This is a genomic window from Pseudonocardia sp. D17 (assembly GCF_036984265.1).
Taxonomy (GTDB): Bacteria; Actinomycetota; Actinomycetes; order Mycobacteriales; family Pseudonocardiaceae; genus Pseudonocardia; species Pseudonocardia benzenivorans.
The window spans coordinates 9923-64651 of the sequence record NZ_BPRG01000168.1; the positions used below are offsets into that span (position 1 = coordinate 9923).

Consider the following 54729-nt stretch of genomic DNA (forward strand, 5'->3'; position numbering starts at 1 on the left):
CTCATGGTCGGCACCTCGGACGGCACCCGGCTCGTCGGTCAGCGATGGACCACCGACGCCGAGGCCAAGGGCGCGGTCGTCCTCGCCCACGGCATGGGTGAGCACTCCCTGCGCTACGACGCCCTCGGCAAGGACCTCGCCGCCGCGGGGTACGACCTGCTGGCCGTCGACCACCGCGGGCACGGCCGGACGGCCGGCATCGCGGGCACCGCGCTCGGCGACTTCGGTGACGCCGGGTGGGACGGGGTCGTCGCCGACTACGCGCTGACCGTCCGGAGCACGATCGGCGAGCGGCCCGAGCTGCCGGTGATCGCGCTGGGCCACTCGATGGGGTCGTGGATCGTGCAGCAGTACCTGCTCGAGCACGCGGCCGACGTCGCCGGCGCGGTGCTGTCGGGCTCCGGCGCCCTCGACCTGCTCGCCGCCGCGATCGACCCGGACGCCGAGGTCGACCTGAGCGCGTTCAACGCGCCGTTCGCCCCGGCCCGCACCGACTACGACTGGCTCTCCCGCGACGAGGCCGAGGTCGACGCGTACGTCGCGGAACCGTTGTGCGGCTTCGGGCTCGATGCCAAGAGCGCCGCCGGGATGTGGGCCGCCGCGCCGCGGCTCGCCACGCCCTCGGTGCCCGCGGGCTTCCCGCTGCTGGTGCTCGCCGGCACCGCCGACCCCGTCAACGCGGGCCTGACCGTCCTGGAACCGGTCGTGCAGCGCTACCGCGACGCGGGCGCCGAGGTCACGACCCGGTACTACGAGGAGGCCCGGCACGAGGTCTTCAACGAGACCAACCGCGACGAGGTCGTCGCGGACCTGGTGTCGTGGCTCGACGGGGTCTGCGCGCACTGAGCCCGCCCCGCCGATCAGGTGGGGATGGTCGCCATGACGACCCGTGGGCCGCGTCAGTCCGCCCCCAGCAGCCGCAGCGCCTGGTCGCCGTAGTGGTAGGCGACCTCGTCGACCGAGAACTCCCCGCCCTCGCGGAACCACACCGCGACGCCGACACCCATGTCGAGGATCGAGTAGACCGCGAGCTTCACCGAGCCGACGCGGAACCGGCCCTGGGCGACGCCACGCTCGACGAGCTCGCGGAAACCGCTCTCGTAGTCCTTGCGCAGCGACAGCATCACCGCCCGGTTGGCCTCGTCGAGGTGCCGCAGCTCGCGGGTGCCGACGAACGCCTCGAGCCGGTGCCGCGCATGGAACCGCACGTGCGCCTCGACCGCCCGGCGCAGCTGCTCGCGGACGTCGTCGGTCGACTCGACGGCGATCCGGTGGTCGCGCAGCACCGTCGCGATGGAGCGCTCCATGATCTCGACGAGCAGATCCTGCTTGGACGCGACGTGCTTGTAGAGGCTCGGGCCGCGCATGGCGACGGCGCGGCCGATGTCGTCCATCGTGGTCGCGAGATAGCCCTTGTCCGCGAACAGCTCCAGCGCGGCGGCGACGATGCCGGCACGCCGGTCCCCCCGCGGCGGGACGCGCGTGGGCGTGCTCACCGGTCGGCCTGCGGGCCGCGGCGCTCGAGCTCGGCGTGGATGCCCTCGTGGAAGTGCTGCAGGGCGATCTCGTTTCGCCCGAACGCCAGCTCCGGCACGGACCCGGTGGTGAGGTTGCGCTGGACGCGCTCCATCGTCGCGAAGTCCTCGACGAGGACCGTGTCGAGCAGGATCCGCCAGTTCTTGTCCCAGTGCCGCCGGGCGCCGTCGGTCTCGGCCGGCTCGGGGATCAGCATCGCCGCCTCGACGGTGCAGGTGCCGACCGACTGCCCGGGGTAGAAGCGCCACATCTCGATGTGGTCCATCTGCCAGGTGAGGATCACGTTGGGGAACACCAGGTGCACCAGCGAGCTGTGCGGGTAGATCGTCCGCGACTCGGGCGGGCCGGCGGCCATCTCGACGAAGCTGTTGCGGACGGCCGAGTAGCGATGGTGCAGGCCGTACTCGGTGTAGGCCCCGACGTTGCCGACGAAGAACGGGCCGACGGTCTTCTTGTGCAGGAAGGCCAGGTGGAACACCTCGAGGAACGTGTCGACGCCGCACTTCCAGTCGAACGGCTGCGTCATCACGCTGCGCTCCCACAGGGTGAACGACCCGACGTCGAGGTCCGCGATCTCCTGCTCGAAGGCCGCGCCGAGGTGCCCCGAGAGGTCGAGCGAGCCCCCGGGGCGGGGCAGCACCCAGACGAGGCCGTGCCGTTCCTCCGCGGGCAGCGCGACGAGCCCGTGGCCCTCGGAGTCGAGCCCGCGGAACCCCTCGCGGTCGACGGTCGAGCGCAGCCGGCCGGCGCGGTCGTAGGACCAGGCGTGGTACTCGCAGGTGAACGTGCGCCGGTTGCCCGACGCCTGCGCGCACACGAGGTTCCCGCGGTGCCGGCACATGTTGACCAGACAGCGGACCTCGCCGTCGTCCCCGCGGACCGTGAGCACGGGCAGGTCGGCGATCTGCGACGTCGTGAAGTCGCCCGGGTTCGGCAGCTCGGCCGACGTCGCGACGGCCAGCGGGTAGTCGCGGAAGAACAGCGCGCGCTCGGCCGCGTTCCGGGCGGGATCGGTGTAGGACGCCGCCGGCTCGTGGCGCACCGCCGGCGCCATCGCGGTGGTTCCACGCTCGAGCAGGTCCTCGAGCTCGGCGATCAACTCCTGCTCGGCAGTGGCGTCCACGGCGACACCGTCCCTTCCCGTCGGGCATTCGGCTAACAACCCCTAGCCTTGTCCGCCAGGTCCTCGATGTCCAGTTCTGCACGTGGCTAATGGGTGTTAGCCGGGCGCGGGTCGCCTCTGGGACCCGGCGGTTCGGGCCGCCCCGGCGGGACCGCACGATAACGAAACGGTACCGAACGAGCTCGCTCTGCTAATGACGCGCTCGTTCGGGACGAACCGATCACGTACCCACACTCGTGATCGGATCCCGGATGAACCCCCAGCCTCCTGCCAACGCCCCGTACCCACCGCACCACGGCTACGCGCCGCCGCAGCCCCGCCAGAACGGGCTCGGCACCGCCGGCTTCGTCCTGGGACTGGTCGGCCTGCTGTTCTCGTTCATCCCGGTGATCGGCATCATCGCCTGGCCGCTGGTGATCATCGGCCTGGTGCTGAGCATCGTCGGCTTCGTCCGCACCCGGTCGGGTCGCGCCGACAACCGCGGGCTGACGATCGCCGGAATCGTCCTGTCCGTCGTCGGCCTGGTCGTGTGCGTGCTCTACGCCGCGGTGTTCACGGCTGCGGCGGGCGCCGCGAGCACGGCCGCGAACGACGCCGCCAGGGCAGGCGGATACGCCGCGAGCACCGGCGGGTCGTCCGCGCCCGTCGCCTTCGGCCAGGTGGTCACCGTGTCCGACATCGCCTATTCGGTCTCGACGCCTGCCGCGTACACCCCGTCGTCGAGCGCCGCGTCGATGGGCGGTGACATCGCGCGCGCGATCCGGTTCGACGTGAAGATCACGAACAACGGGACCACGCCGTTCGCCTTCAACCCCTTCGTCGTGGGCGCCAAGGCCACCGCAGCAGGCGCCGACGCCCCGGAGATCACGGACGTCGCGAAGAACATCGGGGCGACCCCGTCGTCGACGATCCTGCCCGGCAAGAGCCTCACCTACACCGTCGCCTTCTCGGTGCCGAAGCAGAAGGGTGACGTGCAGGTCGAGCTGTCCCCGACGGCGCTCGGCTCGCCGATCGTCTTCACCGGCACCGCCTGACGCCGACGGCGCGACCCGTCCGCCCCGGTTCGCGGCGCCGGACGCTCCGCTGCCCCGCCGAGCGCCGAGCCGGTCGCCGCCAAGGGTCGTGAGTGGCGATGGTCGCTATCGCGACCATCGCCACTCACGGACACGGGGGTGTCAGGCGTCGCGCTCGGCGCGCCAGAACGTGAACCCGCCGAGACGGCTGTCGCCCGCTCCCAGCCGGACCACCCGGCCGAAGCCCGCCTCGGCGAGCAGCGCCGCGACGTCCGGGCCCTCTCCCCGCCCCGCCGCCTGGCCGTGACCGTGCCCGTGGCCGTGGCCCTCTCCGCCATGGCCACGCAGGTGGCCGGCGGCGATCCGCGAGAGCACGCGCGCCAGCGGCACCACCTCGCCGCGGTCGATGTCGACCACGTGCAGCCGCCCGCCCGGGGCGAGCACCCGTCGGGCCTCGCGCAGCGCGGTGACGCGGTCGGCGGCCGCGACGTGGTGCAGCATGAACGACGACAGGACGCGGTCGACGCTGCCGTCGCCGAGCGGGAGGTCCTCGGCGAACCCGTGCCGGTGGGTGACCTGCACGCCCGCCGCCCTCGCCTTGCGGTTCGCCCGCGCGATCGCGCCCGGGTCCGGGTCGATCCCGGTGACGACGGCGGCCGGCTCGGCCTGCGCCGCGAGGATCGTCAGGTTGCCGGTGCCGCAGCCGACCTCCAGCACCCGGGTCCCGGGCTCGATGCCCGCCTGCACCAGCAGCCGCCAGTGCGCGTCGCGAGCGCCGAGGAAACGGGAGAACCTGTCGTAGAACGGCAGCAGCCGCGGGTCGGCCATGGCCGGCAGATACTCGCGGGCGGTGGTCGCGGCAGTCATGCTTCACTCCAGATAACGAAGTTCGGTGGTGACATCCACTCTCACCGCGCTTCGATCTGCGGACAAGCAACGAAGTGCGGGCATGATGGGACTTTCTTCGAGTGCGGACGCGCTCGCCGACACCGGTGTGCACCTGGTCGGTTACGACCGGCGGGCCGGGGTTCCGCCGGTCACCGTCCAGAGCTGGGCCGCGGGCGAGCGCCGCGGCGCCGTCGTACCGGGAGCGCACGCGCACGACTTCCTCGTCCTGCTCTTCGTCGAGGACGGCGAGGACGCGCTGCGGGTCGACGGACACGACTGGACGCTCGGCGCCGGGGACGCGTTCGTCATCGCGCCCGGAGCCGTCGTCGGGCCGCCCGACGGACACTCCCTAGCCCGCGTGTGGGCCGTCTTCTTCCCCGCCGACGCCGTCGACCCGGGTGCGGCCGCCCCGTTGGCATCGTGGCACGGTCATCCGCTGCTCGCCGCGTTCGGGTCGACGGCGTTCGGCGGGCACCGGCGCGGCGGCGCGCAACGGCTGCGCGTCCCCGACGAGGACCGACCGCAGTGGCTCGCCCAGCTGCACGAGCTCGACGCCGAGCTGCGCGGGCGCCGGGACGGGTACGCCGACGCCGTCCGCGCCCACCTCACGCTGCTGCTGGTCCGGCTGGGCCGGCTCCGGCCCGGCCCCCCGGACGACCCGGGTGTGGAGCCCCTGCTCGCCGCGGTGCTCGACGTCGTCGAGAACCGGTTCCGCGAGCCGATCTCGTTGCGCGACATCGCGGCCGCGGTCGGGCTGACGCCCGGGCACGTGACCACCGTGGTCGGCCGCCGCACCGGCCGGACGGTCCAGCAGTGGCTCACCGAGCGGCGCATGCGCGAGGCGCGACGGTTGCTGGCCGACACCGATCTCACGGTCGCCGACATCGCCCATCGGGTCGGCTACCGGGACGGCGGGTACTTCGTCCGGCGCTTCCGCGCGGAGCACGGCGTCCCGCCCGCGGCGTGGCGCAGGGCCGGCCGCGCGGGCTGAGGGCATCGCCCGCGGAGTCGTCGACGCACACGAGCGCAACCTGAGCGCTCCCCCGAACCCGCCGGACGACAGTCAGGTTGCGGCCGGGCAGGGGGTCGGCGGTCAGACGCCGTCGTGGGCCAGGTCGCCGGAACGGGCGCTCGCGCGGTGCACGTCGGGACCGTCGAAGGCACGCAGGGCCGCCCGCATCGCGGCGTCGAACTCGGCATGATGCCGGCGGGCCGCGCCGGGATCGTCGGCGGCCGTCCGCGCGAGGTCCTCGGTGGCGACGCGCAACGCCGCGTTGACGGCCGCGGCCCGCAGCCGGACGCGGAGATCGTCGGCCGGCAGCCCCAGCCGCTCGCCGAGCACCTCGGCCAGCGTGGTCTCGGCCCGCTCGTGCAGCACGAGCCACACCGCGCGCAGGACGGGCTCGTCACGCGTCATCCGAATCACCGCGAGGACGTCGGCGACGTCGGCGGCCGACGGCGCACCGAGGAAGGCGTACTCAGCGCGCAGGTGCTCGCCGAGGTCGGCGCCGGGCGGCCACGATCGCAGGACGGCCTGGAAGTCCTCGGTCGCCCGGGACAGCAGCGGCTCGACGCACGCCTCCTTGGTGCGGAACCAGCGCCAGAGGGTGCGCTCGGAGACCCCCGCGGCCCGCGCGATCTGCTCCCCCGACGTCGCGGCGACACCCTGCTCGCGGAACAGCCGCACGGCCTGCCGGGAGATCGCGAGCCGCTGCTCGCGGCGCTGCTCGTCACTGATCGGCGGGCGGCCCCGCCTGGCCCCGACGTCCTGCGGCATGCCACCCCCTCGCCCGTTTCGCGAAGAACAAGCCTAGTCCCGGTTTTAATTGGCAGCATCTGTCATGAATTCGTACGCTCGGGACGCCGCGTACTCGGGAAGGAGTCTCATGACCACCGCCACCGACCGCCGCCGACTGCCGTTCGGCCGGCCGAACGTACTCGACCTCGCGCCGCTCTACGACGTGCTCCGCCGCGAGGCACCCGTCGCACCCGTCACGACTCCGGCAGGCGATCCCGCCTGGCTCGTCACCCGGTTCGAGGAGGTGCGAGAGCTGTTGGGCGACAGACGGTTCGGTCGATCCCATCCCGAACCGGAGAACGCCGCGAGGATCACCCACGCCGCGATCCAGGACGGGCCGACCGGCGACCACGAGACCGAGGAGGCCGACCACACCCGGATGCGCCGGCTCCTCACGCCCGCCTTCTCCGCCAGGCGCATGCTCGCCCTGTCCGGCCACGTGCAGGAACTCGTCGACGGCTACCTCGACGCGCTGGTCACCGCACACCACCGGGCCGCCGACGGCGTGGTCGACCTGCACGCCGGGCTCGCGTTCCCGCTACCGGTCGCGGTGATCTGCCGGCTACTGGGAGTCCCGGAGGACGACGGCGCGCGTTTCCGGTCGCTGTCGGACCGGATGGCCACGGCGTCGGCGGACGGCGACGCACACCGCGCCCGCACCGAGTTCGGGCACTACATGGCCGGGCTCGCCGAGGCCAAGCGGGCCCGGCCCGGCGAGGACGTCATCTCCGACCTCGTCCGCGCGCAGGCCGAGGACGGCGGCTTCGACTACGCCGAGATGGTGCGGCTCGCCGTCGGCCTGCTCTTCGCGGGGCACGAGACCACGGTCAACCGGATCGGCCTCGGCACGCTGTTCCTGATGACGCGGCGCGCGCACTGGGAGGCGCTGGTCGCCGACCCGGACACACTCGTCGGACCGACCGTCGAGGAGATCATGCGGCTCGGCGCACCGGGAGATCTCGGCCTGCTGCGCTACGCGCACACCGACGTCGACGTCGCCGGCGTCACGATCCGGCGCGGCGACGCCGTCATCCTCTCGATCAACGCGGCGAACCGGGACCCCGCCGCCTTCTCCGACGCCGAGACGTTCGACCCCGGCCGCCCCGAGCACGCACACCTGGGCTTCGGTCACGGTGCGCACTTCTGCATCGGCGCGAGCCTGGCCAGGGTCGAGCTGCGGACCGTCTTCGCGACGCTCGCCCGCCGGCTCCCGGACCTGCGCCTGGCGCGGGACCTCGACGAGATCGGGGTGCGCGTCGGGCACATCACCGGCGGCGTGACGGAGCTGCCCGTGACCTGGTGAGGGGCCGGGGCTCCCAGGGCGGAGTTACCCGACGGCCCTGAACGGGGCACAGCGCACGGCGAGAAGGTCGACATCCGGCCGCTCGGCCCGCCTTTCGGGACCACCATCAGCGACGGCCGTCGCATGATCGACTTTCCTCGACGGAGGGTAGCGCGCGGACGGCCGCATGGCCCCGATCGGAGTCGACGAGGCGCGGCCGAAGGACCGAGGGCCGGCGTCGGCTCACCCTTGATCACCCTGGCGACGCACGGGCTACCGTCCTGTCTCATGACCAGCGGCGAACCCGACGTCCAGCGGCGCATCCTGACCGTGCTGGTCGGGGCGCAGGTCCTCAGCGGCGCGGGCCTCGCCGCGGGCATCACGGTCGGAGCGCTGCTCGCCGAACAGATGCTGGGCAGCACGGGCCTCGCGGGCGTCCCGACGGCGCTGTTCACGATCGGGTCGGCGGCCACCGCCGCCGCCGTCGGGCGCATCTCGCAACGTTCCGGCCGCCGCGCCGGGCTCACGCTCGGCTACGCGGCGGGTGCCGTCGGCAGCGGCGCCGTCGTGGTCGCGGCGGTGCTGGGCAACGTCCCGCTGCTGTTCGCCGCGCTGCTCGTCTACGGCGCGGGCACGGCCACGAACCTGCAGGCCCGCTACGCCGGTGCCGATCTGGCCTCGCCCGCCCGACGCGGGCGCGCGGTCAGCGTCGTTCTCGTCGCGACGACACTGGGCGGTGTCGTCGGCCCGAACCTCGTCTCGGTCACCGGCGGTGTGGCGACGGCGTGGGGCATCCCCGCGCTGGCGGGCCCGTTCCTGCTGGCGGGAGTCGCCTACGCGGTGGCGGCCGCCGTGCTCGGGGTGCTGCTGCGGCCCGATCCGCTGCTGCTGGCCCGCGAGCTCGCGACGGCCCCGGGGCCCGGCGGGACGACCGCGCCCGACGTCGCGGGCTCGCGTGCCGGGGTGGTGCTCGGCGCCACGGTCATGATCCTCACGCAGATCGTGATGGTCGCGATCATGACGATGACGCCGGTGCACATGGCCGCGCACGGGCTCGGCGTCGGGGCGGCGGGCGTCGTGATCGCCGTGCACGTCGCCGCGATGTACCTGCCCTCGCCCGTCACCGGGTGGCTCGTGGACAGGATCGGCCGGATCACGGTCGCCGCCCTGTCGGGTGGGACACTGCTGCTCGCCGGGGTCCTCGCCGCGGTCGCGCCGGACGACTCGGTCGCGCTGCTGACGGTCGCGCTCGCCCTGCTCGGACTCGGCTGGAACTTCGGCCTGATCAGCGGCACCGCGATCATCACCGACGCCGTGCCGCTCGCGTCCCGCGCGACGACGCAGGGCGCCGTCGACGTCTGCATCGCGCTCTCGGGCGCGGGCGGCGGGCTGGCGTCGGGGCTCGTCGTCGCGACGGCCGGCTTCCCGACGCTGGCCCTCGCCGGCGGGGTGCTCGCGCTGCTGGTCCTGCCGGTCATCGTCGCCACGGCGGGCGCGCGACGGGCCACGGCGGGCTGAGGCCGGCGGTTCGCGGCCGGGGAACGCCGGCGTTGTCGCAGCGGGCGGCACGACCGATGCTGGGCGCGGAGTGGAGGCGACGATGCCCGGCATCTCCGTCACGACCAGCGCCCCTGACGAGGCGCGTGACGAGTGCGCCCGCGTCTACTTCCCGCACCGGCTCGCGGTCATGGCCGACACCGACCGGTTCCGGATGTCGCTGTCCGCGGTCGGGCTGCCGACCGGGTCCGCGGGGCTGCTCGGATACGCGGGCGAGGTCCGGATCGAGACCGGTGAGCTCGCCACCGGCTACGAGGTCAACGTCCCGCTCGACGGGCGCCTGCGCACGTGGACCGGGCACGCCGACGTGTGCGCGTCGCCGGCGCGGGCTGCGGTCTACCGGCCCGACGGCCGCGCGACCCTGCACGGCTGGGCGGGCGGCGGGCGCCTGTTCGGGCTCAAGATCGAACGCGCGGCGCTGGAGTCGACGCTCGCCGAGCTGATCGACCGGCCCGTCCGCGGCGTCGTGCCGCTCGGCCCGAGCCTCGACCTGGCGTCGGCGCCCGGACGGCAGTGGTGGGGTCTCGCGCGGTCCCTCGTCGCGCTCGTCGAGGATCCCGACGGGCCGCTGGCGGCCCCGGTCGTCGTCCGGCCACTGGCGCAGAGCGTCGTCGCCGCGCTGCTGCACGTCGTCGAGCACCCCTACCGCGACGCGCTCGCCACCCGGCCGGCAGCGCCGCGCCCGGCGACGGTCCGCGAGGCCGTCGACCTGCTCGACGCCCATCCCGAGGTCGCGTGGACGGTCCCCGACCTGGCCGGCCGGGTCGGCGTCGGCAGCCGGGCGCTGCAGGACGGGTTCGCCCGCCACGTCGGGACCTCGCCGACGGCATACCTGCGCCAGGTGCGCCTCGCCCGGGTGCACGCCGACCTGCTCGCCGCCGACCCGCGGCGGACGTCGGTCACCGACGTCGCGCTGCGCTGGGGGTTCACCCACCTGGGCCGGTTCGCCGCGGCGTACCGACGCCGCTACGGCTGCGCGCCGTCGCGGACGCTGACCCGCTGAACCGCGGGTTCCGGGAACTGCGCGTTCCGGCCTCCCCGGCTGCGCATCGCGGATCGTGGACCGGGATCGTCGCCCCTAGCCTCGCTGCGACCAGCGCAGGAGGGACCGCGACATGACCGCCACCACGTCGTCGACCGAGGACGCCGCCGCCGACTTCAACCCGATGGTGAGCCCGCACCGGGAGGACCCGCACCTGTTCTACCGCACCGCGCGCTCCCGGCCGCCGGCCCTGAGCCCCACGCTCGGCGCGTACCTCGTCACCCGCTACGACGACCTCGTCACCGTCGTCGACGATCCGCGGACCTTCTCCTCCGAGGCGGCTCTCCCGTTCATCTACGCGAACCCGCCCGAGGTCACGTCGGTCCTGGAGGCGGGCGGGGTGCCGGAGACGACGATGGTCGTCAACGAAGACGAGCCCGAGCACCGGGCGTTCCGCCGGGTCTTCGACGCCGGGTTCACCGGCGCGCGGGTCCGGGCCATGCTGCCGACGATGCGCGCCCGCGCCGACGAGCTGGTCGACGCCTTCGCCGGCGGTGCGGCCGACCTCGTCGCCGACTACGCCGTTCCCTTCGTCCAGACGGTGATCAGCGCGATCATCGGCTTCCCGGCCGAGGACACCGCGCGCATCCAGGCCTGGACCGACGACGTCACCACGCTCTGGAACCCGCTGTCCCCCGTCGATGACCGGGTCGCCGCCGCGCACCGGATGGCCGAGTACACTCGCTACCTGCAGGCACTGATCGACGACCGGCGCGCCCGTCCGCGCGAGGACCTGCTCTCCGACCTCGTCCACGGCGCCAACGGCTTCCCCGGCGTCCCCGACGAGTACACCCACAACATCGTGCGGGGCGCCGCACGGGTGGCCGGGTTCGACACGACGCGCGACGCGATCACGGCCACCGTCCTGGTGATCCTGCAGCACCCCGACGTCCGCGACCGGGTGCTCGCCGATCCCGCCCGGGCCATCCCGCGCGCGACCGAGGAGGCGCTGCGTCGCGACGCCCCGCATCGCGGGCTGTTCCGCATCACGACCCGCGAGGTCGACCTCGGCGGCACACACCTGCCGGCCGGGACCCCGTTGCTGCTGCTCTTCGGGTCGGGCAACCGCGACGAGACCAGGTTCCCCGACCCGGACGCCGTCGATCTCGACCGGCCCAACGTCCGCGAGCACCTGGCGTTCGGGCGCGGCCTGCACGTCTGCCCCGGAGCCCCGATGGCCCGCGCCGAGATCCGCGTCGCCCTGGAGACGCTGTTCCGCCGGCTGCCCAACGTCCGGCTCGCCGACGGCTTCGAGCCGATCTACATCGCCAGCTACTTCTTCCGCGGTCTGGAGTCGCTGCACGTCACCTGGTGAGCCGGGCCGGCGCCCGGTCGTGCGGCCCGGCCTGCGATGCTCGGCGGGCGACGTCGTCGAGCGATGGGGAGAACGTGGAATACCGACAGCTGGGCCGCTCGGGACTGCGGGTCTCGACCCTGACGATGGGCGCCGCGACGTTCGGCGCCGGGGGTGGCGGCCTGGCCGCCTGGGGCGACACCGACGTCGCCGGTGCCCGCCGCCAGCTCGACATGTGCCGCGACGCCGGGGTGAACCTCGTCGACACCGCGAACAGCTACTCGGCGGGACGGTCGGAGGAGATCGTCGGCGAGGTGCTCGAGGGCCGGCGGGAGTCGATGCTGATCTCGACGAAGGTGCGCTTCCCGATGGGCGCGGGCCCCAACGACTCGGGGCTGTCGCGCCACCACATCCTGGCCCAGGCCGAGGCGAGCCTGCGCCGGCTGCGCACCGACCACATCGACATCTACCACGTGCACGAGTGGGACGGGACGGTGCCGCTCGAGGAGACCATCGAGGCGCTGGACTCGCTCGTGCGCGCGGGCAAGGTGCGCTACCTCGGGGTGTCGAACTACGCGGGCTGGCAGCTGATGAAGGCGCTCGCGGTCGCCGACGCCCACCACCGGCACCGGTTCGTCAGCAACCAGATCTACTACTCGCTGGAGAGCCGCGACGCCGAGTACGAGCTGCTGCCGCTCTCACTCGACCAGGGTCTGGGCGTGATGGTGTGGAGCCCGCTGGCGGGCGGCCTGCTGACGGGCAAGTACCGCCGCGACCGCTCACCGGAGAGCGGCCGGCATCTCGCGGACTGGAACGAGCCGCCCGTCCGCGACCCCGGCAGGCTCTACGACACCGTCGACGTCCTCGTCCGGATCGGCGAACGGCGCGGTGTCGCCCCGGCGCAGGTCGCGCTGGCCTACCTGCTGACCCGGCCGGCGGTGACGACGCTGGTGGTCGGCGCCCGGACCGACGCGCAGCTCGCCGAGATCCTCGCCGCGCCGGACCTCACCCTCACCGACGACGAGCTGACCGAACTCGACGCCGTCAGCGCTCCCCCGCTGATCTACCCGCACTGGCACCAGGCCGCGATGGGCGCGGACCGGCGCGGCCCGTCGGACCGCGTGCTCCACCCGTCCTGACGCGCGGCCGGTCGGCCGTCCCGGTGACGCCGACGGCAGGGCCCCCGCTCGTCCGTTCGGCACAATGACGATCATGGACCTGCGGATCACGACCGACGCCCGGCGAGGCGCCGACTACGACACCGAGCTCGCGCTGGTGCGGGCGGCGGAGGCACTCGGGTTCAGCGGCTACCTCCGGTCCGACCACTACGTCCCGGTCCCCGACGGCGCGGCCGTCCCGACCGACGCGTGGCTCACGCTCGCCGGCCTGGCCCGCGAGACGACGGTCATCCGGCTGGGGACGCTGGTCAGCCAGGCGACGTTCCGGCTCCCGACGGTGCTCGCCCTGCAGGTGGCCCAGGTCGACCGCATGTCGGGCGGCCGGGTCGAGCTCGGCATCGGCGCGGGTGGCGACGCCGCCGAGCACCGCGCCCACGGCATCCCCTTGCCGGCGGACCGCAACGCCCGCTTCGAGGAGCAGCTGAACATCCTGCACGCGCTGTGGCAGCGGCCGGCCGGATCGACCCACACGCTCCGCGGTACCTACTACGAGCTGGTCGACAGCCCGGTCCCGCCGACGGTGCAGGAACAGGTCCCGGTCATCGTCAGCGGACTCGAGGCCCCCCGCGCGACCGTGCTCGCGGCCGACTTCGCGCACGAGTTCAACGCCCCGCTCGTCTCGGTGGCCGAGGCCCGGGCGCAGCTCGACGAGGTCCGCTCGTTCGCGGACTACCGACCCGACCTCGTGTACTCGGTGACCGTCGCGACGTACGTCGGGCGCAGCGACGACGAGGTGGCCCGGCGCGCGGCGGCCGCCGGCCGGGACCTGGCCGAGCTGAGGTCCTCGGGTGTCGTCGGCTCCCCGGCCGAGGCCGTCGACGCCCTCGGCCGCTACGCGGAGGCCGGCGCCACCCGGGTGTACCTGCAGCTCGACGACGCCTCCGACCTCGACCAGCTCGAGCTCATCGCCTCGGCCGTCGCGCCGCAGCTCGGTTGATCCGCCCGGTCCGCGTCCTGGGCGGATCATGCTCGCGCGCCACGCCGCCGACTGGCAGAGTCCCGCCCGTGACCGGTGAGCTGCCGCTGCTCGGGTTCGGCCTGCCGATATCGGGCAGCTGGGCCACACCCGGGACCATGCGCCGGATCGCCCGGCGCGCCGAGGACCTCGGCTACGCGTCACTGTGGACGTTCCAGCGCCTGCTGAACCCGGTCGACGCCGACCAGGGAGAGTCGCATCGCGAGGTGCAGGACTCGGTCGTCGCGCTGGCCTACGTCGCGGGGCACACCACCCGGATCGGGATCGGCACCGCGACGCTGTGCGCGCCCTTCACCCCGCCCGTCGTGACGGCGAAGGCGATGGCGACGCTGGACGTGCTGTCGGGCGGACGCCTGTCGGTCGGGCTCGGGATCGGGTGGATGCCGCAGGAGTACGCCGCCGCGGGCGTCCCGTTCGCGCGGCGCGGGGCCCGGATGGACGAGTACCTGCGCTGCCTGCGCGCGCTGTGGACGCGGGACCCGGTCGAGTTCGCCGGCGAGTTCTACACGGTTCCGCGCTCGCACGTGAGCCCGCGGCCGGTGCAGCGGCCGCATCCGCCGCTGCTGCTCGGGGGCACCGCCGAGGCGGCGCTGCGGCGCGCCGGACGGCTCGCGCAGGGGTGGATCGGCAGCAGCCACCACGACCTCTCCCGGATCGGTGCCTGCGCCGCGACGGTGCGAGCGGGCGCCCGCGAGGCGGGGCGCGACCCGGAGGCGGTGCGGATCGTCGTGCGCGGTGTCGTCGATCTTCTCGACGGGCCCGCCGGCCCCGGGCGCCGACCGCTGCAGGGCACGCGGGCGCAGGTCCTCGACGACCTCTCAGCCCTGCGGGCGCAGGGTGCGACCGAGGTGTTCCTCGACCTCAACCTCTCCCCGCGCGTGGGCTCCCCCGCCGTCGACCCCGCCGCGGCCGTGGCCTACGCGGACCAGGTGCTGAACGCGTTCGCGCCGTGACGATCCGCCGCGCGACGGACCCGGCGCGGACCGATGAGTTCCGTCGATCCCGGGGGTCTGCTCCTGGACGACCCCACACCGGATGCGGTCCGGACGAGACGACGAGGAGCATGCCGACATGGCCGAGGAGAACGTACGCGTCGAACTGACCATCCCGGTCCCCGCGGCGAGGGTGTTCGCCGTGCTGGCCGATCCGGCCGCGCACTGCGCCATCGACGGCACCGGCTGGGTCGAGGCCGCGATCGACCCGGCGCCGCTGACCGGGGCCGGACAGGTCTTCCGAATCAGGATGTACCACCCGAACCACCCGGACGGGCACTACCAGATGGCCAACCGGGTCGAGGTGTTCACCCAGGACCGCGCGATCGGCTGGCGGCCGGGGCAGGAGAACCAGCGCGGCGAGCTGGAGTTCGGTGGCTGGACGTGGCGCTACGACCTCACGCCGGCCGGTCCGTCCGAGACCCGGGTGACGCTGACCTACGACTGGTCGGCCGTCCCGCAGCACATCCGGGAGTACATCGCGTTCCCGCCGTTCGCCCCCGACCATCTCGCCAACTCTCTCCGCCATCTCGGCGAGCTCGCCGAACCGGCGCGGCAGGGCTGAGGCCGCGCCGACCCGCCGCCCCGGCCGGCCCGGCCGCGGCGACCGGGCGGCGCGCAGGTTGCGACCGGCGTGTTTTGTCCGGTGCCACTACAACGATCGGCGGGATGACGATAGTCCACCGCGCCGTGCGGCTCCCCGGCCGGAGGATGCCTCGGGCCGGGGCGCCGATCGGCCGCGGCACGTGGTCAGCCCGCCGCCGCGGGCACCGCCACGCGAGGAACCAGCCACCGGGCCACCTGCTCGACGAGCGCGTCGGCGTCCTCGAGCCGGCAGTGTCCGCCGACGTACATGTCCGGGCGGACGAGGATGGCCCGGGCGTCCCCCTCGGCGATCGCGTAGCGCTGGGCGAGCTCGCCCAGCTGGTCCGGGATCAGGTGGTCCTCGTCGAAGTCCGCGCTGCGGTCGGCCGAGACCAGGACCGACGAGACCCTGTCGCCGAACGCCTCCCGCATCAGCGCGGCCACGCGGGCGGCCCGCTGCGCGTCGCCCGCGTCCCCCGGCCGGGGCACGAGCAGCAGGGTGAACCCGCAGTGCCGGAACAGGTCGAAGAGCCGTTTGCGCGGCTGGACCACCAGCTGGGCGTCGGGCGCGCGGTCGCCCGCCGCCGGACCCGGCACCGGTTCGACGGGTGGGCCGCTGACGGTGTCGCGGTAGTTGTGGGACAGCCCGGAGATCAGCTCGACGGTGCGCTGCTGCCAACCCGGCTCCCGGGTCAGCGCGATCCGGTCCGCGAGCCCCTGGCCGAACGCCATCACGATGTCGTGGGTCGACCTGGCGCCCGCGGTGATCTGGGCACCGATCGGCCGGCGCTCGGCCTCGTAGGTGTCCAGCAGCGCGTCCGGCGCGGCGCCGTCGACGACCGCGGCGAGCTTCCACCCGAGGTTGAACGCGTCCTGCATGCAGCCGTTCATGCCCTGGCCGCCGGCCGGGGAGTGCACGTGGGAGGCGTCGCCGCAGAGGAAGACCCGGCCCGCGCGGTAGCTGGTGGCGGCGCTGTTGAGGATCTCCCACTGGGTCGCCCACTGCGGGTCGCCGATCCGCATCCCGATGCCGATCTCGTCCGCGACCGCCTGGAAGGAGCCGCGCGGGTCGTCGGCCCGGGTCATGGCCCCGGCGTCCGACAGGTAGACCCGCCACAGTCGGCCGGGCAGCTTCGTGACCAGCATGAACAGCGACTCGCCGATGAAGTAGTTCACCCACGCGTCGTCGTGGGCGAAGTCCGAGATCTCGACGTCCATCATCGCCATGACCCCGACCCGGTCACCGACGAAGTCGATACCGACCCGGTCCCGCACCCGGCTGTGCGCACCGTCGCTGCCGATCACCCAGGCGCTGCGGTGCGTCCGCACCTCGCCGGACGCCCTGTCCACCACCGACAGCGTGACACCGTCGGCGTCCTGTTCGAGGTCGCTGAACTCCTGGCCGTACTCGGGGCGGATCCCGTAGTGCGCGCACAGGTGCTCACGCAGCACCTGCTCGAAGTCGTTCTGGTTGATCTTGTAGTAGAAGGGGTAGCGCGTCGGGAGGCCGCGGAAGTCGGTCCGCGGCTTGTCCTCCTCGCTCATTCCCTGGAAGTGGTAGACGTTCCCGGGACAGGGCAGCGCCACCTCCTCGATGCGATGGGCGACGCCAATGTGCTCGAACATCTCCATCGTGCGCGCATGCAGGGTGAAGGCCCGTGTGGTGTGCGACGGGCCGGGCCGCTTGTCGAACAGGCGGAGCGACACGCCCCGCCGAGCGAGCTCGTGGGCGGCGATCAGCCCGACGGGGCCGGCTCCGACGATGGCCACGTCGTTGTGGTCGGGCATGGGAGTTCCTTCCGTCGCTGTGGTGAGGTCGGTGGGGTCAGGCCGGCAGCGGGACCTGCCAGGCGTCGTAGCCGTAGATCTCGTCGCTGTTCGGGCCCGAGGCCGAACCGCGGAGGAACTCGTTGCCGCGGGAGCCGCCCTGCACCGCGCTCGTGCGGGGGCGGCGGACCTCGGCGTACCGGCGCAGCGCGGGCCCCACCTCCGCGCGGGACGCGCCGTCGAGGCACCGGGCGAGCAGCACGGCGTCCTCGACGGCCATGCCCGCCCCCTGCGCCATGAACGGCAACATCGGGTGGCAGGCGTCGCCCAACAGGGCCACCCGGCCCTCGCCCCACGCCTGCAGCGGATCCCGGTCGTAGAGCGCGGTGCGCATGAGCGAGGAGGCGGCCGCGACCACCCGCCGGGCGGGTTCGGCGAATCCGGACAGCGCGTCGAGCAGGTCGGTGACCCGGCCTTCGGCGGTCCAGGACTCCTCGGTCCAGGTCTCGTCCGGGACCGGAGCGACGAAGTTCAGCTCACGGCCGCCGGAGACCCAGTAGTGGACGAGGTGGCGGTCCTCGCCCCACCACTTCGCCGACACCGGTGGGACGTCGGGCACGCGGTCGCGCGGGACGATCCCGCGGTACGCGACGAGGCCCGAGAACCGCGGGTTCGTCCGGCCGAAGAGGCTCTCGCGGATCTGCGAGTGGATGCCGTCGGCACCGATCACGACGTCCGCGGTGACGGCGTCGCCGCCGGCGAACCGGACGGTCACGTCGTTCTCGGTCTGCTCGACGCCGACGGCGCGGTGCCCGAGGTGGACGTTCCCGACGGCGTCGAGCAACACCTCGTGCAGGTCACCGCGGTGCACGTGCAGGTACGGCGCCCCGAACTCGTGCTCGACCTCGTCGCCCAGGGGGACGCGCAGCGACGGCACGGCGTCGGCGGCGTCGACGCTGCACCAGGACTCGGGCCGGCACGCGATCGCCGCCACCCGCTCCGCCAACCCCAGACCGCGCAGTGGCCCGGTCGCGTTGGGCGCCAGCTGCAGGCCGGCCCCCATCCTGGTCAGGGCCCGCGCCTGCTCGTGCACCTGCACCTGCGCACCGATGCCGCGGAGAGCGACGGCGGTGGCCAGCCCCCCGATGCCGGCCCCGACCACCACCACGCGCAGCGGAGACTCCGTCGTCACCCCGCGAACCTCCCGACCGTCGAGGCCTGCGGGAACGCGGCCAGTGCTCGTTCTGCCTGGCGGCGGCCGGCACGTTCGGCGGGCCCTGTGAGGTCCGCTCCGAGCAGCGCGACGCCACCGCCGTCCAACGCACCACCCAGGTCGCCGCGCTCCGGCGTCAGGATCCGGACCGTGCAGCCCAGGCCGCGCAGGAGCCGGACCTCCCTGGTCAGCGCGTCCGTGAAGAGCGGCGCCAGCACGAGGACCTCTGCTCCGGGGGTGTCGATCCGGCTGGCGGCGACGTCCGCGTTCGTCATCGAACGGACACCGCCGTCGACGTGAGGCCGGCCCCCGATGCGCACCGGCGGGGCGAGGCCGGGGGCCGCGGTCGACGCGGCGACGGCGGCCCCCAGCGGAATCCCGTCGTCGGCCGACCACACGCTGATCCGCTCGTCCGGCAACGCGACGGCCGTGACCCGCAGCGTCTTCGGCCACTCGCCGGACGGGAGCCACCGGGCCCACAGCGCGGCCGCGGCGTCGGCATCAGTGGCCGTGGCCGTGCCCGTGCCCGTGTCGGTGTCGGTGTCGGTGTCCGTGTCGACGGTGCCGGCGGCCGGTCCGCGGCGTCCGGCGTGCCACGCCGCGCGGTCGGCGATCGCCGCCGTCGCCTCGTCGAGGTCCGCCCCGGCGCCGAGCCAGGCGCCGACGACCGATCCGGCCGAGGTGCCGACGATCTGCGTCACGTCCCGGAGGGACATCCCGGCCGTGAGGCCGGAGACCGCCCCGCTGAGCCAGGCGGCCCCGACCGGTCCGCCGGCACCGAGGACCAGGGTGTGAACGACGATCCCCGTCATGCGGGCACGTCCCCCTTCCGCGCGCGCTCGAGCAGGGTCGCCAGCACCACGGCGTCGACCGGCACCGGGTTCGGCGTGTGCGCCACCGACCCGGCCACGTCGCGCACCACCCGGTCGTCCGCGCCGAGCCGCGCCAGATCCGTCGGCACGCCCGAGCGACGGGCCAGCTCCCACAGACCGACCGCCGGGTCCGGTCCGAGGAACGGTGCGACCCGCGCGGTCCAGTCGGGCCCGGCGGGACCGTTGAGGGCCACGACGTGCGGGAGCACCACGGCGTGCGTGTCGGCGTGCGGCAGGTTCAGCCGCCCGCCCAGCTCGTGACAGATCCGGTGCTGCAGACCGGTACCGGCACGGCCGAGTGCCGTCCCTGCCAGGAACGCCGCGTACTGCAGTCCGGAGCGGGCCTGCACGTCCGCGGGATCGTCGACCAGTGCCGGCAGGCTCGCGGCGGCCGTGCGCAGCGCGTCGACCGCCAGCGCGGAGGTGAGCGGGTCCCGGTGCGGCGCCCAGAGGGCGGCGAAGCAGTGCGCCATCGCGTTGAAGGCGCTGGGACCGGTCACCTCGGGTGGGAGGCCGAGGGTCAGCTCCGGGTCGTAGACCACGACGGCGGGCCGGACCCGTTCGTCGCTGCCGGTGCGTTTGCGCCGGCCGCCGGTCATTCCGTAGACCGGGGTGAGCTCGGAGCCCGCGTAGGTCGTCGGCACGGCGAGGATCGGGAGCGCGGTGTCGAGCGCGATGGCCTTGGCCAGCCCCGTGGCCGCGCCGCCACCCAGGCTGACCAGACCGTCGACGCCCGCGGCCACGGCGGCGGCGTGTGCCCGTTCGGCCAGGGCGATCGGCACGTGCTGGGCGACCTCGTCCCAGTGCAACGCGAGCCTGCCGGCCACCGCGGCGGCCAGCACCTCGCCACCGGGGGCCCGCGGGTCCGCGATCAGCATGACCCGGCGCAGGCCCAGCCGATCCACCTCGGCGCCCACCTCGGTGATCCGGCCCGGTCCGAACACCACGCGGACCGGCCGCGCCTCGTAGTCGAAGGGATCGATGCGCACGCCGCTCGCACCTGAGGCCGTGGGCGGCGTCGTGATCCCCGGCGTCGTGGTCATCGCAGCGCCTCCTTCAGCAGCATCAGCATCGATTCGGGATCGGCCTGGCCGGCCAGGTCCGGCCGCCGGGCGAGGCGGTCGACCAACGCGTCCGCGTCGACGGTCGGGCACAGCGCGCCGAGGTCGACCGGCAGCCCCAGCGCCTCGGCGAAGTCGTGGAGCGCGGCCGCGCCGGGGAGCCCGGCGAGGTCGGCCTCCGCGCCGCGGTGCGGGACCAGGCAGGCCATCAAGGCGCCGTGATCGAGCCGGTGTGCGGCCCCGAGGTCCTCCGCGACCAACTGGGCCGGGCCGGGACCGGCCGCCTCCAGGGCCCTCCCCGCGAGCGCCGCGCCCTCCTGTGCCCCGACGCGCAGATCGAGCTCGGCCGGGTCGCGGACCAGCCGCGGAAGGGTCTCCCAGAGCAACCGCAGCCCCGCGGCCGCCTCCGCGCGCCCCGCCCGGCTCGGCCCGGCCAGCACCTCGACGCAGGCGCCGACGGCACTCATGCCGCTCGACGCGAGCACCCGCGCCGGTACGCCCGCGAGCAGGTCCGGGTCACGCACGACGGCTCGCGGGGCTGCCGTCGGGGAACTCCCGCCCTCCTTGCCCGCAGCGGTGGTCACGAGGTAGCGCGAGGTGAGCTCGGCACCGGAGAGCGTCGCGGGCACGGCGATGCGGGGAAGCCGCAGCGCCAGTGCCACGATCTTCGCGTACCCGGCCGCCGACCCGCCCCCGATCCCGACGACCGAGTCGGCGTGCACCTCCTGAGCGGACGCCACCGCGAGGTTCGCCTCCCGAGCGGGCACGTGCGCCAGGGCATCGCTGAAGGTGCCGACGCAGCGGCGGCCGAGCAACCTCCGCACCCGCTCGGCCACCGGGGCCATCCCCGGACCGACCACCAGGAGCGAGGTGCGCACGCCGAGACGATCGACGAGGTCGGGCAGCTGCCCCAGCGAGCCGGGCCCCGAGGCGAGCAGCGGGGCGGTGCGGCACCGGTCGTCGTCTCCGGGCATGGGAGTCCTTCGCGTCCGCGGCCCCGAGGGCGCCGGTGTGGTCGGTCCGGTTCGAGCCGGTCGCTCGACCGGTGCGGAATCAGGCGCGCGGACCCTCGCCGCCGTGGCCGTCCGGGTTGTAGTGCAGCTGGTAACGCTCGTAGCGCTCCGCGCCGATCGCGGCCAGCGCCGCCGGGACCGGGGCCGGGTCCTGGAGGAAGGGCTCCTCCTCGTCGCACGCGTGCTGCCAGGTGGCGAACTCGAGCGCGATGTGGTTGACCGGGTCCTCGAAGTAGATCGAGTGGCAGAAGCCGTGGTCGAGCTCGCTCTTGATCTTGACGCCGTTCTCCTCCAGGAGCCGCTTGGCCTTCTGCAGCTCGGCCTCGGAGGGGACCGTGATGGCGAGGTGGTTGCCCGCCCCGAGCAGCGAGTTGTCGGCCGGCACCTCGACGTCGGCGAACTCGAAGAACGCGATCGTGTCCTGCTCGCTGATCCGGAAGAAGTAGTGCCGGCTGCCGCCGAGGTTGCCCGGCACCGCACCCGGGAACGGGTCCGGGTTCGGGAGCTGCAACGTCACGACCACCGGAAAGCCGAGGAGACCGTTATAGAACTTGACGGTCTCCTCCATGTTGTTCGTGACGAAAGCCATGTGGTGACAACCAGTCGTTCGGACGCCCATGTCATCTCTCCTGTTCGTCGCCCCGACGAGCCAGACGGCCGTCGTATGACGGCGCTCACGTTAACGTGATCTTGTTTCCACGTCAATGACTTTCTCGGATCCGTCGCGGCCGCCCGGTCCACGGGCCGCCGACAGGCATGATCGTATTCGCCGGACGGCGACCGAAGGAGCGAGAGCGTGACGTAAGGTGAGAGGACGCATTTTCGTCACGAGGGGAGGTCCGGTGTCGACGCCGACGTGCCGCGTCTGCGGCCGCCCGCTGTCGGTCGGCGAGCAGGGCCGTCCGCCGCAGTACTGCTCCGCGGCCTGCCGGCAGAAGGCCTACCGCGCCCGGCGCCGACAGCCGGTCAGGAAGAGCGAACAGAACCGCCGGGTCCGACGGCCCGTCCCGGCGCCGGAGATCGTCGAGAAGGACGTCCCGCACCTGGAGCGCCGGGAGCTGCTGGCCTGGCGCGGTGTCCTGGAGGTGCAGACGGCGATCCTGCCGATCCTGGAGACGGAGCTGCGTGAGCGCACCGGGCTCACCCTGAGCGAGTTCGACGTGCTGTACCAGCTGTGGCGGATGCCGGACAAGCAACGCCGGATGGTCGACCTGGCCCGGGCCGTGCTCGTCACCCCGGGCGGGGTGACCCGGATCGTCGCCCGCCTCGAGGAGCGTGGCCTGGTCCGCCGGGTCTCCTCGGCCGGCCGCCAGGCCGTCGTCACGCGGCTGACCCCGCGCGGGGAACGTGAGCTGGGCGCCGCGATGGACGTGCACTTCGACGGGGTCCGACGGGTGTTCGTGCGGCACCTCGACGACGCCGACCTCGACCGGCTGATCGACCTCTGGGCCCGGATCCGGAACGCCTCCCCCACACCCACCGACCAGCCCGCACCGTCGGGCGCGACCGACGAGAGCACGTGACCCGCCGCGGGAACGGACCCGGACACCGCAGCTGCGACGGCCCACCCGCCGCTGCCCGTGCACGAACCCGGCCGCAACCTCACTGCTCGTTTCGGCGCGACCAGCAGCAGTGAGGTTGCGCGCTGAATCCCGGCGACCGGCGACCGACGGGTGGGCCGCCGCGGGGACAACGCGCGACGCCGTCCGCGGCACCACGTACCTGCGTTGCCGCAGCACGGCGTGGCAGGGACACGTCACAGCCGAGCCGCATGGGCGGGCGAGCGCGGCGCCGCTGCGATCCGATCGATGTCCGCGTCCAGCCGCGCGCCGGGTCGCGACCGCCCGCGCTTCGGCCGAACACGGACCGCACCAGCCGCCGTGTCGGGGCGACCGTCCCCAGCGCCGTAATGCGCGTCCGGGCGACTCCGCACCCCTGCCCCCGAGATCGCATCCTCGATAAATTCAACGTGCGTTGACTTCAACGCCTGTTGAGTTCTAACCTGGCGATCCGACACCGGTGGCGAGGCGGACGGGCGAGGCCGGCCGACCCCTCCGGCGGTCGGGGGTGCCGGCGCGACGGGCCGGTTCACCGAGCCGAGCGGCCGCCGGGGCGCGGCCGCCGCACCGAGGAGCGGCACATGAGCGTGTTGGACGTCGATCCCGTACCCGCGACGAAAGGCGCACCCACCCCGTGGGCGCAGGTTGCGGCGGTCGTCGTGCTGTTGACGGTGGCCGTCGGCGTCCTGCTGACCGCGTTCGGACTACCCGCGGTCCGGTCCTCCGTGCACGCGGTCCCGATCGCCCTCGCCGGACCGAGTGTGGCGACCGATCGGATCGCCGCCGCGCTGGAGGAGCGCCGGCCCGGCGCGTTCGAGACCCTCGCCGTTCCCGACACCGCTGCCGCCGAGGCCGCGATCGTCGACCGTGAGGTCTACGGCGCGATCGACGTGAGCGGCGGCCGACCCGAGGTCGTCGTCGCGACCGCGGCGAGCCCGGCGGTCGCGCAGACGTTGCAGGCGCTGGCGGCCGGCCTCGCGGCACCCGGTGAGGCGACCGCGCCGTCGGCGACGGTTCGCGAGCTCGTCCCGCTGCCGGCCGCCGACCCACGCGGGATCGGGCTCGCCGCGGGATCGTTGCCACTGGTCATCGGCGGTGTGCTCGCCGCCGTGGTGCTCACCCTGCGGGTCCGGGGGGCCGCCCGCCGCCTGGTCGGCGCGCTGGCGTTCGCGATGACCGGTGGGTTGGCACTGGTCGCGATCCTGCAGTTCTGGTTCGGCTCGCTCGGCGGGGACTACTGGACCAACGCCGGTGCGGTGGCACTCTCGGTCGCCGCGACCGCACTGATCCTGCTCGGCCTGGAAGCAGTAATGGGCCTGCCCGGGATCGGCCTGGGCGCGGCGGTGCTGCTGCTGGTCGGCAACCCGCTCTCCGGCAGCGCCTCGGCCCCGGAGATGCTCCCCGGCTGGTCCGGCACCCTCGGCCGGCTGCTGCCGCCGGGCGCAGGCGCGAGCCTGCTCCGGTCGACGGCCTTCTTCGACGGCGCGGGCGCCACGCAACCGGTGCTGGTACTGCTGGCCTGGTTCGGCCTCGGACTGGTCCTCTTCGCCGTGGGTGCCGTGCGATCCGGCCGGGCACGACTGACCGTCGCCCGCCGCGAGAGCACGGTGACCGCCGCTCCGGTCTGACGTCCCTCCGCGCCGTGCCGACACCCGGGCGACCTCGGCACCGTCACACCCACGATGCAGAATCAGGCCTTTGGGGTCGGCCACCACCGGTCTCGATCACGGCCCGACCGACGGCGGACGAACCGCCTGACCGTCCACCCGGGACCAGAACGCCGTCAGGGCGCGAGCCGCCGGGTCCGGGTGCGTCACCGGCCACCAGTGCCCGACCTCGGCGAGCTCCGCGATCTCGGCACCGGCCGCCGCGGCCGCGGACCGGTGCTGCGCAGGCGTGCCGCTGGCGTGCCCGACGTCCGCGAGAGCGACCAGGGCCAGACCGGGCCGCTGCCGCGCCTCGGCGAGGTCGCGGCCCGCGTCGGCCATGACGGGCTGGACCGCTGATCGCAGGAGCGAGAGCACCGCCCGTCCCATGCCGTCGTCCATGCCGGCGGCCACGCGTTCCGCGGCCGCGCCGGTCATCCCGAGCGCGCGGACGACCTCCAGCCGCTGCGCGAGCGTGCCGCCGAAGAGCTCCTTCACCGAGGCCTCGCCCGCCCCTTCCTGTTGCCACACCTGGGCCCGCGCGTGCCAGACGTAGTCCGGGTCGAAGAGGCCGAGTGCATCCGACGCCCAACTGCGGATCAGATCGGGGCGCGTCATCGCGATCTGGACGACGTGCGCGCCACCCCAGTCGTGACCGACGAGATCGACGGGCTCCCGGAACTGCTCCAGCCGCGCGGCGAGCCAGTCACGGTACCCCTCGACCGTGGCGGAGAAGTCGTCCGACGCAGGCACCCCGAATCCGGGCGGGGACAGCGCCACCGCGTCGTCCCGACCGAGCGCGGCGATCAGCGGTCCCCACACGCCGGCGCTCTCGGGATTGCCGTGCACGAGTACCAGGGGAACGGACATGATCACTCCTTACTTGCGTGTATGTATGCAAGTAAATGTAGCAGTGGTAGACGCCGGAGACCACCGCCGGAAGCTACGGCGTGACCGCGAACGCCCCGCGGACCGAGCGCGCCGCCTCCTGGATGAGGGCAGGGACGTCGCGGACCGGAGGTTCGGCGATGAGTTGCAGCCCTGTCCCCCGGACCAGGCCGACGATCAGCACGGCGGCGGCGGCCGGGTTCGCGTCGGGTCGGACGGACCCGTCGGCGACGCCCTGGCGGACCACGTCCGCCAGCAGCTGCCGGAAGTCGGCGTCCCGGCGGGCGAACAGCGGAGCCAGCACGGGGGCGGCCGCGATCGCCTCGCCCCACAGTTGCAGGAACGCGCGCGCCGAGGGTGTCCGCCGCACGACGTTGCGCAGGTACGCCTCGATGATCCGCACCAGGTGGTCCAGGCCGTCTCCCTGGTAGCCGGGGATGTCGAACCGCTGCGCCTGGTCGACCACGGCTTCCAACAGCCGTTCCCGGCTGCCGAAATGGTGGTAGACGATGCCGCGGCTGTACCCGGCGGCTTCCCCGACCTCGGCGAGCGTGACGGCTCGGGACCCGCTGCGCGCTATGAGCGCCATCGCCGCGTCCAGCACGCGCCGTTCGGTCTCGGCCCGCCGTTGCTCCTGCGTCCGCCTGGCCGGCCGATCGGTCATGCGTCGTCCCCCCGGCCGGCCTCGCTGTCGACGAGATGTGCCACGGCGTCCTCCCGCAGGTGCCCCGCCATCCGACCTCGATGCCATTGGTCGCCGAGAGGACCGACGCGGGGCGTGATCATGGAACCAGCGGGGACCAGGCCTCTGAGCTGGGGAGAAGCTCCTCCGACTGGACTCGAACCAGTAACCCTGCGATTAACAGTCGCATGCTCTGCCAATTGAGCTACGGAGGACCGCTTGTGTCGCCGAGGCCGTGCCTCACCGACGTGCAGAACTCTAGCGCACCCGTTCGGACGCACCGTCCCGGGGGGCTGCCCCCGCCAGCACGCCTGACGACCTGCACTGGGGCAGGATGGGGTCATCACGGGCGACCTGCGGAGGCGACATGCTGAAGTTGTTGTTGGGTGCGGCCGTCGGTTACGTGTTGGGCGCGCGGGCCGGCCACGAGCGGTACGAGCAGTTGGTGCGCGCGTACCAGCGCGTCACCGACCATCCTGCGGTGCAGGGCGCGGCGGGGGTGGTGCGGGCGCGCGTCGACGAGGCGGTCAACGGGCGCAGGCACGCCGACGCGTCGAGCAACGGCCGCGGTCACTGATTCTGCGCCGACGATCGCGACGGCGGCCGGCCCGGGACAGCTCCCGCGGCCCGGTCGTCGTCAGGATCGCTTGTGCGCCACCGCGAACAGCCTGCGGAACGGGAACCAGGTCGAGCCGTCGGCATTGGCGGGGGACGCCTCGCGCAGCCGCGGGGCGAGCTCGGCGCGGAAGTCGTCGTAGCCCGCAGGGTCGAGCGCGTCGCGGACGGGGCGCAGCGCGGTCGCGGTGATCCAGGTGAGGACGGGGTCCTCGCCGGTGAGCCGCTGCAGGTAGGTGGTCTCCCAGACGTCCACGTCGACACCGGGGCGGCCGATCAGCTCGGCGTACTCGGCGGGCTCCCCCACGGCGAGCGTGTCGCGGACGGTGATGCCGCGGGCGGCGGCGAGCTCGCGGACCAACACGTGCGACGGCGCGCCGAAGTTGCCCGGGACCTGCATCGCGAACCATGCGCCGGGCGCGAGCGCGTCGATCCAGCGCGGGAGCAGCTCGCGGTGCGTCGGCACCCACTGCAGGACGGCGTTGGTGACGACGACGTCGACATCCGGCCCGGGCGACCAGGACTCGACGGCGGTCAACGAGGCGTCGATCCCGCGCTCGCGGGCCGCGGCGACCATGTCGGGCGAGGAGTCGAGGGCCTCCACGACGGCGTCGGGCCACCGCCGGACCAGCACCTCGGTCAGGTGCCCGGGCCCGCACCCCAGGTCGACGACCCGGCGCGGCGACTCGGCGCGCACCCGCGCGACGAGGTCGAAGAACGGGCGCGAGCGCGCGTCGTCGAACGTCAGGTAGAGCGTCGGGTCCCAGGTCGTGCCGGTCATCCCTGCCGCGCCTTCCGCGCCACCTCGAGGGCGAGTCGACGCACGAGATCGGGGTCCGTACCCGGGTCGGCACGGACCTGGAGGACGGTGCCGTCGGCACCGGGGACCTTGCGCTGCAGGAACCACGCGCCGCCACCGGGCAGGTCGCGGTGATGTCGCGACGTGATCGAACCCGTGACACGCTCGTGCACCAGCTGCGGGACCTTGCCTGGGTCCTCGAGCCGCAGCCTGCGCGGCGGCAGGTCGGTGAGCAGCACGACGCCGTCCTCGACCGTCTCGGTCGCCTCGGTGACGACGAGCGCTCCCCCGCCCCAGACCGCCTTGCTGACCAGGTGCCAGCTGATTCGGCGAGGGGCGTCGCCGGGCAGCCAGATCCCCCACGACGTCACGACGACGTGGCTGCCGCCGACGATCGGGGCGACCGCGAGGACCCGCTCCTCGGGTTCGAGTGTGGCGTCGAAGCCCGCGGGCAACTCACCCCGGCCGGTGACGATCTGGGTGATGCGGCTCACCAGACCCATCAGACAGCGGCTCCCATCGCCTTGTCGCGCAACGCTATCCGGTACTGCTCGAGCGGGACGAGATCGCCGAAGAGCTGGTGGTAGGCGTCGGCCTCCTCGACCGGGTTGGTGCGCTGCAGCCGCGCCTTGAGCTCGGCGATCTGCGCCTCGACCAGCGCCAGCCGCACCCCGGCCACGACGCTGGCGACGTAGCGCGCCTCGTCGGTGAGCCCGTTGCCGTTGCTGCTCGCGCGGGCGGTCTTGCGCGGCAGCTGCATCGGCTCGACGGCCAGCTCGTGGACGAGGCCGCGGAACTCGGGGGCGCACTCGGCGCCGACGGCCTCGATCCAGGCGGGCCCGGACAACCCGGCGCAGACGCCGCCCGCGGCGGCGATCGCGCGGTGCACGCCCGCGAACGCGGGATGGCTGAAGGCGGCCTCGGGCAGCTCGTCGTAGGCGGGTCCCGCGATCGCGGGCTCCTGCAGCGCGGCCTTGACGGCCTCGCGCTGCAGGTGCAGCCGCGGGTCGTCCTTGGGCGGGGCCCCGACGGGCGGCGCGGACCGCCGGCCGCGGACCGGCTCGGCAGGCGCCCCCGCCGTCTCGCGGACCCGGCGGACCACCATCGCGATGTCGTCCCAGCTGGTCCACCCCGCGAGGCGGCGCGCGTACTCGTCGCGCAGGTCCTCCCGACGGATCCGGGCGACGAGCGGGACACAGCGCTGCAGCGCCGCGACGCGGCCCTCGGCGGTGTCGAGGTCGTGCTCGCGCAGCATCGAGCGGATCGCGAACTCGAACAGCGGCTCCCGGCGCGCGACGAGGTCGCGCACGGCGGTGTCGCCGCCGGACTGCCGCAGCTCGCAGGGATCCTGCCCGTCGGGTGCGATGGAGACGAACGTCTGCGCGGCGAAGCTCTGGTCGCCCTCGAACGCCTTGAGCGCGGCGGCCTGGCCCGCGGCGTCGCCGTCGAAGGTGTAGATCACCTCGCCGAGGTCGAAGCTGTCGTCGCCGATCAGCCTGCGGATCACCGACACGTGCTCGGCGCCGAAGGCCGTCCCACAGGACGCGACGGCCGTCGGGACACCGGCGAGGTGCATGGCCATCACGTCGGTGTAGCCCTCGACGACGACGACCTGCCGACGCCTCGCGATCTCGCGTTTGGCCAGGTCGAGCCCGAACAGGACGTGGGTCTTGCGGTAGACGGGCGTCTCGGTCGTGTTGAGGTACTTGGCCTCGATGCCGTCGTCGTCGAAGAGCCGCCGCGCGCCGAAGCCGACGACGTCGCCCCCGAGGTCGCGGATCGGCCACAGCAGCCTGCGGTGGAACCGGTCGATCGGGCCCCGCCTGCCCTCCTTGGACAGCCCCGCCTTCATCAGCTCGTCGAGGCCGAACCCGGCGGCGAGCAGGTGCTTGGTGAGCAGGTCCCAGCCCGCCGGGGCGTAGCCGCAGCCGAAGGTGGCCGCCGCGGCCGAGTCGAACCCGCGGGCGGTGAGGAACTGCAGCGCGGGCGCGGCCTCGGGAGTCCGCAGCTGCTCGGCGTAGAACTCGGCGGCCTTGCGGTTGGCCTCGAGCAGCCGGGTGCGGGTGCCGCGGTCGCGCTGGACGGAGCTGCCGCCACCCTCGTAGTTCAGCCGCACGCCGACCTTCTCGGCGAGCCGCTCGACGGCCTCGACGAACCCGACGACCTCGATCTTCATGACGAAGTCGATGACGCTGCCGCCCTCGCCGCACCCGAAGCAGTGGAACGTGCCGTGGGTGGGCCGGACGTTGAACGACGGGGTCTTCTCGTCGTGGAAGGGGCACAGACCCTTCAGCGACCCGGCGCCGGCGCGGCGCAGTGCGACGTACTCGCCGACGACCTCGTCGATCCGGGCGCGGTCGCGGACCTCGGCGATGTCGCTGTCCCGGATCCGCCCTGCCACGGGCACGAGTCTAGGCCGACCGTGCGGGACGTGGCCGCACGGCTCAGGTCGCGAGGACCAGGCAGAACGGATGGCCGACCGGGTCGAGGTAGACACGGAAGGACGTCCCGGGCTGCACGTCGGCCTTGGCGGCGCCGATGCCGAGGACGAACTCCTCACCGGCGTCGAGGTCGGGGACGTCGAAGTCGACGTGCATCTGCTGGGGATGCTCCTGGGAGGGCCAGCGGGGCGGGCGGTAGCCGTCGACCCGCTGGCAGGCGATCGTGACGGGACCGTCGGCGACGAGCTCGCGCCAGTCCTCGTCGGAGTCGCCCTCGCTCACGGGCCAGCCGGTGAGCGCGGAGTAGAAGCCGATGAGGGCGTCGGCATCGGGGCAGTCGAGCGCGACGACGGACAGACGTGGACGCGGGTGCGGGGCGGTCACCGTCTCGACGGTAGTCGGGCGGGCGCCGGTTCGTCCTGGTCGAGGAACCACGGGACGCAGGTCATGACGACGAACAGCAGGATCGCGGCGGAGACGGCGACCGAGTCGAGGACGGTGTGCACCATGACTCCACCGTGCGTCGGGAGACCGTGGCGCGGCTGCGGGCGGGCTGGGAGGGGGCTGAGAAACCGCGAGGAATCGCAGAAGCCGGCTCTCAGACTGCGAGGGGCCGCGTCACCTGCTCGACGACCTCGGGTGACCTGCGCGGCTGCGGGATCATCGGCTGCGGGGTCATCGGCCCCGCCGCGTCGAGGGCGTCGGCCGGGACGGCCCCGCGGTCGGCGTAGAGCGGCAGGGCGGCCATCGCCAGCAGCACGAGGATGCCGGCGCCACCGGCGAGGACGGTCAGGACGTCCGACACGATGCTCATACCCGGTCATCCCCCGCCGACCTGCCGCCGTTACGCCGATCAGCGCAATCCTCGGCGTGTCGTCGGTGCGTCATTCGGTCGAGTGAGTGCGCGGCCGCCGCTGCGCGCGCAGGAACTCCTCGAAGGTGCCGACGCCGTCGGCGTGCTCCGGGGTGGTGTGCGCACCGCTGCGGAAACCGCGCCCGATGCCGCCCGGCAGCCGCAGCCCGACGACGCGCCGCCGCGTCCCGGTCGCCGTGAGCCAGGCCCTCGCGAGGTCGGCCATGTCGCGCACCTGGGGGCCGCCGAGGTCGGTGGCCCGGCCCGCGGGCGGCGCGGTTGCGAGCTCGGCCAGGCGGGCGGCGACGTCGTCGACGGCGATCGGCTGGAACGGCGTGTGCGCGAGCACCGGCAGGACGCCCGTCCTCGACCCGGCCGCGAAGATCGTCGCGAGCAGGTCGTGGAACTGCGTGGCCCGCAGGATCGTCCAGGGCAGGGCGCTGCCGGTGATCACGCGCTCCGCCGCCAGCTTCGCCTTGTAGTAGGGCAGCGGCACGTCCTCGATCCCGACGATCGACACGTACACCAGGTGTGGCCGGCCCGCGCGGGTGGCGGCGTCGACGAGGGTGCGGGTCGTGTCCGCGTCGCCCTTCGGCGCGGTCGCGCAGTGCACGACGACGTCGGCGCCGCGCACGGCGTCGTCGATCCCGGCGCCGGTGCGCAGGTCGCCGACGACGCGGCCGGGCCCCGCGGTGCGGCTGAGCACCCGTGGCGCGAGACCCTCGGCGCGCAGCCGCTCGACGAGGGCGCGGCCCAGTGTTCCGGTGCCTCCGGTGACGAGGAGGTCCATCGTGGTTCCCTTCTCTCGGTCGGTCACCGTGGGGACGGGGTGCCGCCCACGGTCGTGACGGCAGGGCGGTGTGACGCTCGTCGCTCCCGTAGCGTCGGGGTGGTGACCGTCGACGTCGACACCTTCGAGTCGCACCGCGCCCACCTGCTCCGCGTCGGTTACCGCATCACCGGCAGCCGCTCCGACGCCGAGGACGCCGTCCAGGAGGCGTGGCTGCGCTTCGCGGCCCAGGACCCCGCCACGATCGACGAGCCGCGCGCCTGGCTGACGACCGTCGTCGGTCGGCTGTGCCTGGACAGGCTGCGGTCCGCCGCGGCGCGCCGGGAGCGCTACGTCGGCCCCTGGCTGCCCGAGCCGCTGGTCACCACGCCCGCCGACGACGACCCGCTCGCGGAGGTCGTGCGGGACGAGGGGGTGCGCATGGCGGCGATGGTCGTCCTCGAACGGCTCACGCCGCCGCAGCGGGTCGCGCTCGTCCTGCACGAGGCGCTGGACCTGCCGTTCGCCCGCATCGCCGAGGTCCTCGACTGCTCGGAGGCCACCGCGCGCCAGCACGCGAGCCGGGCACGGCGCATCGTCGCCGACGCCGACGTCCCGCCGCCCGCGTCGAGCGCCGAACAGCTGGCGGTCCTCCATGCCTTCGCCGACGCGCTGGCCAGGGCCGACACCGACGGCATCGTCGCGCTGCTGCATCCGGACGTCGTGCTGCTGGCCGACAGCGACGGCCGGGTGTCCGCCGCGCGCCGGCCCATCGTCGGACCCGCCGACGTCACCCGGCTGTTCCTGGGCCTGCTGCGCAAGTACGGCGACGGTCTGTTGGCGGACTGGGAGCCGATCCTCGTCAACGGCGAGCCGGGCGTGCGGACCCCGGCGGTCGGGACGGCACCGGCGTCGGTCGCAGTGCTCTCCGTCACAGACGGCCGGATTCGCGCGATGTATCAGGTGGTCAACCCGGACAAACTCTGAGCACCGTCGCGGCCCGGCGGACGCCGCCGTGTCGGTCCCGGATCCGGGGCCGCCCGCACCCCAGGATTCGCGGGTGCGAACGGTACGTGCGTGGCGACGGTGGGTCCCGGTTCTGGCGGCAGCGGCCGCCCTCTCGACAACGATCTCGGGGTGTGCCGCGTTGCGGACCACCCCGTTCGAACTGCCCGGCGCCGCCGCGCCCGGTGCTCCCGCCGCACCCGGTGCGCCCGTCGCGCCCGCCGCCACCGGTGACGCCGCCACGGCGCTCGCCGCCCTGCCCGTCAAGGGCCGCGCGCCCAAGACCGGCTACACCCGCGACAAGTTCGGCGCCGCCTGGACCGACGTCGACCACAACGGCTGCGACCAGCGCAACGACGTCCTCGCCCGGGACATGACGGGCGAGACCTTCAAGCCGGGCACCCACGACTGCGTCGTGCTGACCGGGTCGCTGCACGACCCCTACACCGGCAAGAACATCTCCTTCGTGCGCGGCCAGGGCACCAGCGAGGCCGTGCAGATCGACCACGTCGTCGCGCTGTCGGACGCCTGGCAGAAGGGCGCCCAGCAGCTCGATCCCGCGACCCGCACCCTGCTGGGCAACGACCCGCTCAACCTCCTCGCCGTCGACGGGCCGACGAACCAGTCCAAGGGCGACGGCGACGCCGCCACCTGGCTGCCGCCGACGAAGTCCTACCGCTGCGACTACGTCGCCCGGCAGGTCGCCGTGAAGCAGAAGTACGGGCTGTGGGTCACCGCGGCCGAGCGCGACGCGATCGCCGGCGTCCTGGCCGGCTGTCCCGGCGAGCCGCTCCCGCCGGACAGCACGATCCGCCGCTGATCCCGCCGTCGCGTCCCGCCGCGAGCGGCGGCCCGGGACTCCCCGGCCCGGCTCGCCGCCGCCGCCCGGCCCGCAACGGTCCGGCCCGGCCCGCCCGCCCGGCTCGTGAGCGGCGATGGTGGCGATGGCGACTATCGCCGCTCACGGAGCTCGCAGGCCGCGGCGAAGCCCTGGTCGGTGATCCCCAGGGCGTGGTTGCTGCGGGCGCGCATGTTCTCCAGGGCGATCGCGTGCGTCAGCTCGACGACACCCGCGCGGCCGAAGGCCCGCTCCAGCTCGGCGACCTGGTCGTCGGTGACGGTCGTCGGCGTGGCGGTCATGGCGTCGGCGTAGCCGATCGCGAGCCGCTCGGCCGCGGAGTAGAGCGGATCGGTGGCGTAGGAGTCGATGTGGCGCAACCGGTCGGTGTCCAGACCCTGCAGCCGCTGCAGCATCGTCCCGAAGTCGACGCACCACGAGCAGCCGACCTGCGTCGCCGTCCGGTAGACGGCGAGCTCGCGCACCGGAGCGGGCAGCACCGTCGCCGCCTTCTCGTAGGCCAGCTCCGACACCAGCCCGGCCCAGAACAGCTTCGGGTGGTGGCGGGACACGGCGAACGGTTCGGGAACCTCGCCGAAGCGGCGCCGCGCCATCCGGTAGACCAGCCGTCCGACCGGGCCGGCGTCCTGCTCGGCCACCACGGGGATTCGTGCCATCGTTCGCCTCCGTCGTCTCGTCCGTCGAGGGGACGCCTTCAGGACGGGACGGGACCGCGGTTCGTGACAGCGCGCATCAGAGCCGGCGCAGCCGCGCGTGCCAGGACAGCGCCTGCTGGTCGGTGAGCATCGCGATCTGGTCGACGACGACGCGCAGCCGCGCCGGGTCGTCGGACGCGGCCGCCCAGTCCTCGGCGCGGACCGGGTCGAGGCTCCCCGGTGCCCCCGCCAGCAGCGACGCGGCGAGCTCGGCGAGCAGCTCGCGCTGGCGGGCCTGCATCGCCAACCGCGCCGGGTCCTTCATGACGTAGCGGACGGCGACCGCCTTGAGCAGCGCGACCTCGGCGGCGGCCCCGGCGGGCACGACGAGGTCGGCCGTGTAGCGGGTGAGCGCCGCGTCGGGGTCGGGCTGGGCGTCGAGCGTGGCGTCGGTGGCCGCGCGGACGAACCGTCCGACGAGCTCGCTGGTGAGCACCTTGAGCGCGACGTGCGCGCGCGCCGGTGCCGACGGCCCGTGGAACCCGCGGACGCCGTCGACCGCGGGCAGCGCCAGCAGCTGGTCGGCGGCCCGTTGCAGCGCATCGGGATCCGCCCCGAAGTTCGCGACGGCCAGCGCCGCGAGGGCGTCGCGCTCGTCGGTATCGGCCAGTGCGGCGAGGTCGATGCGGCCGGCGAGGATGCCGTCCTCGACGTCGTGCACCGAGTAGGCGACGTCGTCGGACCAGTCCATGATCTGCGCCTCGATGCAGCGCCGCCGCGGCGGTGCGCCGTCGCGGACCCAGTCGAGCACCGCGCGGTCGGCCTCGTACGCGCCGTACTTGCGCACCCCCGGCCCGCCGACCCACGGATACTTCGCCGCGGCGTCGAGGGCGGCCCGGGTCAGGTTGAGCCCGCCCGCGTGGTCGCCGTGGCCGACCTTGGGCTCGAGCCGGGTGAGGATCCGCAGGGTCTGGGCATTGCCCTCGAACCCGCCGCACGCCCGCGCGATCTCGTCGAGCGCGCGTTCGCCGTTGTGCCCGAAGGGCGGGTGCCCGATGTCGTGGGCGAGCCCGGCGGTGTCGACGACGTCGGGGTCGGCGCCCAGCTCCTCGGCGATCCCCCGGCCGATCTGGGCGACCTCGAGCGAGTGCGTCAGCCGGGTGCGCGGGATGCCGGTGATCTCCGCGCCCTCCCCGGGTCCGACGACCTGCGTCTTGCCCGCGAGCCTGCGCAGCGCCGCGGAGTGCAGCACGCGGGCCCGGTCGCGGGCGAACGGGCTGCGCCGCTCGGGCCGGCCGCCGGCCGCGGTCTTCGGTTCCTCGGGCAGCATCCGGGCGCGGGCGTGCTCGTCGTAGCCCCGGTCGGTCGGCACGGCGAGATCGGAGGGGCCGCTCATCCCAGGCCGGTGTCCTCGGTGTCGGCGGGCGCCTTGGTGATCCGGTAGAACAGCAGCGCCCCCGTCTCGCGGACGATGTAGCGGGCCTGCGTCTCGCGGCTCTGCACCACCGGGCCGCTGCGCGTCGGCGACGTCCAGGCGTCGAGCCCGGAGTCCTCGGCCATCGTGCGCGCCCGCAGCGAGTGCCACGGGTCGCTGACCAGGATCGCGGTGTGCCAGCCGCCGGTGCGGGCCACCGCGGCGACGGCCTGCAGGCTGGCCAGGGTGTCCGACCCCTCCCCCACCGCGACCACGGCCGCCGCCGGCACGCCCTTGGCGAGCAGGTAGCGCCTGCCCGCGGACGCCTCGGTGTACTCGTCGCCCGCCCGGTTGCCGCCGACGGTCACGATCCGCGGCGCGAGACCCTGCCGGTACAGCGCCGCGGCGTGGTCGAGGCGGGCGGCGAAGATCGGGCTGGGGTTGCCGTCGTACTGGGCGGCGCCGAGGACGATGACGGCGTCGGCCGGGGTGTCGTGGTCGGTGCGCGCGGTCTCCCAGACCCGGAACGCGGTACCGACGACGATGATCACCGCCACCAGCACCCCGCCGAGCACGATGCGCAGCGGCCAGCGCATCCGGCTGCGGGCCGGGGGCTCCTGCGGCCGCGCCCCGGGCTGCAGGTGGCGCGGCCGGGCACCGGAGCGGGTCGGGGGCACCCGGTCGGGTTCGGAGAGGTAGCGCCGTGTGGGGCCGCCCGCACGACGCTCGGGCGACGTGCGCGGATCACGCCCGTCGCGACGCAGGGGAACGGTCGGGGCCGCACGGCCCCCGCCTGCCCGCCACGGCGGGCGGGGTCCCGTCACCCGCCGATCCGCCCGTCGGAGGCGGCGAGCGCGCTCGCGGTGCGCCCGGAGCGGGCGGCGATCACCTGCGCGACGATCGACACGGCCGTCTCGGCCGGGGTGCGGGCGCCGAGGTCGAGCCCGACGGGGCCGTAGATCGAGTCGATCTCCGCGTCGGAGAGACCCTTGGTCCGGAGCCGGCCGCGGCGGGCGGACTGCGTGCGGCGCGAGCCCAGCGCGCCGATGAACCCGCGGCCACCGCGCACCCCCTCGATCAGGACGGCGTCGAACCTGGGGGCGTGGTCGAGCAGGACGACGACGTCGGCGTCGGAGAACCCGGCGACGGCGGCCAGCGCCTCGTCGAGCTCGGCGACGGTGCGTGCACCCCAGCCCAGCAGCGCGGCCTGTGCGAGCAGGGCCTCCCCGATCGCGCCGGACCCGACGACGACGATCGTCGGCACCGGGACCCACAGGTCGGCCAGGACGTCGACATCCGCGGCGGTGAACCGCTCGGTCGCGGTCGCGCCGCGGCGCAGCAGCCCGCGGACGTGCGCGATGCCCGCCTCGTCGGCCTCCCCCGACCCGAGCGTGCCGTGGGCCTGCTCCAGTTCGGGGCCGGTGAGCACCAGCGCCGCCGTCCCGTCGGCGGGCGAGAGCAGCGCCGCCGGGACGCCGCCCTCGAGCGCGGCACCCAGTGCCGCGGCGAGCTCGGCGGGCAGCGGATGCCCGAGCAGCGTCGCGCCGCCGGCGCAGGCCAGGCCCGCGGCGAGCCCCGCCGCCTCGGACACGTGCGCCTCGCCGGTGCGGGGCCCGGCCGCGGCCTCGGCCGCGAGAGGGCGGACCGTGTCGTCGAGCGCGCCGCGATAGAGCACCCCCACGGCGTCCCCGCCGGGCGTCGACGCGACGAGCTGACCGGACTCGACGGTCCCGAATCCGTGCCGGTCGAGCACCCGGACGACCCCCACCGCCGGCATCCCGGCGCCCGCCCAGCGCTGCAGCGCGCGACCGAGCTCGCGGCGCGGATCGGCGGCGGACGAGGAGGAGGGAGCGGTCGTGGCGGTCACACCGACCAGGGTAGCGACCGGCGCCGACGGCGGGCCGCACGCGAGCCGGGCGCGTCCCGCCGGGCGGTCAACCGGTCGGGAGCGTGCGTTTGAGGGCGAAGATCGCGATCCGCACGACGATCGCGTCGACCAGCAGCGCGGCGAAGGCCCAGCCGTCGAACAGGCCGCCGAGGGGGCGGCCGGCGGCCAGGGCCAGCACGCTCGGCAGCAGGAACGTCGCGACGCCGATCGCGCCCGCCACGGCGGCCGACAGCAGTGGGACCGGCTGCGCCGCAGGGGTTCGCAACGTCCGCGCGAGCATCCCGGCGATCACCAGGTCCACGACCACGAGCACCGCGTCGATGATCGCGAGCCGCGAGTCGTCCCAGAGCCGGACCGCGTGGACCGCGTGCACCGCCGCCGACACGACGAGCAGCACGAGGAGGATCTGCGGAGCGGTGATCGCGCGGAGCCGGTTCACGACCGCCAGTCTCCCCGGTCGCACGCGACGGCCGGTCCCGAGGGCCACCGTCCCGCCGGAATACCCCATGGGGGTATCAGGTTGGATCGGTCATGATGGACACCCTGACGTACCGGACGGCCGAGAGGTGGGTCGACGAGGGCCTCCCGCTGGAGGCGCTGGAGATGCTGGAGCCGCGGGCCGAGGAGCTGCGGGCGACCGCCGGCGGCGCGCTGCTGCTCGGGCGCGCCTACTACCGCTCCGCGCAGCTGCGCAAGGCCGAGGCGGAGCTGCGCCTGGCCGTGGAGCTCGCGCCGGCGGACGCCTACGCCCGCTACCTGCTGGGCCGCACGTTGCAGCGGCAGAGCCGGCACGCCGAGGCCCTGCCGCACCTGCGCCTGGCCGCGGCCCAGGACCCCGGCTACGCCGGGGACCGCGACGCCTGCGCCGCGCGCGTGGGCTGACCGGCCGGGAAGGGGCCGGCACCCGTCAGAGCCAGCCGTTGCCGTCCGCGATGCGGACGGCCTCGGCACGGGTGCGCGCGTCGGTCTTGCCGATCGCCGACGAGAGGTGGTTGCGGACCGTGCCCTCCGACAGGTGCAGCCGCCGCGCGATGTCGGCGACGGTCGCGCCGTCGGCCGCTGCGACGAGGACGTCGCGCTCGCGCTCGGTCAGCGGGCTGGTCCCCTGGCTCAGCGACTCCGCGGCGAGCGCCGGGTCGACGACGCGTAGCCCCGCGTGCACCCGGCGGACCGCGTCGACGAGCTGCTCGGGCGGTGAGTCCTTGACGACGAACCCCGCCGCCCCGGCCCGCATCGCCCGCGCGAGGTAGCCGGGGCGGCCGAACGTCGTGAGCACCACCACCCGGCAGGACGGGAGCTGCTCGTGCAGCAGCGCGGCCGCGGCGAGGCCGTCGATGCCGGGCATCTGCACGTCGAGCAGCGCGACGTCGGGCTTCGTCCGCGCCGCGGCGGGCCCGACCTCGTCGCCCGTGCCGACCTGGGCGACGATCTCGATGTCGGGTTCCAGGCCCAGCATCGCGGCGAGCGCCCCGCGGACGAGGGCCTGGTCGTCGGCCAGCAGGACGCGGATCGGGTCGGTCACCGCGCGGCTCCGGGGTCCCCGGCGGGCCCGGCGACGGTGGCGGTGTCGGTGTCGGTGTCGGTGTCGGTGACGGCGCCGGCCGGGTCGCCGGGGGTCCGGGCCGTCGTGCGGACGGTACGGCCCTTGTGCCGCACCGGCGGGCACGTCGCGACGAGCCGCCAGCCACCGCGCTCCCCCGGCCCCGCGTCGACCCAGCCGCCGATCGCGGCGACCCGCTCGGCCAAGCCGGACAGCCCGTTCCCGGCCGGGGTGGCGTCCGGGGCGCCGACACCGTCGTCGACGACCTCGATCGAGTCCGGGGTCAGCCGCACCGTGACCCGCTCCGCGCCGCTGTGGCGGATCGCGTTGGTGACGCCCTCGCGCAGTACGTGGGCGAAGACCTGCTGGCGCTCGGCGGGGACGTCGTCGACCGCGCGCGGCAGGTCGGCCCGGATCTCCGCGGCGCGCAACGCCCCCCGCGCCCCGGCGAGCTCGGCGGCCAGCGACGCGACGCGGTGCGCCGAGATCGTCGCGCGGACGTCGGTCAGTGCCTGGCGGCCGAGGCGTTCGACGTCGGCGACCTCGTCGGCGGCGCGCTCGTCGTCGCCACGCTCGAGCAGCCTGCGGGCGAGTCCGGCCTTGACGGTGATCGTCGTGAGCGAGTGCCCGAGTACGTCGTGCAGGTCGCGGGCCATCCGGTCGCGTTCCTCGGCGACGGCCAGCCGCGCGAGCTCCTCGCGGGCCGTGCGCAGCTCGCTGTTGGCCCTGATCAGGCCGAACATGCCGATCATCGCCAGCGTCATCGCGACGACACCGACGACCGCGCCCACGTCGATCGCGCCGAACTCCCAGCGGTAGAGCCCGATGGCCACGACGACGACGGCCAGCGCCACGACCGCAGAGGTCCGCCGCGCCAGCAGTGCCATCACCGCGACGACCAGGAAGCTGATCGTGTAGAGGACGCCGCCGTCGCTTCCGCCCGCACCCAGCCCCGCGACCATCCCGACCCACAGCGCGGCCATGCCGACCACCGTCACCACCGACACGAGCCTGCGCCCGGCCCACATCGCGTAGTAGAGGCCGCCGCAGTACCCGGCGATGTAGGCGACGACATCGAGCACGAGCAGGACGCGCAGCAGCGTCGGGTGCTGCGAGACCGCCGCTGCGTACACCCACGGCAGCAGCAGCAACGACCAGCCCGCCGCGATCGGCAGCCACTTGCGCAGCGAAAGGTGCGTCGGGTCGACGGGACCGCCGTCGTCGCGTGCTCGCCCGAGTCCCCGTGCACGGGCCGTCATGGGCTCCACGCTAGACCCGCAGTGCGTCGCGTCGGTACCGGACGGCCACCAGCCCGCCCGCGACGACCAGCCACGCGAGCATGACCGCCATGCCCTGCAGCGGCACCGCCTCCCCGGTCGCCTGGCCCCGCGCGATCTCGGCGAGCCAGTAGCTGGGCAGCGCGTGGGCGACGGTCGCCAACGCCGAGGGCAGGATGCTCGCCGGGATGAGGACGCCGCCGAGCAGGCTGAACAGCAGCATCGTCACCGTCGACATGCCCTGCGCGGAGTCCTGCGTCGCGCTCATGCCGACCAGCAGGCCGATCGCCGCGAACGGCAGCACCCCGAGCCAGGCTGCGGCGCCGACGCGCACCCACTCGACCGCCGTCAGGTCGACGTGCTTGACGACGACGGCCACCAGGAACGTCAGCACCAGCGCGGGCAGCGCCACGAGCATCGCGACGGCCGCCTTCACCGCCAGGTACGCCCAGCCGGGCAACGGGGTGAGCCGCAGCTGGCGGTTCCAGCCGACCGCACGCTCCACGGCGACCCGCCCGCCGGTGCTGATCGACGCCGAGATCGCCCCGAAGGCGGCCATGTTCAGCATCAGCACGACGGTGACCGCCGTGGCGTCGGCCCCGGTGGCGTAGAGGCCGGAGAAGAGGAGGAAGTACACGACCGGGAAGCCGACCGTGAAGATCAGGAACCGCGGCGAGCGGAGGACCCGCCGCACCTCGGACGTGAGCAGGACTCCCATGGTTCAGGCTCCCTGGGTGACGGGCTCGGCGGCGGTCAGGGCGACGAAGGCGTCCTCCAGGCCGTGGGCGGCGACCTCGATGTCGCGCGCGGCGGGGTACGCGGCGAGCAGCGCCCGCAGCGCGGCGTCGGAGTCGGCACAGACCAGCCGCGTGCGCGGGCCCTGTGCGTCGACGTCGGTGACCCCCGGCAGGGCGGCCAGGCCGGCCGGGTCGGCCCCGGGGACGACCGCGCTGACGACCCGGCCCGCCGCCAGTGCCCGCACCGCCGCGACCGACCCGTCGGCCACGACGCGCCCGGAGCGCAGCAGCACGACGCGGTCGGCGAACTCCTCGGCCTCGGCGAGGTAGTGCGTCGCGAACAGGACCGTGCGCCCGTCGGCGGCGAGCCGGTGCATCGACGCCCAGAACTCGCGGCGGGCGGCGACGTCCATCGCGACGGTCGGCTCATCGAGGACCAGCAGGTCGGGGTTGCAGGTCAGCGCCACGGCGAACCGCACGCGCTGCTTCTGCCCACCGGAGAGCTTCCCGAAGCGGTTGTCCGCGATGTCGGTGATCCCGGTGCGCGCCATGACGTCGGCCGGGTCGAGCGGCGACGGGAAGAGCGCGGCCGAGAGCCGGACGAGCTCGCCCGGCGTGATGTCCTCTGGGAAGCCGCCGGACTGCAGCATCGCCCCGACCAGTCCCCGGTTCATCGCCTCGCGCGGCGTGCGGCCGAACAGCGCCACCTCGCCCGCGTCGGGCCGGGTGAGCCCGAGCAGGGTGTCGATCGTCGTCGACTTGCCCGCGCCGTTCGGCCCCAGCAGCGCGACGACCTCCCCGGGCGCGATCGTCAGGTCGAGGCTGTCGACCGCCCGGACCTGCCCGTAGCTCTTGGTGAGGTCGGTGATCCGGACGGCGGCGCCGACGTCGGTGGTCTGCGTCATGAACACGACCCTCGCCGGTGGCCGCCGCGCGGGCCGGGAGCGGACGTCACGAACCCCGGGTGACGGATGTCATGATCGGCTCCGGGAACTCGGCACGCGCCCCGTTCGTCCGATCTGTGACGGCCGAGCCGTCGACGTCACCCCGCCTGCCTCCGACCGACAGGACAATGGACCCCTCCCGAAGTACCGGCGGCGCCGTCGGGCGTCGTCCCCGTAGCTCCCCCGGCGGTCCTCGATGACCGTCCTCTCGATCCTCCTCGGCGTCGTCGTGGTCGTCGTCATCACCGCCGCGACCGGCTGGTTCGTCGCCCAGGAGTTCGCCTACACCGCAGTCGACCGGGCCCGGCTGCGCGCCAGGGCCGCCGACGGCGACACCGGTGCCGACCGGGCGCTGGCCATCACCCGCCGCACGTCGTTCGTGCTCTCCGGCGCCCAGCTGGGCATCACCGTCACCGGCCTGCTCGTCGGCTACGTCGCCGAGCCGATGATCGGCGACGGCATCGGTGAGCTGCTCGGTGGCGCCGGCGTCCCGCCGGGTGTCGGCTTCGCCCTCGGCACGGTCCTCGCGCTGCTGTTCGCGACGGTCGTGCAGATGGTGTTCGGCGAGCTGTTCCCCAAGAACCTCGCGATCGCCCGGCCCGAGCCGGTCGCCCGCCGCCTCGCGCTGTCGACGCGCATCTACCTGACCGTCTTCGGCCGGCTCATCGCGTTGTTCGACAAGGCCGCCGAGCTGCTGCTGCGCGCGTTGCGCATCGAGCCGGTGCACGACGTCGAGCACGCCGCGACGCCGCGCGACCTCGAGGCGATCATCGACGAGTCGCGCGACAGCGGCACGCTGCCCGTCGAGCTGTCCGCGCTGCTCGACCGCGTCCTCGACTTCGGCGACCGCACCGCGCGGGCGGCGATGATCCCGCGCCCCCGGGTCACGACGGTCCAGGCGGACGCGACCGTCGCCGACCTGGTCGCGACGATGGCGTCCGGGCACTCGCGGCTGCCCGTGCTGCGCGGGGACCCCGACGACGTCGCCGGCGTCGTCTGCCTGCGCGACGTCCTCGCGCTGGAGGCCACCGGCCGCGACGCCGCGACGGTGCGCGTCGCCGACGTCATGCGCCCGCCGTTGCTGGTCCCCGCGTCGCTCCCGCTGCCCGCCGTCCTCGCCCAGCTCCGCGACGCCGACGAGGAGTTCGCCTGCGTGCTCGACGAGTACGGCGGCCTCGCGGGTGTGGTGACCGTCGAGGACGTCGCCGAGGAGCTCGTCGGGGAGATCACCGACGAGCACGATCCCGCCGGCCTCGACGCCTCCGTCGCCGCCGACGACGGCTGGACCGTCCCCGGGTCGCTGCACGTCGACGAGGTCGAGCGGCTGGTCGACCACCCGCTGCCCGACGGCGACCACCAGACGGTGGGCGGGCTCGTCGTGAGCGCGCTGCAGCGGCTGCCCGAGGTCGGCGACGCCGTCACCGTCGTGCTGCCGCACCGGCCGGGCGCGGAGGAGGACGACCCCGTGGTGCTGCTGCACGCCGAGGTGCTGGTGGTGGAGCGCCGGGTGCCGTCGCGGGTCCGGCTGCGCCTGGCCGCGGCTCCCCGTGACGCGTCGACCGCGACGGTGGCCCGATGAGCGCGTGGGTGATCGTCGTGTCGGTGGCGCTCGTGGCGCTGTCGGCGTTCTTCGTCGCGATCGAGTTCGCGCTGGTCGCGGCGCGGCGCTACCGGCTGGAGGAGGCCGCGGAGACGTCGGCCTCCGCGCGGGCCGCGCTGCGCAGCGCACGCGACCTGTCGTTGCTGCTGGCGGGCTCGCAGCTGGGCATCACGCTCTGCACGCTGGCCCTCGGCGCGGTGACCAAGCCGGCACTCGACGCCGCGCTGGAGCCGGTCCTGACCGGTTGGGGGCTACCCGGGGCGACGGCCGGGGTGGTGTCGTTCGTGCTGTCGCTGATCGTCGTGACGTTCGTGCACCTCGTTGTCGGGGAGATGGCGCCGAAGTCGTGGGCCATCGCCCACCCCGAGCGGTCGGCGACCCTGCTGGCGCTGCCGATGCGCGGGTTCATGTGGCTGACCCGGCCGATCCTGGTGGTGCTCAACGGCATGGCGAACCGGTGCCTGCGCGCCGTCGGCGTGGATCCCGTCGACGAGATGGGCGCCGGGCGCGACCCGGCCGACCTGCGCGAGCTCGTCACGCACTCCGCGCGGGCGGGCGCGCTGGACGCCGAGCGTCGCGACCAGCTCGTCACGGCACTGGAGCTGCACCGCACGCCGCTGCGGGCGCTCGTGCGGCTCGACCCGGCCGGGGTCGCCGCGGACGACGACGCCGCCCGCATCCGTGCGGTGTCGCGGGAGAGCGGGCACCTGCGGCTGGTCGTCCGTGACGGGGACGTGCCGATCGGCGTCGTGCACGTCCGCGACGCGCTGGCCGCCGCCCCCGGCGCGACCGCGCGCGGCCTGATGCGCCCCGTGCTCACGCTGCCCGGCGACGTCACGGCGCACGCCGCGCTGGGCACGATGCGCGAGCGGCGGGCGCACCTCGCGCTGGTGTCCACCGACGGCCGGTTCGGCCTGGTCACGATGCGCGACATCGTCGACAGGCTGTTCCCGGCCGAGCAGGCGGCGGGCTGACCCGGCGGCCCGGCACGTGCCGGGCCGCCGGTGGCGTCAGCAGCCGAGCAGGCGCGCCGCGAGGTAGGATTCGACCTGGTCGAGCGCGATCCGCTCCTGCGACATGGTGTCGCGCTCGCGGATCGTCACCGCCTGGTCGGTGAGGGTGTCGAAGTCGACGGTGATGCAGAAGGGCGTGCCGATCTCGTCCTGGCGGCGGTAGCGACGGCCGATGGCGCCCGCGTCGTCGAACTCCACGTTCCAGTTCCTGCGCAGGGCCGCCGCGAGGTCGCGCGCCTTGGGCGACAGGTCGGCGTTGCGCGACAGCGGGAGCACCGCCGCCTTGACCGGCGCGAGCCTGCGATCGAGCCGCAGGACGACGCGCTTGTCGACGCCGCCCTTCGCGTTCGGCGCCTCGTCCTCGGTGTAGGCCTCGATGAGGAAGGCCATCATCGAGCGGCCGACACCCGCCGCAGGCTCGATGACGTACGGGCGGTACCGGGTGCCGGACGCCTGGTCGTAGAACGACAGGTCGACGCCCGAGTGGTTCGAGTGCGTCGTCAGGTCGAAGTCCGTGCGGTTCGCGATGCCCTCGAGCTCGCCCCACTCCTGGCCGGTGAACTCGAAGCGGTACTCGATGTCGACGGTGCGCTTCGAGTAGTGGGAGAGCTTCTCCTTCGGGTGCTCGTAGTGCCGCAGGTTCTCCCGGGCGATGCCCAGGTCGGTGTACCAGCGGGTGCGCTCGTCGATCCAGTACTGGTGCAGCTCCTCGTCGGTGCCCGGCTCGACGAAGTACTCCATCTCCATCTGCTCGAACTCGCGCGTGCGGAAGATGAAGTTGCCGGGGGTGATCTCGTTGCGGAAGCTCTTGCCCATCTGGCCGATGCCGAAGGGCGGCTTCTTGCGCGAGGTCGTCTGCACGTTGAGGAAGTTGACGAAGATGCCCTGCGCGGTCTCCGGGCGCAGGTAGTGCAGGCCCTCGTCGGTCTTCACCGGCCCGAGGTGCGTCTCGAGCATCATGTTGAAGTCCTGCGGCGGGGTGTACTGGCCGCGGGTGCCGCAGTTCGGGCACGGGACGTCGGACAGGTCGTCCTCGGAGGCGGTCTTGCCCGTCCGCTCGACGTACTCCTCCGCCAGCTGGTCGGCCCGGAAGCGCTTGTGGCAGCTCAGGCACTCGACCAGCGGGTCGTTGAACACCCCGACGTGGCCGGACGCGACCCACACCTGGCGCGGCAGGATCACCGAGCTGTCGAGGCCGACGACGTCCTCGCGGCCGGTGACCATCGTGCGCCACCACTGGCGCTTGATGTTCTCCTTGAGCTCGACACCCAGCGGCCCGTAGTCCCACGCCGAGCGGGTACCGCCGTAGATCTCGCCGGAGGCGAAGACGAATCCGCGGCGCTTCGCGAGCGCGACGATGGTCTCGATCTTGGCGGAGGTCGGCTTGCTGGCCACAGCTGGTATCTCCAGGAAGAGTCCCGAAACGGAAGTCCACAGCCTAGCCAGGCGCCGCCCGCCGCTCCCGGCACCCCTTCCCCCGCCGGCGGGCGCGGCGCGCGTCTTGTCCCGGCGTCGCGCGGATCGTGCGGTCGGCGCACGCCCAGCAGCCCGCGCGGCGGCCGCACAACTCGCGCGGCAGGCGGCACCGCCCCGGGTCAGGAGATGCCGAGAGCAGCGCGCAGGCGCGCCGCGACCGCGTCGAAGTCGGCCAGGTCGGCCCACGTCCACCGCACGACCCGCAGCCCGACCGCACGCAGGGCGTCCTCACGGCGCTTCTCCGCCCAGACGACGGCGGCGGCGTCGTCCCGCGAGCCGCGCGTGTACTTCACGCGACCGTCGAACTCGCCGACGACACGACGGGCGGGCCACCCGAAGTCGACCCTGCCGATCAGCCGACCGCCCCCACGGACCTCCCACTGCAACTCCGGCCTCGGCAGGCCGTGGCGGCGCAGCGCCACCCGGCTGCGCGACTCGCCCACGCTCTCGGCCCGTCCGTCCGCGAACTCGACCACGCGGCCCGCGGCCGTCGCACCGCACCGGTGCCGTGCCCGTCGACGCGCGTGGGCCAGGGACGCGGGCGCGACGAGACCCGCGCGGAGGGCGGCATCCGCCACGGCCACGGCCTGCTCGAACGGCTCGGTCCGGGCGATGTCGACGACGGTCCGGGCGACGGTCGTGGCGTGGCAGCCGGCGAGCAGCTCCGTCTCGTCGTCGGCGAGGCCGGTGCCGTGCAGGTGCAGGCGGGCGGACCGGCGAACCGAGCCGGGGGACGCGCGCGTGAGATGCACCCTGTCGAGGGGCACGTCCCACACCGGCAGACCGTGCAGCACGGCGGCCGACACGTGGCTCGCGGCGACGGGAATCCGCAACCGCGCGAGCGCCGCGCGGACCTCCAGGGCGTGTCTCGCCGCCCGGTCGATCCCCTCGGCCTCGGCGGCCGGGAGGTAGGCGCCCCGCGCGATCCGCACGAGCTCGCCCTTGGCACACCACCGGGCGAGCTCGTCGTCCGACACGCCTGCGGCCAGCAGGGCGGACCGGCTGGTCAGTCCGTGAACGTCCACACCTGCGACGGTGCCGCCGCCGGAGCTCCCCGGCCACCCCGACCACCGTCCCCTGTGGACAACTGCGCGGAGCCCACACCCGTCCCCAACCGCACCCGGCCCCCCTTGACAACCCCGCGCGCCCTTCCCGGCCACCGCGCGGCTCGTTCGTTCGCCGCTGCACCTGCAGGACGCGCCGCGTCCCCACAACCCGTGTGTATCGACACTCGCTTATATAAGGCGTGACTGTTAGAGTTCGGGGCGTGCACGCGTTCGACGTCCTCGGCGACCCGGTCCGGCGGCGCATCCTCGAGCTCATCGCCGACGGCGAGCGCAGCGCCGGGGAGGTCACCGCCACGGTGCGGGAGGAGTTCGGCATCTCCCAGCCGGCGGTGTCGCAGCACCTGAAGGTGTTGCGGGAGAACGGGTTCGCGAGCGTGCGGCCCGTCGGCACCCGCCGGCTCTACGCGGTGCGGCCCGAGGCGCTGCAGGAGGTCGACGTGTGGCTCGAACGTTTCCGCCGGTTCTGGACCCCTCACCTCGACGCGCTGGCGACCGAGATCGCCCGCGGCAGACGCGAACGGAGACAGCAGTGAACGACACGACGGACGTCCGACACGAGGTCAGCGCGGTGCGGCGCGCGATCGGCAGCAGGACGTTGGAGGCGGGCGAGGCCCGGGTCCTCACGATCAGCCGCGTCTACCCGACGACGCCTGCCGACCTGTGGGACGCCTGCACCGACATCGAGCGCATCCCCCGCTGGTTCCTGCCGATCAGCGGCGAGCTGAAGGTCGGCGGGAGCTACCAGCTCGAGGGCAACGCCAACGGCACGGTCGAGCGGTGCGACGCGCCGAACTCCTTCGCCGCGACCTGGGAGTTCGGCGGCGAGGTCAGCTGGATCGAGGTCGCGGTCACCGCGGAGGGCGACGGACACGCGCGGCTGACCATCGACCACATCGCCCACGTCGACGACGAGCGCTGGGCGATGTTCGGGCCCGGGGCGGTCGGCCTGGGCTGGGACCTGGGGCTCTACGGCCTCGGACTGCACATCGCCTCGGGCGAGCGCGTCGATCCCGAGGCCGCGCAGGCGTGGACGACCTCGCCGGAGGGCGTCGCGTTCCTGACCGCGGTGAGCGACGACTGGTGCCGCGCGTCGGTCGCCGCCGGCACGCCGGAGGATCAGGCCCGCCCGGCCGCCGAGCGCGTGACGGCGTTCTACACCGGCGCGGAACCACCGGCCGAGGGCTGACCGGCCCGGGACGGGGCCGTCACGCCAGGAGGCTCTCGTGCGTGACGGCCGCGCCGCCGGCGCCGCTCACCAGGGTCTCGAAGGTCGCGGGCTCGTCGGCGAGGGCCTCGGCGAGCAGCGGGACGACGTGCTCGCGCACGGGGAACGGCGAGAGCGCGCGGCGGTAGGCGTCGACGGAGGCGAACCGCACCTGCAGCACCCAGCGCGTCGGCTCCTCGATCGCCCGGCCGAGGTCGCCCCCGAGGCAGCCGGGCGCGGCCGTGAGCAGCTCGAGGGCCGTGCGCCCGCGCGCGAGGAAGGCGCCGGCGTCGGCCGGAGGGACGTCGAAGCGGCACACCAGCAGCACGAGGTGCGAATCTAGTCCTGTCGGGGCGCCTACCATGGGGGCCGGCCCGTACTGACAGGGACGAGGAACATGTCGATCACCACCGGCTCGGCCGCGAGCGCCGACGAGCACGTCGACCACGACGAGCGGACGAGCGTCGCGCCGGCCCCCGTCCGCACCCCCGACACCCTCGCCGCGGCCGGTGACCTCCTGCGTGCGCTGGCCGCGCCGGTGCGCATCGCGATCGTGCTGCAGCTGCTGGAGTCCCCGCGCTGCGTGCACGACCTCGTCGACGCGCTGGCCGTCACCCAGCCGCTGATCAGCCAGCACCTGCGGGTGCTCAAGTCGGCGGGGGTCGTGCGCGGGTCCCGGCACGGCCGCGAGGTCGTCTACTCACTGGCCGACGACCACCTCGCCCACATCGTCGTCGACGCCGTCGCCCACGTCGAGGAGGACGCGTGACCGATCCGCGGCCCGTGGTGCGGATGCGTTCGACGCGGCAGCGGGCCGCGGTGTCCGCGCTGCTCGACGAGCTCGACGACTTCCGCTCGGCCCAGGAGATCCACGACGCGCTGCGCCGCTCCGGCGAGGGCATCGGCCTGACGACGGTCTACCGCACACTGCAGGCGCTGGCCGACAGCGGCGAGGTCGACGTGCTGCGGATGGGCGGCGGCGAGGCCGTCTACCGTCGGTGCGGCACCGGCGAGCACCACCACCACCTGGTCTGCCGGCAGTGCGGGACGGCGGTGGAGATCGACGGGCCCGACGTCGAACGCTGGGCCGACAAGCTCGCGGCCGAGCACGGGTTCACCGAGGTGAGCCACACCGTCGAGATCTTCGGCGTCTGCCGCGACTGCGCGGGGACCGCCGCCCGGCGCTGACCACGGCGGGCGGCGACGTCCGTAGGGTGGCGTCGTGCCCTTCCAGCCACCCGCCCCGCACCCGTCGGGCGCCCGGCCGCCTGCCATCCCGCCCGAGCTCGTGCCCAACCACGTCGCGCTGGTCATGGACGGCAACGGCCGCTGGGCCAACGCCCGCGGGCTCCCCAGGATCGAGGGCCACCGCCGGGGCGAGGCGTCGCTGATGGACGTCGCCCGCGGGTGCATCGACATCGGCGTGAAGTGGCTGTCCGCCTACGCGTTCTCGACGGAGAACTGGAAGCGCTCACCCGACGAGGTCCGCTTCCTGATGGGCTTCAACCGCGACGTGATCCGCCGCCGGGTCGACGAGATGCACGCGATGGGCGTGCGCGTCCGCTGGGCCGGCCGGCGCCCGCGGCTGTGGCGCAGCGTGATCCGCGAGCTCGAGGTCGCGGAGGAGAAGACCCGGCACAACGACGTCCTCACCCTGACGATGTGCGTCAACTACGGCGGGCGGGCCGAGATCGCCGACGCCGTGCGGCAGATCGCCCGGCTCGTCGCCGAGGGCAGGCTCAAGCCCGACAAGATCGACGAACGCACGATCGCCCGGTACCTCGACGAGCCGGACATGCCCGACGTCGACCTGTTCGTACGCAGCTCCGGCGAGCAGCGGACGTCGAACTTCCTGCTCTGGCAGTCCGCCTACGCGGAGATGGTCTTCCTCGACACGCTCTTCCCGGACTTCGACCGTCGCCACATCTGGGAGGCGATCGAGATCTACGCGCGGCGCGACCGCCGGTTCGGCGGGGCGGTCGACAGGTCCGAGGGGGCGGGCGCGTGACCGACATCGCCGACATGCTCGATCTCGCCCGGCGGGCACTGGAGCGCTTCCACGAGGTGCAGGTCGACGACGACGGGGCGGTGACGTTCGTGCACGGGGCCGTGCCGTGCGTCGTGCAGGGGCTCGAGCTCGAGGAGGGCCTGCCCGTCCTCAACGTCACCTGCGTCGTGGCCTGGGACCTGTCGCTGGAGCTCGACGTGCCCACCCGCGTCGCGATGGGCGCGGGCGAGGGCCTGTTCGGGACCCCCCGCGTCGTGCGCGGGGACAACGGCTGGGACGTGACGTTGCGCTACGCCTTCCCCGTCGCGGGCCTGCAGGAGAAGCCGCTGGGGACGCTGCTGATGCTCGTCGCGGGACACGCCTCGGCCCTGCGCGCCGAGCTGGTGGACTGAGCCGCAGCCGCGGTCCTGTCGGAGCGGGCGCGCCCGCGGCAGCGCCGCGACCCGTGACGAGCAGCCGCCGGCGGCTCCTTCCTACCCGGGGACGTCCGCGAGCAGCCAGGACACCTCGACGGACAGCTGGGCGGGGTCGTCACGGTGCGGGCCGTAGACCTCCCAGCGCGACCCCGCCGGCTGCCGACCCGCTGCGCGGCACCAGGTCCCGAGGGCCCGATGGGCGGCGCCGAGCCCGGTGTAGGGCCCGCGGTGGACCGTCGTCGCGACCGGCCCGGCCGGAAGACCGGACGCCACCACCCGGCCCGACGGTAGTACTCCGCCCGGCGCCAGGACGCCGACCTCGATGTGCAGCCCGGCGACGGTGTCGCGGTAGAGCATGACGTTGCGGCAACCGCTCACGACCCCCGCGGAGCGGAGGAGGGCCCAGACCTCGTCGAGCAGCCCCGGCCACACCTCGGAGACGCGCTCCGGGCTGGTCAGCACCGCGACGACGAGCGTCGGCCTGCCCCCGACCCGCTCCTCGACGACCACTCGCCCATCGTGGCCCGTGCCGGTGCGCGGCGGAACCTGCCCGCCGCCGGTGCCGTTGGTGCGGGTCCGGGACGGCGCAGGGAGCCGCCCCGGACCCGAGTTCGCGGGTCAGGCGTCGATGTGCACGAGCGGCAGCGAGCTCAGCTGCGCGGGGTTCATCGCGGATGCCGCTGCCAGCACCTTCTGCTGGGCCTCCTGCATCCGCGCGTCGAGCAGCCCGGACAGCCCGTAGGCGATCCGGCCGAGCTGGCGGACGGCGGTGTCGTCGACGATCGGCTGGGTTGCCGACACGACGGCGACACCCGTCGGGGCGCCCGCGTTGTTCTGGGCGACGCCGACGGTGAACGTCTCGCGGGGGTTGGTGTGCCGGGAGGCGTAGTGGTCGCGGAGCTTCTTGATCAGCCCGTGGAACTCGCCGACCTGGCCGTCCATCTTCAGCTCGGCCAGATCCGCGTCCTTCAGCACCTCGGTGCGGCCGGAGAAGCACCGCACGTAGGCGACGAGCGCGCCCGTCCAGAGCGCCTCGACGACGACGGGCTCGGGGTTGTTCGCGAGCGTCGACACCAGGTGCTCACAGCACTGCAGCACGTACTGCAGGTCCTCGAAGACGGCGGCCATCTTCGTCAGCTCCGCCGACTCCGGGGTGTCCATGCGCCGTACCGACGCCGGGGCCTCCTCGGTGTCGGTCGCGCCGGTCGTCCCGTTCGTGTCGGCCACATTGCCCCCTGCTGATCGTGCACTGCACTGCGTGAGGCCGCAGGCTAACCCCGGAACCGGACAGCGGCGATCTCGATATGAGACGCCCGTCACGGCGATCTTCGGCTCGTGAGCGGCTCACAGGGGGGCGCGGCGCTCCACCAGGGGCAGTGAGCGGAGCTGGCGTTCCAGGTGCCACTGCAGGTGCGCCGCGACCAGGCCGGAGGTGTCGCGGCGGGTCGTGGGCGCCGAGGCGTCGGCGGCGTCCCAGTCGCCGTGCAGGAGCGCGTCGAGCAGCGTGAACGTCTCCGCGGAGGGCAGCACCGAGCCCGGCGGGCGGCACCGCGGGCACACCGCTCCCCCGCCGGCGACGCTGAACGCGCGGTGCGGGCCAGGCTCGGCGCACTTGGCGCACTCCGTGATCGCCGGCGCCCATCCGGCGTGGCTCATGGCGCGCAGCAGGAACGCGTCGAGGACGAGCGAGGGGTCGCGCTCGCGGCCCGCCATCGCCCGGATCGCACCGACGAGCAGCAGGTAGACCCGCAGCGCCGGCTCGCCCTCCTCGGAGACGAGCCGGTCGGCGGTCTCGAGGATCGCGCAGCCCGCCGTGTAGCGGCCGTAGTCGTCGACGATGCCGGCACCGAACGCGTCGACCGTCTCGGCCTGCGTGACGACGTCGAGGCTGCGGCCGGTGTAGCACTGCACGTCGACGTGGTTGAACGGCTCGAGCCGGGCCCCCCAGCGCGACCGGGTGCGGCGCACGCCCTTGGCGACGGCGCGCAGCTTCCCGTGCCGGCGCGTCAGCAGCGTGACGATCCGGTCGGCCTCGCCCAGCTTCTGCACGCGCAGCACCACCCCGGTGTCGCGGTACAGCCCCACCGGGCGAGCGTACGTGGCGCGCCGCGGCCCGTCGCCCACCGCGCCGCGCCCGTGTACGACGATCCTCCCGTGTCCGAACCCACGCAGTCCCGGCCCACCGAACCCGACGACGCCGAGCGCGCCCGGACGCTGCTGGCCGCGACGTCGTCGGCGCTGCTGTCGACGATCGCCCTCGACCCGCCGGGCACACCGTTCGGGTCGGTCGTCGCGCACGCGGGCGACGACGCCGGCCGCCCCCTGCTGTGCCTGTCCGACCTCGCCGAACACAGCCGCAACCTGGCCGCGGACGGCCGGGCGTCGCTGCTGGTCACCGACGTCGGCGTCGGCGATCCCCTGGACCGCGCGCGGGCGACGCTGCTGGGGGTCGTCACCCGGCTCGACGGGGCCGCGGCGGCCGCCGCGCTGGAGCGCTACCGCGCCGCGCATCCGCACGCCGGGTTCACCGGGTTCCACGACTTCCGGATGTACCGCCTGGACGTCACGGCGGTGCGGTTCGTCGGGGGCTTCGCCCGGATGAGCTGGGTCGACGCCGCCGCCTACGCCGCGGCCCGGCCCGACCCGCTGCTGGCGCACCGCGACGGGATCCTCGACCACATGAACTCCGACCATGCCGACGCGCTCGTCGACATCAGCCGGGTGCTCGGTGGGCAGCCGGACGCGGAGTCGGCGCTGATGACCGGCGTCGACCGTTACGGGTTCGACGTGCACGTCACCGGGCCCGGCGGCGCCGGCGCGACGGCGCGGATCCCGTTCGGCGCCACCGCCGACACCCCGGGCGAGGTCCGCGACGCCCTGGTCCGGATGGCCCGTCACGCGCGGCCCGTCGAGGAATAGGATCGGTGGTCCACGCCACCCGAGGAGCGCGATGTCGCAGGACCAGTCCGGAAACGACCCGACGGCGGCGTCGCGCGACGCGCACGGCTCGCCGGCGCAGGACCCGACGGCGACGCCGTGGGGCACCACGGGCGACCCGGTGAGCTTCGAGAAGAAGGCGTCGCACGACGACGCGACGACCTCGATCCCCGGCCCGGGGCCGACGCCGGGCTGGGACCCCAACGCCTACCAGAACCCGTACGGCCAGAACCCGTACGGCCAGGACCCCTACGGCGGCCCCGGGTCCGCGCAGCCCGGCTACGGCGCTCCGCAGCAGGGCTGGGACCCCAACGCGTACCCGCCCCCGGGCTACGGGCAGCAGTACCCCGGCTACGACCAGCAGGCCGCCTACGGCGCCTACCCCGCCTACCAGCAGCCGGCGTATCCCGTCCAGCCGCCGACGAACACCATGGCGATCCTGTCGCTGATCTTGGCGTTCGTCTTCCCGGTGCTCGGCCTGGTTTTCGGGTTCGTCGCGAAGAGCCAGATCCGGTCCAGCGGCGAGTCCGGGGACGGCCTCGCGATGGCCGGGATCATCATCAGCGTCGTGTTCATCGCGCTGTTCGTGCTGTTCTTCGTGTTCATCTTCGGGATCATCGGCGCGGCCGCGTCGTCGGTCCCCTACAACTGACGCGCTCGGGGCCCCGGACGACCGAGGCCCCGCGGCGTCCTCAGAAGCCGAGCTTGCGCAGCTGGCGCGGATCGCGCTGCCAGTCCTTCGCGACGGTCACGTGCAGGTCCAGGTAGACCTTCACCCCGAGCAGTGCCTCGATCTGCCGACGGGCGGCGCTGCCCACGTGCCGCAGCCGCTCCCCGCCACGCCCGATGACGATGCCCTTCTGGCTCTGCCGCTCGACGTAGATGGTGGCGTGCACGTCGAGCATCGGGGAGTCCTTCGGGCGGTCCTCGCGCTCGATCATCTCCTGCACGACGACCGCGATCGAGTGCGGCAGCTCGTCGCGCACGCCCTCGAGTGCGGCCTCCCGGACCAGCTCGGCGACGAGGATCTCCTCGGGCTCGTCGGTGAGCTCGCCGTCGGGGTAGAGCGGCGGCCCCTCGGGCAGCCGGGCCACCAGCAGGTCGGCCAGCAGCCCGACCTGGAAGCCGTCGACCGCCGAGACCGGCACGACCTCGGCGAACCCGATGTCGAGCGCCGTCAGCTCGGTGAGCCGCTCGGCGACCTGTTCCGGCTTCGCGAGGTCGGTCTTGGTGACGACGCCGAGCACCGGGGTCCGCCCGGCCACGG

62 protein-coding genes and 1 tRNA gene (1 of these 63 running past the window's edge) are annotated in these 54729 nt (G+C 74.2%); 27 read left to right on the forward strand and 36 right to left on the reverse strand.

Annotated elements, in window-relative coordinates; all coding sequences use genetic code 11:
- Positions 1–846, forward strand: an 846-nt coding sequence (locus tag PSD17_RS23690) for an alpha/beta fold hydrolase (protein ID WP_339124571.1), incomplete at its 5' end; no start/stop codon positions are given.
- Positions 847–899: 53 nt separating this feature from the next.
- On the opposite strand, the gene PSD17_RS23695 is transcribed toward PSD17_RS23690, so the two are convergent.
- Positions 900–1496, reverse strand: coding sequence for a TetR/AcrR family transcriptional regulator (locus PSD17_RS23695; RefSeq protein ID WP_013676492.1), 597 nt, complete (start codon positions 1494–1496; stop codon positions 900–902).
- Positions 1493–2659 (reverse strand): aromatic ring-hydroxylating oxygenase subunit alpha, encoded by a 1167-nt coding sequence (locus tag PSD17_RS23700; protein ID WP_339124572.1) that lies wholly within the window; start codon positions 2657–2659, stop codon positions 1493–1495. Before PSD17_RS23700 ends, PSD17_RS23695 begins: the two co-directional genes overlap by 4 nt.
- A 251-nt stretch (positions 2660–2910) precedes the next feature.
- Between PSD17_RS23700 and PSD17_RS23705 the strand changes: the two genes are divergently transcribed.
- A complete protein-coding gene (locus PSD17_RS23705; RefSeq protein ID WP_103381437.1) occupies positions 2911–3693 on the forward strand; it encodes a DUF4190 domain-containing protein in 783 nt (260 codons plus the stop codon).
- 141 nt (positions 3694–3834) lie between these two features.
- Here PSD17_RS23705 and PSD17_RS23710 read toward each other — a convergent pair whose 3' ends face one another.
- Positions 3835–4539 carry a class I SAM-dependent methyltransferase gene (locus tag PSD17_RS23710; RefSeq protein ID WP_339124574.1) on the reverse strand — a complete coding sequence of 235 codons (705 nt, stop codon included), beginning with the start codon at positions 4537–4539 and terminating at the stop codon, positions 3835–3837.
- A gap of 82 nt (positions 4540–4621) precedes the next feature.
- Between PSD17_RS23710 and PSD17_RS23715 the strand changes: the two genes are divergently transcribed.
- Positions 4622–5551 (forward strand): AraC family transcriptional regulator, encoded by a 930-nt coding sequence (locus PSD17_RS23715; RefSeq protein ID WP_339124575.1) that lies wholly within the window; start codon positions 4622–4624, stop codon positions 5549–5551.
- Positions 5552–5653: 102 nt separating this feature from the next.
- On the opposite strand, the gene PSD17_RS23720 is transcribed toward PSD17_RS23715, so the two are convergent.
- Entirely contained in the window at positions 5654–6337 is a 684-nt protein-coding gene (locus PSD17_RS23720; protein ID WP_339124576.1) for a TetR/AcrR family transcriptional regulator, read from the reverse strand.
- Between the two features lie 109 nt (positions 6338–6446).
- Between PSD17_RS23720 and PSD17_RS23725 the strand changes: the two genes are divergently transcribed.
- From PSD17_RS23725 to PSD17_RS23760, 8 genes are all read left to right on the forward strand, one after another.
- Positions 6447–7661 (forward strand): cytochrome P450, encoded by a 1215-nt coding sequence (locus PSD17_RS23725; protein ID WP_339124578.1) that lies wholly within the window; start codon positions 6447–6449, stop codon positions 7659–7661.
- A 267-nt stretch (positions 7662–7928) separates the two neighbouring features.
- Positions 7929–9158 carry an MFS transporter gene (locus PSD17_RS23730; protein WP_339124579.1) on the forward strand — a complete coding sequence of 410 codons (1230 nt, stop codon included), beginning with the start codon at positions 7929–7931 and terminating at the stop codon, positions 9156–9158.
- Positions 9159–9240: 82 nt separating this feature from the next.
- Positions 9241–10200 (forward strand): AraC family transcriptional regulator, encoded by a 960-nt coding sequence (locus tag PSD17_RS23735; protein WP_339124580.1) that lies wholly within the window; start codon positions 9241–9243, stop codon positions 10198–10200.
- A 112-nt stretch (positions 10201–10312) separates the two neighbouring features.
- A complete protein-coding gene (locus PSD17_RS23740; RefSeq protein ID WP_339124582.1) occupies positions 10313–11554 on the forward strand; it encodes a cytochrome P450 in 1242 nt (413 codons plus the stop codon).
- A 74-nt stretch (positions 11555–11628) separates the two neighbouring features.
- The gene (locus PSD17_RS23745; RefSeq protein WP_013676502.1) at positions 11629–12672 is read left to right on the forward strand and encodes an aldo/keto reductase; all 1044 of its coding nucleotides are present in this window, start codon (positions 11629–11631) and stop codon (positions 12670–12672) included.
- A 73-nt stretch (positions 12673–12745) separates the two neighbouring features.
- The gene (locus PSD17_RS23750; protein ID WP_339124585.1) at positions 12746–13648 is read left to right on the forward strand and encodes an LLM class flavin-dependent oxidoreductase; all 903 of its coding nucleotides are present in this window, start codon (positions 12746–12748) and stop codon (positions 13646–13648) included.
- A 68-nt stretch (positions 13649–13716) separates the two neighbouring features.
- Positions 13717–14640: an LLM class F420-dependent oxidoreductase gene (locus tag PSD17_RS23755; protein WP_339124586.1), complete on the forward strand. Its 924-nt coding sequence runs from the start codon at positions 13717–13719 to the stop codon at positions 14638–14640.
- Positions 14641–14758: 118 nt separating this feature from the next.
- Positions 14759–15244, forward strand: coding sequence for an activator of HSP90 ATPase (locus PSD17_RS23760; RefSeq protein ID WP_013676505.1), 486 nt, complete (start codon positions 14759–14761; stop codon positions 15242–15244).
- Between the two features lie 185 nt (positions 15245–15429).
- On the opposite strand, the gene PSD17_RS23765 is transcribed toward PSD17_RS23760, so the two are convergent.
- The 6 genes from PSD17_RS23765 to PSD17_RS23790 all read right to left on the reverse strand — a co-directional run bounded on the left by PSD17_RS23765 (position 15430) and on the right by PSD17_RS23790 (position 21779).
- On the reverse strand, positions 15430–17052 hold the full coding sequence (locus PSD17_RS23765) for an FAD-dependent oxidoreductase (protein WP_339124587.1): 1623 nt from the start codon (positions 17050–17052) through the stop codon (positions 15430–15432).
- 37 nt (positions 17053–17089) lie between these two features.
- Entirely contained in the window at positions 17090–18223 is a 1134-nt protein-coding gene (locus PSD17_RS23770) for an FAD-dependent monooxygenase (RefSeq protein ID WP_339124588.1), read from the reverse strand.
- Complete coding sequence (locus tag PSD17_RS23775; protein ID WP_339124589.1) at positions 18220–19056, reverse strand: patatin-like phospholipase family protein; 837 nt, start codon at positions 19054–19056, stop codon at positions 18220–18222. Before PSD17_RS23775 ends, PSD17_RS23770 begins: the two co-directional genes overlap by 4 nt.
- Positions 19053–20159, reverse strand: coding sequence for a maleylacetate reductase (locus tag PSD17_RS23780; protein ID WP_339124590.1), 1107 nt, complete (start codon positions 20157–20159; stop codon positions 19053–19055). The genes PSD17_RS23775 and PSD17_RS23780 overlap by 4 nt, the downstream gene beginning before the upstream one ends.
- Complete coding sequence (locus PSD17_RS23785) at positions 20156–21151, reverse strand: iron-containing alcohol dehydrogenase (protein WP_339124591.1); 996 nt, start codon at positions 21149–21151, stop codon at positions 20156–20158. The genes PSD17_RS23780 and PSD17_RS23785 overlap by 4 nt, the downstream gene beginning before the upstream one ends.
- A 79-nt stretch (positions 21152–21230) precedes the next feature.
- Positions 21231–21779: a VOC family protein gene (locus PSD17_RS23790; protein WP_158511338.1), complete on the reverse strand. Its 549-nt coding sequence runs from the start codon at positions 21777–21779 to the stop codon at positions 21231–21233.
- 253 nt (positions 21780–22032) lie between these two features.
- On the opposite strand from PSD17_RS23790, the gene PSD17_RS23795 reads away from it, so the two are divergent.
- Both PSD17_RS23795 and PSD17_RS23800 read left to right on the forward strand, forming a co-directional pair.
- Entirely contained in the window at positions 22033–22713 is a 681-nt protein-coding gene (locus tag PSD17_RS23795) for a MarR family winged helix-turn-helix transcriptional regulator (protein WP_013676512.1), read from the forward strand.
- A 617-nt stretch (positions 22714–23330) separates the two neighbouring features.
- A complete protein-coding gene (locus PSD17_RS23800) occupies positions 23331–24377 on the forward strand; it encodes a hypothetical protein (RefSeq protein WP_013676513.1) in 1047 nt (348 codons plus the stop codon).
- A gap of 96 nt (positions 24378–24473) precedes the next feature.
- Here PSD17_RS23800 and PSD17_RS23805 read toward each other — a convergent pair whose 3' ends face one another.
- The 3 genes from PSD17_RS23805 to PSD17_RS23815 all read right to left on the reverse strand — a co-directional run bounded on the left by PSD17_RS23805 (position 24474) and on the right by PSD17_RS23815 (position 26180).
- Entirely contained in the window at positions 24474–25265 is a 792-nt protein-coding gene (locus PSD17_RS23805; protein WP_103381422.1) for an alpha/beta fold hydrolase, read from the reverse strand.
- 73 nt (positions 25266–25338) lie between these two features.
- On the reverse strand, positions 25339–25947 hold the full coding sequence (locus tag PSD17_RS23810; protein WP_339124592.1) for a TetR/AcrR family transcriptional regulator: 609 nt from the start codon (positions 25945–25947) through the stop codon (positions 25339–25341).
- Positions 25948–26107: 160 nt separating this feature from the next.
- Positions 26108–26180, reverse strand: a tRNA-Asn gene (locus PSD17_RS23815).
- A gap of 152 nt (positions 26181–26332) precedes the next feature.
- Between PSD17_RS23815 and PSD17_RS23820 the strand changes: the two genes are divergently transcribed.
- Positions 26333–26542 carry a hypothetical protein gene (locus PSD17_RS23820; RefSeq protein WP_013676516.1) on the forward strand — a complete coding sequence of 70 codons (210 nt, stop codon included), beginning with the start codon at positions 26333–26335 and terminating at the stop codon, positions 26540–26542.
- A gap of 60 nt (positions 26543–26602) precedes the next feature.
- Here the strand turns inward: PSD17_RS23820 and PSD17_RS23825 are convergent, their stop codons facing one another.
- The 7 genes from PSD17_RS23825 to PSD17_RS23855 all read right to left on the reverse strand — a co-directional run bounded on the left by PSD17_RS23825 (position 26603) and on the right by PSD17_RS23855 (position 31463).
- Positions 26603–27361: a trans-aconitate 2-methyltransferase gene (locus tag PSD17_RS23825; protein WP_339124593.1), complete on the reverse strand. Its 759-nt coding sequence runs from the start codon at positions 27359–27361 to the stop codon at positions 26603–26605.
- Complete coding sequence (locus PSD17_RS23830; RefSeq protein WP_339124594.1) at positions 27358–27882, reverse strand: hypothetical protein; 525 nt, start codon at positions 27880–27882, stop codon at positions 27358–27360. Before PSD17_RS23830 ends, PSD17_RS23825 begins: the two co-directional genes overlap by 4 nt.
- Entirely contained in the window at positions 27882–29780 is a 1899-nt protein-coding gene (dnaG, locus tag PSD17_RS23835; protein WP_339124595.1) for a DNA primase, read from the reverse strand. The genes PSD17_RS23830 and dnaG overlap by 1 nt, the downstream gene beginning before the upstream one ends.
- A 43-nt stretch (positions 29781–29823) precedes the next feature.
- Positions 29824–30204 (reverse strand): VOC family protein, encoded by a 381-nt coding sequence (locus PSD17_RS23840; protein WP_339124596.1) that lies wholly within the window; start codon positions 30202–30204, stop codon positions 29824–29826.
- Positions 30201–30329, reverse strand: coding sequence for a hypothetical protein (locus PSD17_RS23845; RefSeq protein ID WP_013676521.1), 129 nt, complete (start codon positions 30327–30329; stop codon positions 30201–30203). Before PSD17_RS23845 ends, PSD17_RS23840 begins: the two co-directional genes overlap by 4 nt.
- An 89-nt stretch (positions 30330–30418) precedes the next feature.
- Positions 30419–30634: a hypothetical protein gene (locus PSD17_RS23850; RefSeq protein ID WP_013676522.1), complete on the reverse strand. Its 216-nt coding sequence runs from the start codon at positions 30632–30634 to the stop codon at positions 30419–30421.
- A gap of 70 nt (positions 30635–30704) precedes the next feature.
- The gene (locus PSD17_RS23855) at positions 30705–31463 is read right to left on the reverse strand and encodes an SDR family oxidoreductase (RefSeq protein ID WP_339124696.1); all 759 of its coding nucleotides are present in this window, start codon (positions 31461–31463) and stop codon (positions 30705–30707) included.
- Positions 31464–31565: 102 nt separating this feature from the next.
- On the opposite strand from PSD17_RS23855, the gene sigJ reads away from it, so the two are divergent.
- Both sigJ and PSD17_RS23865 read left to right on the forward strand, forming a co-directional pair.
- Positions 31566–32429 carry an RNA polymerase sigma factor SigJ gene (sigJ, locus tag PSD17_RS23860; protein ID WP_339124598.1) on the forward strand — a complete coding sequence of 288 codons (864 nt, stop codon included), beginning with the start codon at positions 31566–31568 and terminating at the stop codon, positions 32427–32429.
- Between the two features lie 160 nt (positions 32430–32589).
- A complete protein-coding gene (locus PSD17_RS23865; RefSeq protein ID WP_199796704.1) occupies positions 32590–33267 on the forward strand; it encodes an HNH endonuclease family protein in 678 nt (225 codons plus the stop codon).
- A 131-nt stretch (positions 33268–33398) separates the two neighbouring features.
- Here PSD17_RS23865 and PSD17_RS23870 read toward each other — a convergent pair whose 3' ends face one another.
- The 5 genes from PSD17_RS23870 to PSD17_RS23890 all read right to left on the reverse strand — a co-directional run bounded on the left by PSD17_RS23870 (position 33399) and on the right by PSD17_RS23890 (position 37682).
- Positions 33399–33962, reverse strand: coding sequence for a carboxymuconolactone decarboxylase family protein (locus PSD17_RS23870; protein WP_339124599.1), 564 nt, complete (start codon positions 33960–33962; stop codon positions 33399–33401).
- A gap of 76 nt (positions 33963–34038) precedes the next feature.
- A complete protein-coding gene (locus PSD17_RS23875) occupies positions 34039–35337 on the reverse strand; it encodes a deoxyguanosinetriphosphate triphosphohydrolase (RefSeq protein WP_013676526.1) in 1299 nt (432 codons plus the stop codon).
- The gene (locus tag PSD17_RS23880) at positions 35334–35951 is read right to left on the reverse strand and encodes a YdcF family protein (protein WP_013676527.1); all 618 of its coding nucleotides are present in this window, start codon (positions 35949–35951) and stop codon (positions 35334–35336) included. The genes PSD17_RS23875 and PSD17_RS23880 overlap by 4 nt, the downstream gene beginning before the upstream one ends.
- 224 nt (positions 35952–36175) lie before the next feature.
- Entirely contained in the window at positions 36176–37222 is a 1047-nt protein-coding gene (locus PSD17_RS23885; protein WP_339124601.1) for an XdhC family protein, read from the reverse strand.
- 67 nt (positions 37223–37289) lie between these two features.
- Positions 37290–37682: a hypothetical protein gene (locus PSD17_RS23890; protein ID WP_013676529.1), complete on the reverse strand. Its 393-nt coding sequence runs from the start codon at positions 37680–37682 to the stop codon at positions 37290–37292.
- Between the two features lie 92 nt (positions 37683–37774).
- On the opposite strand from PSD17_RS23890, the gene PSD17_RS23895 reads away from it, so the two are divergent.
- Positions 37775–38125 (forward strand): hypothetical protein, encoded by a 351-nt coding sequence (locus PSD17_RS23895; protein ID WP_013676530.1) that lies wholly within the window; start codon positions 37775–37777, stop codon positions 38123–38125.
- A 25-nt stretch (positions 38126–38150) separates the two neighbouring features.
- Here PSD17_RS23895 and PSD17_RS23900 read toward each other — a convergent pair whose 3' ends face one another.
- Genes PSD17_RS23900 through PSD17_RS23915 form a run of 4 tightly spaced genes read right to left on the reverse strand, consistent with a single transcriptional unit; the run spans position 38151 to position 41702 of the window.
- On the reverse strand, positions 38151–38765 hold the full coding sequence (locus PSD17_RS23900) for a response regulator transcription factor (protein WP_013676531.1): 615 nt from the start codon (positions 38763–38765) through the stop codon (positions 38151–38153).
- Complete coding sequence (locus tag PSD17_RS23905) at positions 38762–40042, reverse strand: sensor histidine kinase (protein ID WP_339124602.1); 1281 nt, start codon at positions 40040–40042, stop codon at positions 38762–38764. Before PSD17_RS23905 ends, PSD17_RS23900 begins: the two co-directional genes overlap by 4 nt.
- A 10-nt stretch (positions 40043–40052) precedes the next feature.
- Complete coding sequence (locus PSD17_RS23910) at positions 40053–40778, reverse strand: ABC transporter permease (protein ID WP_339124603.1); 726 nt, start codon at positions 40776–40778, stop codon at positions 40053–40055.
- Between the two features lie 3 nt (positions 40779–40781).
- Positions 40782–41702 (reverse strand): ABC transporter ATP-binding protein, encoded by a 921-nt coding sequence (locus tag PSD17_RS23915; protein ID WP_339124604.1) that lies wholly within the window; start codon positions 41700–41702, stop codon positions 40782–40784.
- 235 nt (positions 41703–41937) lie between these two features.
- On the opposite strand from PSD17_RS23915, the gene PSD17_RS23920 reads away from it, so the two are divergent.
- Entirely contained in the window at positions 41938–43320 is a 1383-nt protein-coding gene (locus PSD17_RS23920) for a hemolysin family protein (RefSeq protein ID WP_103382370.1), read from the forward strand.
- The gene (locus PSD17_RS23925) at positions 43317–44315 is read left to right on the forward strand and encodes a hemolysin family protein (RefSeq protein WP_339124605.1); all 999 of its coding nucleotides are present in this window, start codon (positions 43317–43319) and stop codon (positions 44313–44315) included. The genes PSD17_RS23920 and PSD17_RS23925 overlap by 4 nt, the downstream gene beginning before the upstream one ends.
- 36 nt (positions 44316–44351) lie before the next feature.
- Here PSD17_RS23925 and PSD17_RS23930 read toward each other — a convergent pair whose 3' ends face one another.
- On the reverse strand, positions 44352–45749 hold the full coding sequence (locus PSD17_RS23930; protein ID WP_013676537.1) for a glycine--tRNA ligase: 1398 nt from the start codon (positions 45747–45749) through the stop codon (positions 44352–44354).
- A 200-nt stretch (positions 45750–45949) separates the two neighbouring features.
- Positions 45950–46855, reverse strand: a complete 906-nt coding sequence (locus tag PSD17_RS23935; protein WP_339124606.1) for a type IV toxin-antitoxin system AbiEi family antitoxin domain-containing protein — start codon at positions 46853–46855, stop codon at positions 45950–45952.
- A 242-nt stretch (positions 46856–47097) separates the two neighbouring features.
- Between PSD17_RS23935 and PSD17_RS23940 the strand changes: the two genes are divergently transcribed.
- Complete coding sequence (locus PSD17_RS23940; RefSeq protein ID WP_013676538.1) at positions 47098–47430, forward strand: ArsR/SmtB family transcription factor; 333 nt, start codon at positions 47098–47100, stop codon at positions 47428–47430.
- Positions 47427–48083, forward strand: a complete 657-nt coding sequence (locus PSD17_RS23945; protein WP_339124608.1) for an SRPBCC family protein — start codon at positions 47427–47429, stop codon at positions 48081–48083. The genes PSD17_RS23940 and PSD17_RS23945 overlap by 4 nt, the downstream gene beginning before the upstream one ends.
- 19 nt (positions 48084–48102) lie before the next feature.
- Here PSD17_RS23945 and PSD17_RS23950 read toward each other — a convergent pair whose 3' ends face one another.
- Positions 48103–48429 carry an antibiotic biosynthesis monooxygenase family protein gene (locus tag PSD17_RS23950; RefSeq protein WP_041759959.1) on the reverse strand — a complete coding sequence of 109 codons (327 nt, stop codon included), beginning with the start codon at positions 48427–48429 and terminating at the stop codon, positions 48103–48105.
- Between the two features lie 69 nt (positions 48430–48498).
- Here PSD17_RS23950 and PSD17_RS23955 point away from each other — a divergent pair, with 69 nt between their 5' ends.
- Genes PSD17_RS23955 through PSD17_RS23970 form a run of 4 tightly spaced genes read left to right on the forward strand, consistent with a single transcriptional unit; the run spans position 48499 to position 50501 of the window.
- Positions 48499–48870 carry an ArsR/SmtB family transcription factor gene (locus PSD17_RS23955; RefSeq protein WP_013676541.1) on the forward strand — a complete coding sequence of 124 codons (372 nt, stop codon included), beginning with the start codon at positions 48499–48501 and terminating at the stop codon, positions 48868–48870.
- A complete protein-coding gene (locus tag PSD17_RS23960; protein ID WP_379652992.1) occupies positions 48867–49289 on the forward strand; it encodes a Fur family transcriptional regulator in 423 nt (140 codons plus the stop codon). Before PSD17_RS23955 ends, PSD17_RS23960 begins: the two co-directional genes overlap by 4 nt.
- Before the next feature lie 34 nt (positions 49290–49323).
- Entirely contained in the window at positions 49324–50109 is a 786-nt protein-coding gene (locus tag PSD17_RS23965) for an isoprenyl transferase (protein ID WP_013676543.1), read from the forward strand.
- Positions 50106–50501: a hypothetical protein gene (locus PSD17_RS23970; RefSeq protein WP_013676544.1), complete on the forward strand. Its 396-nt coding sequence runs from the start codon at positions 50106–50108 to the stop codon at positions 50499–50501. The genes PSD17_RS23965 and PSD17_RS23970 overlap by 4 nt, the downstream gene beginning before the upstream one ends.
- Before the next feature lie 81 nt (positions 50502–50582).
- Here PSD17_RS23970 and PSD17_RS23975 read toward each other — a convergent pair whose 3' ends face one another.
- From PSD17_RS23975 to recO, 3 genes are all read right to left on the reverse strand, one after another.
- On the reverse strand, positions 50583–51035 hold the full coding sequence (locus PSD17_RS23975; RefSeq protein WP_339124610.1) for a GyrI-like domain-containing protein: 453 nt from the start codon (positions 51033–51035) through the stop codon (positions 50583–50585).
- Positions 51036–51143: 108 nt separating this feature from the next.
- On the reverse strand, positions 51144–51752 hold the full coding sequence (locus tag PSD17_RS23980) for a hypothetical protein (RefSeq protein WP_013676546.1): 609 nt from the start codon (positions 51750–51752) through the stop codon (positions 51144–51146).
- 117 nt (positions 51753–51869) lie between these two features.
- Entirely contained in the window at positions 51870–52610 is a 741-nt protein-coding gene (recO, locus tag PSD17_RS23985) for a DNA repair protein RecO (RefSeq protein WP_013676547.1), read from the reverse strand.
- Positions 52611–52679: 69 nt separating this feature from the next.
- Between recO and PSD17_RS23990 the strand changes: the two genes are divergently transcribed.
- Together PSD17_RS23990 and PSD17_RS23995 are read left to right on the forward strand one after the other, a co-directional pair.
- Positions 52680–53444 (forward strand): HugZ family pyridoxamine 5'-phosphate oxidase, encoded by a 765-nt coding sequence (locus PSD17_RS23990; RefSeq protein WP_013676548.1) that lies wholly within the window; start codon positions 52680–52682, stop codon positions 53442–53444.
- Between the two features lie 31 nt (positions 53445–53475).
- A complete protein-coding gene (locus tag PSD17_RS23995) occupies positions 53476–54114 on the forward strand; it encodes a DUF4190 domain-containing protein (RefSeq protein WP_339124613.1) in 639 nt (212 codons plus the stop codon).
- 40 nt (positions 54115–54154) lie between these two features.
- On the opposite strand, the gene era is transcribed toward PSD17_RS23995, so the two are convergent.
- Positions 54155–54729: the 3' portion of a GTPase Era gene (era, locus tag PSD17_RS24000; RefSeq protein WP_339124614.1), read on the reverse strand. The gene runs 355 nt beyond the window's last position; 575 of the gene's 930 nt are visible here — the last part of the coding sequence; its start codon lies off the right edge, out of view; the stop codon is at positions 54155–54157.

Excerpts from the sequence above, each read along its gene's own strand:
- PSD17_RS23705 (WP_103381437.1), top strand. The coding sequence starts at position 2,911 with ATGAACCCCCAGCCTCCTGCCAACGCCCCGTACCCACCGCACCACGGC.
- PSD17_RS23710 (WP_339124574.1), bottom strand. The coding sequence starts at position 4,539 with ATGACTGCCGCGACCACCGCCCGCGAGTATCTGCCGGCCATGGCCGAC.
- PSD17_RS23715 (WP_339124575.1), top strand. The coding sequence starts at position 4,622 with ATGATGGGACTTTCTTCGAGTGCGGACGCGCTCGCCGACACCGGTGTG.
- PSD17_RS23720 (WP_339124576.1), bottom strand. The coding sequence starts at position 6,337 with ATGCCGCAGGACGTCGGGGCCAGGCGGGGCCGCCCGCCGATCAGTGAC.
- PSD17_RS23725 (WP_339124578.1), top strand. The coding sequence starts at position 6,447 with ATGACCACCGCCACCGACCGCCGCCGACTGCCGTTCGGCCGGCCGAAC.
- PSD17_RS23730 (WP_339124579.1), top strand. The coding sequence starts at position 7,929 with ATGACCAGCGGCGAACCCGACGTCCAGCGGCGCATCCTGACCGTGCTG.
- PSD17_RS23735 (WP_339124580.1), top strand. The coding sequence starts at position 9,241 with ATGCCCGGCATCTCCGTCACGACCAGCGCCCCTGACGAGGCGCGTGAC.
- PSD17_RS23740 (WP_339124582.1), top strand. The coding sequence starts at position 10,313 with ATGACCGCCACCACGTCGTCGACCGAGGACGCCGCCGCCGACTTCAAC.
- PSD17_RS23750 (WP_339124585.1), top strand. The coding sequence starts at position 12,746 with ATGGACCTGCGGATCACGACCGACGCCCGGCGAGGCGCCGACTACGAC.
- PSD17_RS23760 (WP_013676505.1), top strand. The coding sequence starts at position 14,759 with ATGGCCGAGGAGAACGTACGCGTCGAACTGACCATCCCGGTCCCCGCG.
- PSD17_RS23765 (WP_339124587.1), bottom strand. The coding sequence starts at position 17,052 with ATGCCCGACCACAACGACGTGGCCATCGTCGGAGCCGGCCCCGTCGGG.
- PSD17_RS23775 (WP_339124589.1), bottom strand. The coding sequence starts at position 19,056 with ATGACGGGGATCGTCGTTCACACCCTGGTCCTCGGTGCCGGCGGACCG.
- PSD17_RS23780 (WP_339124590.1), bottom strand. The coding sequence starts at position 20,159 with ATGACCACGACGCCGGGGATCACGACGCCGCCCACGGCCTCAGGTGCG.
- PSD17_RS23785 (WP_339124591.1), bottom strand. The coding sequence starts at position 21,151 with ATGCCCGGAGACGACGACCGGTGCCGCACCGCCCCGCTGCTCGCCTCG.
- PSD17_RS23790 (WP_158511338.1), bottom strand. The coding sequence starts at position 21,779 with ATGGCTTTCGTCACGAACAACATGGAGGAGACCGTCAAGTTCTATAAC.
- PSD17_RS23800 (WP_013676513.1), top strand. The coding sequence starts at position 23,331 with ATGAGCGTGTTGGACGTCGATCCCGTACCCGCGACGAAAGGCGCACCC.
- PSD17_RS23805 (WP_103381422.1), bottom strand. The coding sequence starts at position 25,265 with ATGTCCGTTCCCCTGGTACTCGTGCACGGCAATCCCGAGAGCGCCGGC.
- PSD17_RS23810 (WP_339124592.1), bottom strand. The coding sequence starts at position 25,947 with ATGACCGATCGGCCGGCCAGGCGGACGCAGGAGCAACGGCGGGCCGAG.
- PSD17_RS23820 (WP_013676516.1), top strand. The coding sequence starts at position 26,333 with ATGCTGAAGTTGTTGTTGGGTGCGGCCGTCGGTTACGTGTTGGGCGCG.
- PSD17_RS23825 (WP_339124593.1), bottom strand. The coding sequence starts at position 27,361 with ATGACCGGCACGACCTGGGACCCGACGCTCTACCTGACGTTCGACGAC.
- PSD17_RS23830 (WP_339124594.1), bottom strand. The coding sequence starts at position 27,882 with ATGGGTCTGGTGAGCCGCATCACCCAGATCGTCACCGGCCGGGGTGAG.
- PSD17_RS23845 (WP_013676521.1), bottom strand. The coding sequence starts at position 30,329 with ATGGTGCACACCGTCCTCGACTCGGTCGCCGTCTCCGCCGCGATCCTG.
- PSD17_RS23850 (WP_013676522.1), bottom strand. The coding sequence starts at position 30,634 with ATGAGCATCGTGTCGGACGTCCTGACCGTCCTCGCCGGTGGCGCCGGC.
- PSD17_RS23855 (WP_339124696.1), bottom strand. The coding sequence starts at position 31,463 with ATGGACCTCCTCGTCACCGGAGGCACCGGAACACTGGGCCGCGCCCTC.
- PSD17_RS23870 (WP_339124599.1), bottom strand. The coding sequence starts at position 33,962 with ATGGCACGAATCCCCGTGGTGGCCGAGCAGGACGCCGGCCCGGTCGGA.
- PSD17_RS23875 (WP_013676526.1), bottom strand. The coding sequence starts at position 35,337 with ATGAGCGGCCCCTCCGATCTCGCCGTGCCGACCGACCGGGGCTACGAC.
- PSD17_RS23880 (WP_013676527.1), bottom strand. The coding sequence starts at position 35,951 with ATGCGCTGGCCGCTGCGCATCGTGCTCGGCGGGGTGCTGGTGGCGGTG.
- PSD17_RS23895 (WP_013676530.1), top strand. The coding sequence starts at position 37,775 with ATGATGGACACCCTGACGTACCGGACGGCCGAGAGGTGGGTCGACGAG.
- PSD17_RS23905 (WP_339124602.1), bottom strand. The coding sequence starts at position 40,042 with ATGACGGCCCGTGCACGGGGACTCGGGCGAGCACGCGACGACGGCGGT.
- PSD17_RS23910 (WP_339124603.1), bottom strand. The coding sequence starts at position 40,778 with ATGGGAGTCCTGCTCACGTCCGAGGTGCGGCGGGTCCTCCGCTCGCCG.
- PSD17_RS23915 (WP_339124604.1), bottom strand. The coding sequence starts at position 41,702 with ATGACGCAGACCACCGACGTCGGCGCCGCCGTCCGGATCACCGACCTC.
- PSD17_RS23920 (WP_103382370.1), top strand. The coding sequence starts at position 41,938 with ATGACCGTCCTCTCGATCCTCCTCGGCGTCGTCGTGGTCGTCGTCATC.
- PSD17_RS23925 (WP_339124605.1), top strand. The coding sequence starts at position 43,317 with ATGAGCGCGTGGGTGATCGTCGTGTCGGTGGCGCTCGTGGCGCTGTCG.
- PSD17_RS23955 (WP_013676541.1), top strand. The coding sequence starts at position 48,499 with ATGTCGATCACCACCGGCTCGGCCGCGAGCGCCGACGAGCACGTCGAC.
- PSD17_RS23995 (WP_339124613.1), top strand. The coding sequence starts at position 53,476 with ATGTCGCAGGACCAGTCCGGAAACGACCCGACGGCGGCGTCGCGCGAC.